At 38.6% G+C, this 54683-nt stretch carries 64 protein-coding genes, 4 tRNA genes and 1 other annotated feature; of the genes, 32 read left to right on the top strand and 36 right to left on the bottom strand.

Going from position 1 to position 54683, the window contains the following annotated elements:
- The first annotated feature begins 6 nt into the window (after positions 1-6).
- The 3 genes from HSP_RS0106500 (at position 7) to HSP_RS0106490 (ending at position 2252) form a co-directional block, all read left to right on the top strand.
- A complete protein-coding gene (locus tag HSP_RS0106500) occupies positions 7-1230 on the top strand; it encodes a peptidoglycan DD-metalloendopeptidase family protein (RefSeq protein ID WP_010129442.1) in 1224 nt (407 codons plus the stop codon).
- A gap of 55 nt (positions 1231-1285) precedes the next feature.
- Positions 1286-1861 carry a DNA-3-methyladenine glycosylase I gene (locus HSP_RS0106495; protein WP_010129441.1) on the top strand — a complete coding sequence of 192 codons (576 nt, stop codon included), beginning with the start codon at positions 1286-1288 and terminating at the stop codon, positions 1859-1861.
- 148 nt (positions 1862-2009) lie between these two features.
- The gene (locus tag HSP_RS0106490) at positions 2010-2252 is read left to right on the top strand and encodes a YgjV family protein (protein WP_010129440.1); all 243 of its coding nucleotides are present in this window, start codon (positions 2010-2012) and stop codon (positions 2250-2252) included.
- Positions 2253-2321: 69 nt separating this feature from the next.
- Here HSP_RS0106490 and HSP_RS0106485 read toward each other — a convergent pair whose 3' ends face one another.
- From HSP_RS0106485 to HSP_RS0106465, 5 genes are read right to left on the bottom strand one after another with little or no spacing between them, the layout of a single operon-like run.
- On the bottom strand, positions 2322-2828 hold the full coding sequence (locus HSP_RS0106485; protein WP_010129439.1) for a thioredoxin family protein: 507 nt from the start codon (positions 2826-2828) through the stop codon (positions 2322-2324).
- Between the two features lie 9 nt (positions 2829-2837).
- Positions 2838-3425, bottom strand: a complete 588-nt coding sequence (dolP, locus tag HSP_RS0106480) for a division/outer membrane stress-associated lipid-binding lipoprotein (RefSeq protein WP_010129437.1) — start codon at positions 3423-3425, stop codon at positions 2838-2840.
- Between the two features lie 18 nt (positions 3426-3443).
- Complete coding sequence (locus tag HSP_RS0106475; RefSeq protein ID WP_007525903.1) at positions 3444-4022, bottom strand: D-sedoheptulose-7-phosphate isomerase; 579 nt, start codon at positions 4020-4022, stop codon at positions 3444-3446.
- A gap of 25 nt (positions 4023-4047) precedes the next feature.
- Positions 4048-4431 (bottom strand): YraN family protein, encoded by a 384-nt coding sequence (locus tag HSP_RS0106470; RefSeq protein WP_010129436.1) that lies wholly within the window; start codon positions 4429-4431, stop codon positions 4048-4050.
- The gene (locus tag HSP_RS0106465) at positions 4406-6148 is read right to left on the bottom strand and encodes a penicillin-binding protein activator (protein ID WP_010129435.1); all 1743 of its coding nucleotides are present in this window, start codon (positions 6146-6148) and stop codon (positions 4406-4408) included. Before HSP_RS0106465 ends, HSP_RS0106470 begins: the two co-directional genes overlap by 26 nt.
- A 79-nt stretch (positions 6149-6227) precedes the next feature.
- Here HSP_RS0106465 and rsmI point away from each other — a divergent pair, with 79 nt between their 5' ends.
- Positions 6228-7082, top strand: a complete 855-nt coding sequence (rsmI, locus tag HSP_RS0106460) for a 16S rRNA (cytidine(1402)-2'-O)-methyltransferase (RefSeq protein WP_010129434.1) — start codon at positions 6228-6230, stop codon at positions 7080-7082.
- Positions 7083-7170: 88 nt separating this feature from the next.
- Here the strand turns inward: rsmI and hflX are convergent, their stop codons facing one another.
- The 4 genes from hflX to HSP_RS0106440 form a co-directional block, all read right to left on the bottom strand.
- Complete coding sequence (gene hflX, locus HSP_RS0106455; protein ID WP_007525834.1) at positions 7171-8565, bottom strand: ribosome rescue GTPase HflX; 1395 nt, start codon at positions 8563-8565, stop codon at positions 7171-7173.
- A 1-nt stretch (position 8566) separates the two neighbouring features.
- On the bottom strand, positions 8567-8848 hold the full coding sequence (gene hfq, locus HSP_RS0106450) for an RNA chaperone Hfq (RefSeq protein WP_007525789.1): 282 nt from the start codon (positions 8846-8848) through the stop codon (positions 8567-8569).
- Positions 8849-8946: 98 nt separating this feature from the next.
- A complete protein-coding gene (gene miaA / locus HSP_RS0106445) occupies positions 8947-9885 on the bottom strand; it encodes a tRNA (adenosine(37)-N6)-dimethylallyltransferase MiaA (RefSeq protein ID WP_007525899.1) in 939 nt (312 codons plus the stop codon).
- Between the two features lie 94 nt (positions 9886-9979).
- Entirely contained in the window at positions 9980-10843 is an 864-nt protein-coding gene (locus HSP_RS0106440) for a YicC/YloC family endoribonuclease (RefSeq protein WP_007525880.1), read from the bottom strand.
- A 100-nt stretch (positions 10844-10943) separates the two neighbouring features.
- Between HSP_RS0106440 and rph the strand changes: the two genes are divergently transcribed.
- Positions 10944-11672 carry a ribonuclease PH gene (rph, locus tag HSP_RS0106435; RefSeq protein WP_007525910.1) on the top strand — a complete coding sequence of 243 codons (729 nt, stop codon included), beginning with the start codon at positions 10944-10946 and terminating at the stop codon, positions 11670-11672.
- Between the two features lie 75 nt (positions 11673-11747).
- On the opposite strand, the gene hisIE is transcribed toward rph, so the two are convergent.
- The 13 genes from hisIE to HSP_RS0106370 all read right to left on the bottom strand — a co-directional run bounded on the left by hisIE (position 11748) and on the right by HSP_RS0106370 (position 25037).
- Entirely contained in the window at positions 11748-12395 is a 648-nt protein-coding gene (gene hisIE / locus HSP_RS0106430) for a bifunctional phosphoribosyl-AMP cyclohydrolase/phosphoribosyl-ATP diphosphatase HisIE (RefSeq protein WP_007525786.1), read from the bottom strand.
- An 8-nt stretch (positions 12396-12403) separates the two neighbouring features.
- The gene (gene hisF / locus HSP_RS0106425) at positions 12404-13177 is read right to left on the bottom strand and encodes an imidazole glycerol phosphate synthase subunit HisF (RefSeq protein WP_007525840.1); all 774 of its coding nucleotides are present in this window, start codon (positions 13175-13177) and stop codon (positions 12404-12406) included.
- Positions 13159-13908, bottom strand: coding sequence for a 1-(5-phosphoribosyl)-5-[(5-phosphoribosylamino)methylideneamino]imidazole-4-carboxamide isomerase (hisA, locus tag HSP_RS0106420; RefSeq protein WP_007525894.1), 750 nt, complete (start codon positions 13906-13908; stop codon positions 13159-13161). Before hisA ends, hisF begins: the two co-directional genes overlap by 19 nt.
- Before the next feature lie 166 nt (positions 13909-14074).
- Positions 14075-14671 (bottom strand): imidazole glycerol phosphate synthase subunit HisH, encoded by a 597-nt coding sequence (gene hisH / locus HSP_RS0106415; protein ID WP_007525787.1) that lies wholly within the window; start codon positions 14669-14671, stop codon positions 14075-14077.
- A 4-nt stretch (positions 14672-14675) separates the two neighbouring features.
- Complete coding sequence (locus tag HSP_RS0106410; RefSeq protein WP_007525814.1) at positions 14676-15806, bottom strand: putative phage abortive infection protein; 1131 nt, start codon at positions 15804-15806, stop codon at positions 14676-14678.
- A 75-nt stretch (positions 15807-15881) separates the two neighbouring features.
- Positions 15882-16970, bottom strand: coding sequence for a bifunctional histidinol-phosphatase/imidazoleglycerol-phosphate dehydratase HisB (gene hisB / locus HSP_RS0106405; RefSeq protein ID WP_010129433.1), 1089 nt, complete (start codon positions 16968-16970; stop codon positions 15882-15884).
- An 18-nt stretch (positions 16971-16988) separates the two neighbouring features.
- On the bottom strand, positions 16989-18047 hold the full coding sequence (gene hisC / locus HSP_RS0106400; RefSeq protein WP_010129431.1) for a histidinol-phosphate transaminase: 1059 nt from the start codon (positions 18045-18047) through the stop codon (positions 16989-16991).
- A gap of 102 nt (positions 18048-18149) precedes the next feature.
- Positions 18150-19436 carry a histidinol dehydrogenase gene (gene hisD / locus HSP_RS0106395; RefSeq protein ID WP_010129430.1) on the bottom strand — a complete coding sequence of 429 codons (1287 nt, stop codon included), beginning with the start codon at positions 19434-19436 and terminating at the stop codon, positions 18150-18152.
- Between the two features lie 54 nt (positions 19437-19490).
- Positions 19491-20390 carry an ATP phosphoribosyltransferase gene (gene hisG / locus HSP_RS0106390; protein WP_010129429.1) on the bottom strand — a complete coding sequence of 300 codons (900 nt, stop codon included), beginning with the start codon at positions 20388-20390 and terminating at the stop codon, positions 19491-19493.
- Between the two features lie 27 nt (positions 20391-20417).
- Positions 20418-20562, bottom strand: a sequence feature (His leader region).
- Between the two features lie 166 nt (positions 20563-20728).
- Positions 20729-22048 carry a dicarboxylate/amino acid:cation symporter gene (locus HSP_RS0106385; protein ID WP_010129428.1) on the bottom strand — a complete coding sequence of 440 codons (1320 nt, stop codon included), beginning with the start codon at positions 22046-22048 and terminating at the stop codon, positions 20729-20731.
- Positions 22049-22259: 211 nt separating this feature from the next.
- Positions 22260-22829 carry a DUF1266 domain-containing protein gene (locus tag HSP_RS0106380; protein WP_010129427.1) on the bottom strand — a complete coding sequence of 190 codons (570 nt, stop codon included), beginning with the start codon at positions 22827-22829 and terminating at the stop codon, positions 22260-22262.
- Between the two features lie 63 nt (positions 22830-22892).
- Positions 22893-24563 (bottom strand): energy-dependent translational throttle protein EttA, encoded by a 1671-nt coding sequence (gene ettA / locus HSP_RS0106375; RefSeq protein ID WP_010129426.1) that lies wholly within the window; start codon positions 24561-24563, stop codon positions 22893-22895.
- Between the two features lie 117 nt (positions 24564-24680).
- Entirely contained in the window at positions 24681-25037 is a 357-nt protein-coding gene (locus HSP_RS0106370) for a helix-turn-helix domain-containing protein (protein WP_007525843.1), read from the bottom strand.
- Between the two features lie 97 nt (positions 25038-25134).
- Between HSP_RS0106370 and HSP_RS0106365 the strand changes: the two genes are divergently transcribed.
- Genes HSP_RS0106365 through HSP_RS0106340 form a run of 6 tightly spaced genes read left to right on the top strand, consistent with a single transcriptional unit; the run spans position 25135 to position 28202 of the window.
- Positions 25135-26049, top strand: coding sequence for an ATP-binding protein (locus tag HSP_RS0106365; protein ID WP_010129425.1), 915 nt, complete (start codon positions 25135-25137; stop codon positions 26047-26049).
- Positions 26046-26417, top strand: coding sequence for a hypothetical protein (locus HSP_RS0106360; protein ID WP_010129424.1), 372 nt, complete (start codon positions 26046-26048; stop codon positions 26415-26417). The genes HSP_RS0106365 and HSP_RS0106360 overlap by 4 nt, the downstream gene beginning before the upstream one ends.
- Positions 26417-26800, top strand: a complete 384-nt coding sequence (locus HSP_RS0106355; protein ID WP_010129421.1) for a hypothetical protein — start codon at positions 26417-26419, stop codon at positions 26798-26800. The genes HSP_RS0106360 and HSP_RS0106355 overlap by 1 nt, the downstream gene beginning before the upstream one ends.
- A gap of 11 nt (positions 26801-26811) precedes the next feature.
- Positions 26812-27291, top strand: coding sequence for a hypothetical protein (locus tag HSP_RS0106350; RefSeq protein ID WP_010129420.1), 480 nt, complete (start codon positions 26812-26814; stop codon positions 27289-27291).
- Positions 27288-27527, top strand: a complete 240-nt coding sequence (locus tag HSP_RS0106345; RefSeq protein WP_010129419.1) for a hypothetical protein — start codon at positions 27288-27290, stop codon at positions 27525-27527. Before HSP_RS0106350 ends, HSP_RS0106345 begins: the two co-directional genes overlap by 4 nt.
- Positions 27528-27545: 18 nt before the next feature.
- Positions 27546-28202, top strand: coding sequence for a DUF4230 domain-containing protein (locus HSP_RS0106340; protein WP_010129418.1), 657 nt, complete (start codon positions 27546-27548; stop codon positions 28200-28202).
- Positions 28203-28309: 107 nt separating this feature from the next.
- Here HSP_RS0106340 and tehB read toward each other — a convergent pair whose 3' ends face one another.
- The 3 genes from tehB to rsmD all read right to left on the bottom strand — a co-directional run bounded on the left by tehB (position 28310) and on the right by rsmD (position 30208).
- Positions 28310-29182: an SAM-dependent methyltransferase TehB gene (tehB, locus tag HSP_RS0106335; protein WP_007526604.1), complete on the bottom strand. Its 873-nt coding sequence runs from the start codon at positions 29180-29182 to the stop codon at positions 28310-28312.
- 103 nt (positions 29183-29285) lie between these two features.
- Entirely contained in the window at positions 29286-29597 is a 312-nt protein-coding gene (locus HSP_RS0106330; RefSeq protein WP_007526612.1) for an HI1450 family dsDNA-mimic protein, read from the bottom strand.
- 11 nt (positions 29598-29608) lie between these two features.
- Entirely contained in the window at positions 29609-30208 is a 600-nt protein-coding gene (rsmD, locus tag HSP_RS0106325; protein WP_029495239.1) for a 16S rRNA (guanine(966)-N(2))-methyltransferase RsmD, read from the bottom strand.
- A 91-nt stretch (positions 30209-30299) separates the two neighbouring features.
- On the opposite strand from rsmD, the gene ftsY reads away from it, so the two are divergent.
- From ftsY to HSP_RS0106295, 6 genes are all read left to right on the top strand, one after another.
- Entirely contained in the window at positions 30300-32003 is a 1704-nt protein-coding gene (ftsY, locus tag HSP_RS0106320) for a signal recognition particle-docking protein FtsY (protein WP_010129416.1), read from the top strand.
- 87 nt (positions 32004-32090) lie between these two features.
- Entirely contained in the window at positions 32091-32744 is a 654-nt protein-coding gene (gene ftsE / locus HSP_RS0106315; protein ID WP_010129415.1) for a cell division ATP-binding protein FtsE, read from the top strand.
- 3 nt (positions 32745-32747) lie between these two features.
- On the top strand, positions 32748-33680 hold the full coding sequence (ftsX, locus tag HSP_RS0106310; RefSeq protein ID WP_010129414.1) for a permease-like cell division protein FtsX: 933 nt from the start codon (positions 32748-32750) through the stop codon (positions 33678-33680).
- A 59-nt stretch (positions 33681-33739) separates the two neighbouring features.
- Entirely contained in the window at positions 33740-34492 is a 753-nt protein-coding gene (gene dnaQ, locus HSP_RS0106305) for a DNA polymerase III subunit epsilon (RefSeq protein WP_007526618.1), read from the top strand.
- Positions 34493-34592: 100 nt separating this feature from the next.
- Positions 34593-34669 (top strand) — tRNA-Asp (locus HSP_RS0106300).
- 15 nt (positions 34670-34684) lie between these two features.
- A tRNA-Asp gene (locus HSP_RS0106295) sits at positions 34685-34761 on the top strand.
- Between the two features lie 68 nt (positions 34762-34829).
- Here the strand turns inward: HSP_RS0106295 and HSP_RS0106290 are convergent.
- Positions 34830-35225 carry a SufE family protein gene (locus HSP_RS0106290; RefSeq protein WP_007526593.1) on the bottom strand — a complete coding sequence of 132 codons (396 nt, stop codon included), beginning with the start codon at positions 35223-35225 and terminating at the stop codon, positions 34830-34832.
- A gap of 119 nt (positions 35226-35344) precedes the next feature.
- Here HSP_RS0106290 and clpP point away from each other — a divergent pair, with 119 nt between their 5' ends.
- Together clpP and clpX are read left to right on the top strand one after the other, a co-directional pair.
- Complete coding sequence (clpP, locus tag HSP_RS0106285) at positions 35345-35938, top strand: ATP-dependent Clp endopeptidase proteolytic subunit ClpP (RefSeq protein ID WP_007526605.1); 594 nt, start codon at positions 35345-35347, stop codon at positions 35936-35938.
- Positions 35938-37182 (top strand): ATP-dependent protease ATP-binding subunit ClpX, encoded by a 1245-nt coding sequence (gene clpX / locus HSP_RS0106280; RefSeq protein ID WP_007526602.1) that lies wholly within the window; start codon positions 35938-35940, stop codon positions 37180-37182. Before clpP ends, clpX begins: the two co-directional genes overlap by 1 nt.
- Before the next feature lie 82 nt (positions 37183-37264).
- Here the strand turns inward: clpX and HSP_RS0106275 are convergent, their stop codons facing one another.
- From HSP_RS0106275 to glpE, 6 genes are all read right to left on the bottom strand, one after another.
- Positions 37265-37684 carry a hypothetical protein gene (locus HSP_RS0106275; protein WP_007526594.1) on the bottom strand — a complete coding sequence of 140 codons (420 nt, stop codon included), beginning with the start codon at positions 37682-37684 and terminating at the stop codon, positions 37265-37267.
- Positions 37684-38109, bottom strand: coding sequence for a YidB family protein (locus HSP_RS0106270; RefSeq protein WP_029495237.1), 426 nt, complete (start codon positions 38107-38109; stop codon positions 37684-37686). Before HSP_RS0106270 ends, HSP_RS0106275 begins: the two co-directional genes overlap by 1 nt.
- A 110-nt stretch (positions 38110-38219) precedes the next feature.
- A complete protein-coding gene (gene kdsB / locus HSP_RS0106265) occupies positions 38220-38975 on the bottom strand; it encodes a 3-deoxy-manno-octulosonate cytidylyltransferase (protein ID WP_007526580.1) in 756 nt (251 codons plus the stop codon).
- 1 nt (position 38976) lies between these two features.
- On the bottom strand, positions 38977-39930 hold the full coding sequence (gene trxB / locus HSP_RS0106260) for a thioredoxin-disulfide reductase (RefSeq protein ID WP_007526589.1): 954 nt from the start codon (positions 39928-39930) through the stop codon (positions 38977-38979).
- Positions 39931-39978: 48 nt separating this feature from the next.
- Positions 39979-40824, bottom strand: coding sequence for a co-chaperone YbbN (locus tag HSP_RS0106255; protein WP_007526624.1), 846 nt, complete (start codon positions 40822-40824; stop codon positions 39979-39981).
- 35 nt (positions 40825-40859) lie between these two features.
- On the bottom strand, positions 40860-41192 hold the full coding sequence (gene glpE / locus HSP_RS0106250; RefSeq protein WP_007526595.1) for a thiosulfate sulfurtransferase GlpE: 333 nt from the start codon (positions 41190-41192) through the stop codon (positions 40860-40862).
- A gap of 150 nt (positions 41193-41342) precedes the next feature.
- On the opposite strand from glpE, the gene exbB reads away from it, so the two are divergent.
- The 7 genes from exbB to HSP_RS0106215 all read left to right on the top strand — a co-directional run bounded on the left by exbB (position 41343) and on the right by HSP_RS0106215 (position 46490).
- Positions 41343-41792, top strand: a complete 450-nt coding sequence (gene exbB, locus HSP_RS0106245) for a TonB-system energizer ExbB (RefSeq protein WP_007526620.1) — start codon at positions 41343-41345, stop codon at positions 41790-41792.
- A 39-nt stretch (positions 41793-41831) separates the two neighbouring features.
- Positions 41832-42218 carry a TonB system transport protein ExbD gene (gene exbD, locus HSP_RS0106240; protein ID WP_007526606.1) on the top strand — a complete coding sequence of 129 codons (387 nt, stop codon included), beginning with the start codon at positions 41832-41834 and terminating at the stop codon, positions 42216-42218.
- Between the two features lie 16 nt (positions 42219-42234).
- Positions 42235-43158: an energy transducer TonB family protein gene (locus tag HSP_RS0106235; RefSeq protein WP_007526622.1), complete on the top strand. Its 924-nt coding sequence runs from the start codon at positions 42235-42237 to the stop codon at positions 43156-43158.
- A 108-nt stretch (positions 43159-43266) separates the two neighbouring features.
- Positions 43267-43596, top strand: a complete 330-nt coding sequence (locus HSP_RS0106230; protein ID WP_007526601.1) for a YbaB/EbfC family nucleoid-associated protein — start codon at positions 43267-43269, stop codon at positions 43594-43596.
- A gap of 651 nt (positions 43597-44247) precedes the next feature.
- On the top strand, positions 44248-44460 hold the full coding sequence (locus HSP_RS0106225) for a helix-turn-helix transcriptional regulator (RefSeq protein WP_010129411.1): 213 nt from the start codon (positions 44248-44250) through the stop codon (positions 44458-44460).
- Positions 44453-44731 carry a hypothetical protein gene (locus HSP_RS0106220; protein ID WP_010129410.1) on the top strand — a complete coding sequence of 93 codons (279 nt, stop codon included), beginning with the start codon at positions 44453-44455 and terminating at the stop codon, positions 44729-44731. The genes HSP_RS0106225 and HSP_RS0106220 overlap by 8 nt, the downstream gene beginning before the upstream one ends.
- 40 nt (positions 44732-44771) lie before the next feature.
- Positions 44772-46490, top strand: a complete 1719-nt coding sequence (locus HSP_RS0106215; RefSeq protein ID WP_005644504.1) for a hypothetical protein — start codon at positions 44772-44774, stop codon at positions 46488-46490.
- 42 nt (positions 46491-46532) lie between these two features.
- Here HSP_RS0106215 and HSP_RS0106210 read toward each other — a convergent pair whose 3' ends face one another.
- On the bottom strand, positions 46533-46943 hold the full coding sequence (locus HSP_RS0106210; protein ID WP_007526598.1) for a hypothetical protein: 411 nt from the start codon (positions 46941-46943) through the stop codon (positions 46533-46535).
- Between the two features lie 405 nt (positions 46944-47348).
- Here HSP_RS0106210 and merR point away from each other — a divergent pair, with 405 nt between their 5' ends.
- The 5 genes from merR to HSP_RS0106185 all read left to right on the top strand — a co-directional run bounded on the left by merR (position 47349) and on the right by HSP_RS0106185 (position 50851).
- Positions 47349-47741 (top strand): Hg(II)-responsive transcriptional regulator, encoded by a 393-nt coding sequence (gene merR / locus HSP_RS0106200; RefSeq protein WP_007526597.1) that lies wholly within the window; start codon positions 47349-47351, stop codon positions 47739-47741.
- Positions 47742-47769: 28 nt separating this feature from the next.
- Positions 47770-49410, top strand: coding sequence for a mercury(II) reductase (gene merA / locus HSP_RS0106195; RefSeq protein ID WP_001031935.1), 1641 nt, complete (start codon positions 47770-47772; stop codon positions 49408-49410).
- A gap of 225 nt (positions 49411-49635) precedes the next feature.
- Positions 49636-49818, top strand: a complete 183-nt coding sequence (locus HSP_RS11600) for a transposase family protein (protein ID WP_331271023.1) — start codon at positions 49636-49638, stop codon at positions 49816-49818.
- A 9-nt stretch (positions 49819-49827) separates the two neighbouring features.
- Positions 49828-50559: an ISL3 family transposase gene (locus HSP_RS10940; protein WP_255747701.1), complete on the top strand. Its 732-nt coding sequence runs from the start codon at positions 49828-49830 to the stop codon at positions 50557-50559.
- 109 nt (positions 50560-50668) lie between these two features.
- Entirely contained in the window at positions 50669-50851 is a 183-nt protein-coding gene (locus HSP_RS0106185; protein WP_007526603.1) for a hypothetical protein, read from the top strand.
- Between the two features lie 521 nt (positions 50852-51372).
- On the opposite strand, the gene HSP_RS0106180 is transcribed toward HSP_RS0106185, so the two are convergent.
- The 3 genes from HSP_RS0106180 to gltX form a co-directional block, all read right to left on the bottom strand.
- A complete protein-coding gene (locus HSP_RS0106180) occupies positions 51373-52572 on the bottom strand; it encodes a tyrosine-type recombinase/integrase (protein WP_007526596.1) in 1200 nt (399 codons plus the stop codon).
- 239 nt (positions 52573-52811) lie between these two features.
- Positions 52812-52887: transfer RNA gene (locus HSP_RS0106175), tRNA-Ala, on the bottom strand.
- A 52-nt stretch (positions 52888-52939) separates the two neighbouring features.
- A complete protein-coding gene (gltX, locus tag HSP_RS0106170; RefSeq protein ID WP_007526628.1) occupies positions 52940-54379 on the bottom strand; it encodes a glutamate--tRNA ligase in 1440 nt (479 codons plus the stop codon).
- A 186-nt stretch (positions 54380-54565) separates the two neighbouring features.
- On the opposite strand from gltX, the gene HSP_RS0106165 reads away from it, so the two are divergent.
- A tRNA-Val gene (locus HSP_RS0106165) sits at positions 54566-54641 on the top strand.
- Positions 54642-54683: the final 42 nt, after the last annotated feature.

The raw sequence follows: 54683 nt of genomic DNA, 5'->3' as shown, positions 1-54683 counted from the left end.
TTTCGCATGCAAAAAAGATTTATTTTATTACCGCTTGTTGCCAGTATTTTAACGGCATGTTCAGCAAACTCACCAGCACCGGTTGAAAATGCTAAAGATAGTAATGTCTTAAGCCCAAGTTTACCAACCCCTGTAGAGGGAACGAGTGGTACCACTTATGGTTGGCAGTCGGATATTCAACCGAGTAGTGCTCCAGTAACACCTATTACCCCGACAACAGCAACACAACCTAATGTGGTGAACCCTGTGATTACAGAACAACCCGCGCAACCGACCACAACAACTAAAACGGTAAAGCGTACGAAAACTGTACAGAAAAAAGTTGATCAAAATTTTGCTATCCCGCGTGATTCGAATAATGCACCAGTATATAGCCAAATCAAAAAAGGCTTCTATGACGGCTCAACTTATACTGTTCGTAAAGGCGATACCATGTTCTTAATCGCTTATATTATTGGTAAGGATGTAAAAGAATTAGCTGCACTTAATGGCATGAGCGAACCTTATCAATTAAGCGTTGGACAAAAATTAAAAACAGGTAAATCAGGCACTGAAACTATCACGGTTGAAGAAACTGTCACTGTACCAGTTAAACCACAAGTGACTTATCAACAAGGTGCAAATGGCACCATTTATTCTTCAGAGGGTGATATTACAGGCCCTGTGAAAGCAAGCGCAGGTTCAGCGGATACAGTGCCGGTTGCAAATGGCGGTATTCGTGCTTCTGTGGGGAATCCTGCACAAATTCAAACCGCAAGTACCTCTAGTACGGCAACGAATACAGGTATTGTGGCAACAGCAGGTACTGCTACATCAGGCAGCACATATAGTAAGCCAGCACCGAATGCGCCAGCTTCCTCTTTTGCATGGCAATGGCCGACTGCAGGTCGTGTAGTACAAGGCTTCTCGGCATCAGAAGGTGGTAATAAAGGTATTGATATTGCCGGTAATAAAGGCCAAGAGGTTAAAGCTGCTGCAAATGGTAAAGTTGTTTACGCCGGTAACGCATTAGAAGGCTACGGTAACTTAATTATCATCAAACATAGCGATGACTTCTTAAGTGCTTATGCTCACAACGATAGTATTAGCGTAGATGAGCAAGAGACTGTAAAAGCTGGACAAACCATCGGTAAAATGGGTAGCACAGGAACTAACACCAACAAACTTCACTTTGAGATTCGTTACAAAGGGAAGTCAGTTGACCCAGCCCGCTACTTACCAAAACGTTAAAATTACTAACCGCTTGTTAGCTGACAAGCGGTTATTTTTTGGAGGAAATTTGCAAATGGCAACACATTTAACCCGTTGTGGTTGGGTAGGCGAAAGTAATATTTATATCCACTACCATGATGAAGAATGGGGTAAACCTCAGTTTGATTCGCTTAAATTATTTGAAAAAATATGTTTAGAAGGTCAGCAAGCGGGGCTTTCTTGGATTACCGTATTGAAAAAACGCGAAGCCTATCGTGCCGCATTTTTTCAATTTGACCCAGAAAAAATTGCGCAAATGACAGAGATTGATATTGATTTGCTAATGGAAAATGCTGGGCTAATTCGTCATCGAAAAAAGCTTGAAGCCATTGTTAAAAATGCGAGAGCTTATTTAGCTATGCGAGAGAAGGGTGAAGATTTTAGCCAATTTATTTGGTCATTTGTCGGTGGTAAGCCACAGATCAACAATGTACCGAATCTTTCATGCGTACCTGCTAAAACAGAAACTTCCAAAGCACTTTCTAAGGCATTGAAAAAGCGGGGATTTGTCTTTGTTGGTGAAACGACTTGTTATGCGTTTATGCAATCAATGGGCTTAGTGAATGACCATATTAATGACTGTTTTGCCAAAATGCAGGCAAAGAATTAAACGTGCTATTTTCTATATCTTTTACTTTTTTAAGAAGGAATCAAATTATTTTCAGTGGCAATCGGTTGCTTAAATTTTCGCCCTTTTTCTCTAAAGAAAAATCCTTTATGATGTCTTTATAAGAAATATTACTTTTGAGGAAGAGAATATGAATAGTGTTCCATTTAGTATTGAATTGTTAGGTTATATTGCGACTTTTTTAGTGGCAGTATCATTTTTATGTAAATCAATGGCTCGTTTACGCGCTATCAATGCACTAGGTGCAACATTGTTTGTGATTTATTCATTGATTATTACAGCTTATCCTGTGGCATTGCTTAATGCCTTCTTAGTTTGCGTGAATCTTTACCAACTTTGGCTTTTAAAACAAAAGGGCGAATTGGTTTGGTAAAGCAGTCTTAAAATTTGACCGCTTGCGAAATCGGCGTAAAACTGTTGAAAGTTTTACGCCGATTTGTTTTTATGATGTTTGATTTTGTGTGAATATCGCTCGCAAATCTGCTTCAATCAGATGCCCTAATTTTCCCATACGGAAATCCGCTCGGATAGCTTCTCGCTGCTCGGGTTCCTTAGCCATTTTAGCTTGAATGCTGGCAGGAAATTCACTCAGCACCAAGGTGGTTTCCTCTCCATTTAGGCGGAAAATACTTGGGATTTTTTCCTCTGCCATGACAACTTGTTGCTGCGCTTCGCTATCGTAATGTTTGCGTTCTTTCTTCTCTTTACGCGAGACATAACTGACATGAATATTAGGATTAAGCTTTGCCATGCGTTGGAAATAGGCCACTACCTCTACACAATCTGGGCAGAAAGGTTCTGCCATCACAAGATAGTGGCTGGGTGATGAAATTGCTTTAATCGCGGCTTCCGTTTCAGCGCTAAGTTGTACGCCAACATACACATCTAACTGATTTTCACGATCTTCTTCGCTATTAAATTCTAAATATTCATAAAAATGCGCAGCCATATTGTTCTCCTATTGGGCATAAGTAATGACTTTAATCACTTTTGTCACACCACTAACATTGCGGGCAACTTCTGCTGCGGCATCTGCTTGTTGGGCATCAAGTTTACCCATTAAGAACACTTCGCCATTTTCAGTAATGACTTTTACTTCAGTGGTTTTCACTTCTGAATTAACCAATAATTTAGACTTAATTACGCTAGTGATATAACTATCAACAGAAATCTGGCTGACATTGATTTTTTCACCAACACGGATTTCGTTATAAACATCATTTACACCATTCACACCTGCTGCAAGATTTTTAGCGCTTTCGATAGTTGAGTGATTTGGCGCTTGACCAATTAACAAGATTTTACCGTTATAAGCCACGACGTTGATACGTGCTTCTTCTTTGAGTTGTGCGTCATTGTTAAGGTTATGAGCTACACGTTCTTCTAAAATTTCATCATCAATTTGTGTACCAGCTGAACGAGGATCTGTTGCAACTTTGGTCGCAACAGCTGCACTGGTTACAACAGCTGTAGCCAAACAGCCTTGTAAGCTAAGAAGGGATACACCAGTTAAAATAAGGGTTGAGAGTCGTTTTAACATAGACATAAATACTCCTGTGTATTTTTAGGAAAAAAGTAGGCTATCAATCAGCTCACCGAGCAAATTGACGCAAAATTGGTGGCTTTCTAGAATCCTTGCTTCATTGTGTGAAGGAATGATGATCTCTAAATCGTGATCATCAAGTAAGCCTTTAGTATGATCGTTTCGGCTACTGCTAAATGCTAAAATATTCATGCCAATATTTTTTGCAGCATGGCTCGCATTTAAGACCGCTTGTTCATTGCCTGAAGGCGAGAAAGTAATGAAAAGATCGCCTTCTTTACCAATGGCTTGCAGCTGTTTGCTATAAAGATGTGCAAGTTCATTTTCTTCAACCATGACGCCAGCAAGCACGCCGTCAAAATGTAATAATTGCGCGGCAAAGCTAGGTCGAGCTAGCTGATAACGATGCAGAAGATAGCTTACCAATAGCTGTGCATTGATATAAGAACGCCCATGTCCGCAAACAATGATTTTGTTATCGCTAAGTAGGCATTGTACAATGCGTTGCGCACACTCATTCAAAATTGGTGGCATTTCATTTGCCATTTGAATTTGAGTTTGGATACTTTCGTTAAACTGTGCTTGAATTTTTTCTAACATATCAGCCTGCTCGACAAATGAATAATTAGCCAAGGAAATTGGGAATCCAAAGCGGTGGTTGGTTGCCTTCAAAGGCGACAACATCAAAACGGCAGTTAGCGGTTTCTAGGCTTTGTTGATGGTGTTTCATCAGCCATAAATTTGCAGCTTGTTGCCATTTCTGTTGTTTACGGTAGTCAATGCTTTCTACGGCAGAACCGAATTTAGCACTTTTACGTTGGCGAACTTCGACAAAGACGAACGTTTCTTGCGCTTGCATGACTAAATCTAATTCGCCACATTTAAAGGTTGCATTGGCTTCAATAAATTTTAGCCCTTGCGATTCTAAATATTGACGGGCTTGTTGCTCATAGATTGAGCCTTGTGCCCGTCGATTGGTTTGATTAACGAGCTTGTTCCACAGCGCCATTATGATATTGCATCCATGACAGTGAGCGTTCAATTTGGCAGTTTCTGCCCGCACTTAAGTTCCCAGTTAAACCAGAAACTTGATAGCCTGGAATTTTGCTCACTTCATTAAATTTATTTGCAAGTAACCAAGCATCTGCTCCCATAGCATATAAGCGCATTCTTTGGAAATCGCTCGCTGTGAGTGTGGCAGCTTTTTGATATTCATCTGAACTTGGATCTGCTAATAATGGAATTTCGCTGAATTTTACACCTTCCATTGCTGTGTAATAGTCTGCGCCATTAGTTGGGGCATTACTGCGTGATGAAGTGTAAATTGCGAAAACGCCTTTCAGTGGCGTAGAATCTACACCTTGCTTGATTTCATACACTTGTTCTGCGGTACCGAGTAAATACAGACCACCTTGGCTTGCATTTGTGCTTTGGATACCTGCAGTTGCATCTTCGCTGCTGTTGTAGTAACGCACATCAGCATCGCTACCGGTTAATTGGCGCCAGCGAGTAGTAAAGGCATCTGCAGCTCTTTGACCGAAATCATCTTGTGGCGCAGAAACATATGCATTACGTTGTCCGTCTTGGAACATTTTTTCTGCTGCTGCTTTTGCTTCAGCTTCAGGCGATAGACCATAGTAGCAAACTTGCGATAGTGCTTTAGCATTTGGTGTCGCATTTAACGCTAATACATTTACCCCATTAATTGCAGGGCTTGCTAATAGGCTATCAATACGGTCTTTTAATAATGGGCCGACAATTAAATTTGCACCGTTTTGTTTTGCTTGTTCAACTAAGGTAGCTGGATCGGCTGAATCAGTATCTAACACTTGAATACGAATTGGGTTATCGCCTTTGGCTTCATCAAAACCACTTTTAATGATTTGACCTAAGGCTTGTGCCTCTCCGCTTAATGGTAATAAAAGTGCAATATCATTAAGCTGAGTTTGTTGATAGCTATTCACGCTTTGTAACTCAGAAGGCAGTAAATTCGTCGCACTGTGTGTTGGATATTGAGCACGCCAGTTATTCATGGCTTGCTGCATTTGTGCAGGATTGTTAACGTTTTGGTTATAAGCAGTAATGAGTGCAATCCAACCCGCAAATTCAATTTCTCCAGCTTTAATGCTCGCCTGTTCAATTGTTGCACGGTTACCTTTTCTTAAGGTTGACCAAATTGTATCGTTGTTTTCCTGACGCGCTTTATTATCGGTTAAATAGTTATTCATCATTGAACGTGCGCGGACAATTTCCACTGGGTCACGTTGGTTTTCGGCAATGTTCGCTTGCGTTTGATAAAAACGTAGCATTTGAACTTGGCTTAATTGTGCAAGCGGTAGATTTCTTAATAAAGTTTGCGCTTGCTCATTGTTACCACGCGCAGCATATAATTGCGCAGAAACTAAAGCATATTCCATTTTTTGCACTTCATTTTTTTGTAGTGCTTCCATCAATTTAGGCGAATTTGTTAATTCATCAAAAGTGTTTTGCGCTTCTTCTGCTTTATTTTCTTCAATCAATTTACGTACAGCTAAAAGATGATAAGTGATTTTATCTTCTTCATCTTTTACGCTATCAGCTTTGTTAATATAAAATTCAGAACTTGCATACGCTTCATTTTTAATCGATTGCGTAACTAAATTTTCTGAAGCGCAAGCAGAAATAAGTAGGGCAAGTGCAGTTGGCATAAAGACAGTTTTCATTTTCTGTTTTAAAATAGTTGCCATATATAACTCCAAGATTAGTGTCATTGAGCAATGTGCTCAGATAATGTCAAATCTTACTTATCAAACGATGTAAAATCAAATGAAAAACGAACAAAAAGGCATATTGTATATTGTTGCCACGCCCATTGGAAACTTAGGCGATATTACTCAGCGCGCATTAGAAACTTTTGAAACAGTCGATTTAATTGCGGCTGAAGACACTCGTCATAGCGGGCTATTATTAAGTCATTACGGCATTAAAAAGCCTTTCTTCGCTTTACACGATCATAATGAGCAGCAAAAAGCCACTGTTTTGGTTGAAAAGCTCCAACAAGGTATAAATATTGCTCTGATTTCAGATGCAGGTACGCCACTAATTAGTGACCCTGGTTTTCATTTAGTTCGTCATTGCCGTCAAGCGGGTATTCAGGTTGTGCCGATTCCTGGCGCTTGCGCAGCAATTACTGCGTTATGCGCTTCTGGTATTGCATCAGACCGTTTCTGCTTTGAAGGGTTCTTACCGGCAAAATCAAAATCTCGTTGTGATAAGCTTGAAGCTTTAGCCGAAGAGCCTCGCACCTTAATTTTTTATGAATCTACCCACCGAATTTTAGAGACGCTTGCAGATATGCAAACAATCTTTGGAGAGGAACGCTATATTGTGATGGCACGAGAGCTGACCAAAACTTGGGAAACGATTCATGGCGATAGCTTAGGAAAGTTAATCTCATGGCTAAAAGAGGATAGTAACCGCATCAAAGGAGAAATTGTATTAGTGGTGGAAGGAAAGCCGGAAACTGAGAGCGCAGAATTTTCTTCACAAGCGGTCAAATTATTGGCCTTACTTTGCAAAGAGCTGCCATTGAAAAAAGCAGCCGGTATTGTTGCAGAAACTTTTGGTTACAAGAAAAATGCGCTTTATCAATATGGGCTGGAAAATTTAGGCGAGAAATAGCTTTTTTGCTTTGTCTTTTGGTATGAAAAAAAGAATCCCCTCTTTGGCTGAGAGGGGAGGGATGATTGGGTAAACTTAGCGAGAAGTGCTAAGCCCATTGTGCAAATTCTAGATATTCTGTTAATTCGGGGTATTGTTTAAGCCACTTTTGCCATTGGATTTCATCGACTTCGATTGTCAGAAGTCTGTCTCCAAATTCATTAAAACGTTCTTGCTTAATACAATGATGTTGGTAAAACTGCGCGTAAATTTGACCGCTTGTTGGCGGCAATAAGAGCTGTTTAGTGACTAACGTATTACGAAGACGTTCGCAAATTGCTTGGTGAAGTAAATCTACGCCAAGCCCTGATTGCGCACTGAGATAAACTGCAATTGGTTTTCCATTTTCATCGCGCTCAATAAAGGGTGAAACCGCAGGGAGTGCATCAATTTTGTTATAGACTTGCAAAATGGGGACTTCATTCGCGCGAATTTCATCAAGTACTTGATTCACTGCACTGATATTTTCTAGCTTACGGGCATCTGCGGCATCAATAACGTGAAGGAGTAGCGTAGCTTCACACGTTTCTTGTAACGTGGATTTAAAGGCCGAAACTAAATCATGTGGCAGGTTACGAATAAAGCCAACCGTATCTGCAAAAATCGTGGTACCAACTTCAGGCAGTTGTAAACGGCGTAAAGTCGGATCGAGTGTTGCAAACAGTTGATCGGCAGCATAAACATCTGCTTGTGTAAGCGTGTTAAATAAGGTGGATTTTCCCGCATTTGTATAGCCCACCAATGAAACAGTTGGAATATCTGCTTTTTGGCGAGTTTTACGGTTTTGATGACGCTGCTGGTTAACCTTTTCTAAACGGCGTTGCAGTTGCTGAATGCGAACTTTGATTAAACGACGGTCAGTTTCTAATTGTGTTTCCCCAGGCCCGCGTAAACCTACCGCTCCTCCTTTTTGTTGGTCTTGCTTACCTAAACGGCGGACTAATCGGGTTGAGAGGTGCTTTAACTGCGCCAATTCAACTTGTAATTTCCCTTCATAGCTTCTTGCCCGTTGTGCAAAAATATCCAAAATAAGCCCTGTGCGATCAACCACGCGACAGCCGCATAATGCAGATAAGTTACGGGTTTGTGAAGGGCTGAGTTCATGATTTACTAAGACTAAATTGGCAGATAACGCTTCAACCGCTTGTTGAATTTCTTCGGCTTTCCCTGTGCCAACAAAATACTTGGCATGCGGTGTACTGCGGCTTGTCGTAAGCGTGGCCAAGACTTCAACGCCAGCGGAATGCGCAAGAGTTTGAAACTCAGTTAGGTTTTCGATATCTTTTTCAGGCGAGAGAAAAAGGTGCACTAAAATGGCGCGATCTTTTTCTTCAAGTTGTGTTGGGTGTGTTTTTTCACTGTTTTCAGGAAACAGAAAACCAAGCGATGAATTTTCGTCCTCGCTTGGTAACGTTGTTTGAGTTGAGATTGAAGAAATAATCAAATTATTCCGTAACAGGTTTTTCTTGCGCTAAATCAACGTGTTGATACTGGGTTTGTGTGTGACCGTTATTATTGTGAGAAACCGCACGTGCCGGAACGACAGTTGAGATTGCGTGTTTATAAACCATTTGGCTTACCGTATTTTTTAATAAAATTACGAATTGGTCGAATGATTCAATTTGACCTTGTAATTTAATGCCATTTACTAAGTAAATAGAAACAGGAATGCGCTCACGGCGAAGTGCATTTAAATATGGGTCTTGTAAAGATTGACCTTTTGCCATTAGATTTTCCTTTTTTATAATTGTAGACAACCTAACTAACAGTTAGGCATAGAAATCTTATCATACTTTAGATAGTAACAAGTCGGATCAGTGGAAAGTTAACGTAAACTTTTCTCTATTTTGTCAATTATTGTCAATTTTGCTTGTTCTGGGTTTAAGCTATCAAGCCAGGTGATTTCATCTTTCCAACCACGCAGCCAAGTAATTTGGCGTTTTGCTAATTGACGAGTGGCGCAGATGCCTTTATAAATGGCTTCATCTAAAGAAATGTCGCCTTGTAAATATTCCCACATCTGGCGGTAGCCAACACAGCGGATAGAAGGTAAGTCAATATGTAAATCTTCCCGCAAAAATAACCGCTTGACCTCTTCTTCAAAACCCAAATCCATCATTTTTTGAAAGCGTAGCGCAATCCGCTCATGCAAGATGGCACGATCTTGTGGGGCGATGGCAAATTGCAGCAGGCGGTAAGGCAAAGTTTCCCCTTTTTCCGTGGTCAGCTCGGTCATGGTTTTACCAGTAATATAAAACACTTCCAACGCGCGGTTAATTCGCTGGCTGTCGTTAGGGTTGATTCTGGCTCCAGCCACAGGATCGATTGATAACAGTTCTTGATGCATACCCGCCCATCCTATTTTAGCGGCTTTTTCTTCAATTTCTGCGCGAATAATCGGGTCGGCAGAAGGAAGTGGCGAAAGCCCTTCAAGTAATGCTTTGTAATAAAGCATTGTACCGCCAACCAATAAAGGAATACGACCGCTAGCACTGATTTCCGCCATTTCTTTTAAAGCATCTTCACGGAAATTCATCGCTGAATAACTTTCTTTCGGATCAAGAATATCAATTAAACGATGCGGCGCTAAGGCTAATTCTGCCGGAGTTGGCTTTGCGGTGCCGATATCCATGCCTTTATAGATCAAAGCAGAATCCACGCTAATTACTTCAACTGGCAGTTGTTGGCGCAAAGCAATCGCTAAATCGGTTTTTCCCGAAGCAGTTGGGCCCATTAAGAACAGGGCTAAAGGTTGTTGGGTCATTATTCCTCTAAATTGGGTAAACAAGCGGTCGTATTTTACGAAGAAAATGCAAAAAGCCCAAACAGCGTTTGAGCTTTCTTTTTAAGTGGCGAAATTATTCAAGGTTTTGAATTTGTTCACGCATTTGCTCAATCAATACTTTTAATTCTACGGCAGAGTTAGTTACATCTGCATTGATAGATTTTGAGGCAAGCGTGTTGGATTCACGGTTGAGTTCTTGCATCATGAAATCTAATTTACGGCCAATTGCGCCACCTTTTTTCAAGATTGATGTGGTTTCTTTTACATGCAGTTGTAAGCGATCAAGTTCTTCAGCAACATCAAGGCGTTGAGCAGTCAACACCATTTCTTGTTCAAGGCGTTGTGGGTCAAGCTGTAAATTTAATTCATCAAACCGTTGTTGGAGGCGTTCTTTTTGCCATTGCAAAATGCTTGGCATTTGGGCTTGTACTCGGGTGGCGATTTCGCTGATGGTATCTAAACGTTGCTGAATCAAGGTTTGAAGATTTGCCCCTTCACGCCCACGCATTGCGATAAATTCAGCTAAAATTTGCTCGAAACCGGCTAATAAATCTTCTGCGATTTGGTCGAGATCTTGGTTCTGGCTATCAACCACACCAGGATATCTTAATACATCAACTAAATTGATTTCGCCTGCTCCAGCAATGGTTTGTAAACTTTTTAGCGCACTGACAACTTTTTCTGCATAAGCATGATTAAGTGCCAATTCGTTGCTTTCATTATTAGTCAGTTCAATACGCAAGCTACATTCCACTTTTCCGCGTGTAAGCGTTGCTCTTAAGCGCTCGCGTAATCCCATTTCTAAATGGCGAAACGCTTCAGGTAAACGGAAATAGGTTTCTAAAAAACGTTGGTTAACGGAACGAATTTCCCAAACCGCATTGCCCCAATTTTTTTTCAGTTCAAGATGCGCAAAGGCAGTCATACTATAAATCATGATAATTCCTTACATTAGGCAAAAGCCGCTAATAAAATTCGCACCATTGTACTGTTTATTTGTTAGAATGGGCAAAATTTTATTTAGAAGGAATAGAAGAATGCGCCCAAATAATCGTGAAGCTCAACAAGTTCGCCCAGTGACAATCACTCGCCATTACACCCGCTATGCGGAAGGTTCAGTATTAGTTGAGTTTGGTGAAACAAAAGTGTTGTGTAATGCCACTGTTGAAGAAACTGTACCGCGTTTCTTAAAAGGGCAGCAGCAAGGCTGGGTAACGGCTGAATACGGTATGTTACCACGCTCAACGCATAGCCGAATGGCGCGCGAAGCTGCAAAAGGTAAACAAGGCGGGCGTACAATGGAAATTCAACGTTTGATCGCGCGTTCTTTACGTGCAGTAGTAGATTTAAAAGCATTAGGTGAGCGGACTGTTACCGTTGATTGTGATGTTATTCAAGCCGACGGTGGCACACGTACCGCATCTATTACTGGCGCTTGCATTGCATTACATGATGCGCTAAGCAAATTAGTGGCAGATGGCACATTAAAAACCAATCCAATGAAAGGATTAGTTGCCGCCATTTCTGTTGGTATCGTCGATGGTGAAGCTGTGTGTGATTTAGAATATGTTGAAGATTCTAATGCAGAAACAGATATGAATGTGGTGATGGTTGATGATGGTCGATTAGTCGAAGTACAAGGTACAGCAGAAGGCGAACCATTCTCTCATATGGAATTATTACAACTTATTGATTTAGCGCACCGCGGTTGCGAACAGTTATTCGAAGTGCAGCGCCAAGCGTTAGCTGCTAAAACTGAAGAATAATTTTGTAAAAAAAATGAGAAAATTAGACCGCTTGCGCCCTGGCTTTTGCTAGGGCGCAAATTTTATTTATGCCGACTATTTATTTGAACCCTCTGGGTGCAGACCAATTCCCTGATGGCGTTCTTGCAATTTTGCAATTACATCCTCCCATGCCAGTTCTTGATGGTGCAACAACACAGTTAAGTGATAAACCAAATCCGCCGCTTCGCTGAGGGTTTCTGGTTTATCTTGTGAAACGGCAGCTAGCGCAGTTTCTACCGCTTCTTCTCCCACTTTTTGGGCGATTTTCTTAATGCCTTTGCTGTGTAGTGTTGCTGTGTAAGAGCTGGCCGTATCGGCGTTTTTCTTTTCTGCTAAATGCTGCTCCAGTAGGGCAAACCATGTCCAATGGCTAGTAGCTTGTTGGGTAAATTGATGAAAGCAGCTGTCTTCTCCGGTATGGCAGGTCGCGCCGATAGGGTTGGCTAAAATTAACAAGGTGTCATTGTCACAGTCCAAGCTCATATCCACCACATTCAAAAAATGCCCTGAGGTTTCCCCCTTGGTCCAGAGGCGTTGCTTGGTACGGGAATAGAAGCTCACTTTGCCTTCATTAATGGTTTTGGCTAAGGCTTCGTCATTCATATATCCCAACATCAACACCTGACCGGTTTGTGCGTGTTGGACAATGACAGGCAGTAACCCATCGACTTTTTGCCAGTTGATAAGGCTAGTATTAAGCATCATTTTCCTTACTCTCTGATTTCAATATTGTGTTGACGTAAATAGCGTTTGAGTTCTCCAATCTGAATAATCTGCTTATGGAACACGCTTGCGGCTAATGCGCCGTCGACATTGGCTTCGATAAAGGCATCGCGAAAATGCACCATTTCTCCTGCACCGCCTGAGGCAATAAGCGGCACGTGGCATACTTGGCGCACCATTTTTAGCTGTGTGAGATCATAGCCTTGGCGTACGCCATCTTGGTTCATCATATTGAGTACGATTTCACCCGCACCACGGCTTTGTACTTCTTGCACCCAATCAAGTAACTGCCAATGGGTTTGGCGGGTACGGCTTTCATCACCGGTATATTGGTTGACCCAATATTTTCCAGTTGATTGCTCAAACCAGCTATCGATGCCAACAACGATCGCCTGCACGCCAAAGCGTTCGGAAAGTTGGTTAATCAAATCGGGATTAGCTAGCGCAGGAGAGTTGATCGAGATTTTATCCGCGCCAAAAGCAAATAACTGCTCGGCATCGGTGACAGTTTTAATTCCGCCGGCTACGCAGAAAGGGATGTCAATTACCTGCGCTACGCGTTGCACCCAGCTTTTATCCACGGTGCGGCCATCCGATGAAGCGGTAATATCATAAAATACCAGTTCATCGGCACCTTCGGCAGCATAGCGTTGTGCCAATGGGACTATATTGCCAATAATTTCGTGATTACGGAATTGCACGCCCTTAACGACTTGCCCATCACGTACGTCTAAACAAGGAATTATCCGTTTTGCCAACATTCGATTGCCTCCGCTACATTAAATTTGCCTTCTAACAAGGCGCGCCCGACAATAACACCTGTCACACCAGTATTTTTAAGCGCCTCAATATCCGCTAGGCTACCAATACCGCCCGATGATTGGAATTGAATATCGGGATATTGCGCGCAGATTTCACGATATAAATCGACGTTTGAACCTGCCAAGGTGCCATCACGCGAAATGTCGGTGCATAACACATGGCGTAAGCCGACACTTTGATAGTCTTCGATTACTTCTTCTAATAATACGCCACTAGCTTCTTGCCAGCCGCTGATTGCCACAATTTTTTGACCGCTTGCATTGATGTTGATGTCCAATGCCAACACGAATTTCTCCGCGCCATATTGAGCAAACCATTGTTTTACGGTGGCGCGTTCTTTAATCGCTGTTGAACCGATCACCACGCGGTTTGCGCCTGCCGCCAATAAATCGGCAACATCTTGTTCGCGACGAATCCCACCACCGACTTGCACAGGGCAGGGCGTTGCAGCAATGATTTGGCGAATTAACGCGGTTTGGCGGGCGTGTGGATTTTTCGCCCCAGTTAAATCCACCAGGTGTAATTGCTGTGCGCCTTGACGAACGTAGTCAGCAAATTGCGCGATAGGATCGTCGCAATAAGTAGTTTGTTTGGCGTAGTCGCCTTGGTGTAGCCGCACAACTTGGCCATCAATTAAGTCAAGGGCGGGAATAATTTGTGATGTTTGCATAGTTTTTCCTGTGTAATGTAATTAGTTCCCCTCTTTAGCAAAGAGGGGTTAGGGGAGATTTGGCAGAAGTCTTTTTCAACCTTGTGAGAGATTAGACATCGTAATCAAATCTCCCCCTGCCCCTCTTTTCTAAAGAGGGGGGCGTGCGTTATTTTAGCTCTGTAGTCTATTTCACTTTCTCTACAAAATTTTTCAACAGTAACGCACCATTTTCGCCTGAGCGTTCAGGATGGAATTGCACTCCGTAGAAGTTGTTTTTGGCTATTGCGGCGGAGAAATCCACGCCGTAATGGCTGGTCGCAATGGTATTTTCATTAGGCAATATCGCATAGCTATGCACAAAATAGAAATGGCTGTCCTGCGCAATGCCATCAAATAGCGGGCAATTTTCATCAAAATGCACGCGATTCCAGCCCATATGAGGCAAGGGCAAACCGGTATCCGGAATCAGTTCGGTTTGCCCACTCATTAAACCAAGGGTGGAGACATTGCCTTCGGTAGAGAATTCCGTCATTAGTTGCATGCCTAAGCAAATGCCTAGCACAGGCTGTGTGAGATTTTGGATTACTTCAATCAACCCTAAGCGTTGCAAATTCAGCATTGCTGCCTTGGCAGTTCCTACACCGGGTAAAATTAATTTATCGGCAGATTTAATTTTATTGAGATCATTGGTGATCTCCGCACTATATCCTAATCGCTCAAAAGCAAATTTGACGGAGGAGAGGTTGGCGCAGTTTGTGTTGATGATTAAAATATTTTTCATTACATTAATTTCTTTTAATAAAAATGCTATATAATTTCTTTAAGTTATCAAATTTTTCTTTTTGATTCTCAGAAAAGGCTTCAGATGAAAATGTAGTCAGAATATGAATAAATAATGTATCCTTATTATCCTCCATATTTTCCACTCTATGAAATTTACGGTAAACTATATATCCGTATTCATCCTCAAACTCGCCAATCGATCTAAATTCTTTATCAAATTCGAAATCTGAATCTTTTAATGGGCTGTTTCTCTTTTTTTTAAAAAGTATGTTAAGTATAGTATTAATAGATATCCATTTTCTAATTCTATTCTCGTCTGTGTTACAACCATCTTCAGACAAAATACTATCCCTAAAATCAGAATATGGAGGAGGCATATATTCTATTGTTCCATCTTCATTTTTATATTCTTGCTCAGAATACATTTCTTCGATATTATCCTTATGTTTTTTAATTAAAGATAATGCATCTTTATAATCTAATCCAGAAGCAAAAGAGATGAACCTGTATTCTAATTCATCTAAATTCAAATGCTCAAAGAAAGATAATTTATTTATACATTCTATATATCTTTCATATTGCTTCTCTCTGTTACAGATGTTAAAGGCTAAAATAACCAACATCTTTCTTGATAAAAAACTTCTTAAAAAACCTGAGTATTCTTTATCTTTATTTAAGTCCATATTTTTATATATGAATTTTAAAAGTCTATATAGAGTTAGTAAGTAAGAATCTATCTCTGAAAAAAATTTATCATTATTAGATGAAAACTCTCTTAATTTAGAAAAAGATTCCTTTGATAATATCTGATTATAATAATTATCAATTAACCTTTCTCCAGATTTATCTAGCATTAACGACTCCAAATTTTCTAATTTAGCATTATGATGTTCTAACATCATAGAAAAAGTTTTTTCAAAATCTTGTTTTTGTTGCTCTTTATCTCTTTGGTAATTTTGATAAATAACAACTAAAAATGCTAATGCAGCAAATATTCCTCCAGCATAGCTACCAAAATCAGCCCAATCACTTCCATTATTCGAAATTCCTAATCGACCAGCAAAATACCAATATGCCCCAAAAGCAAGAATAGTAAGAAAAATTGCAAATCCAGTTAATAATTTATTAAACATATAAATCCTTAAGTTATAGCGTTTACATAGGTATTTACCATGAACTAACTCAGCAACCGTTCACGGCAACTGCTATTATAATACACCCTTACTACTCGGCAACTCCTCCCCCTCAATTCGAATTGCTTGTCTTAAGGTTCTGCCGAATACCTTAAACAGGCTTTCAATTTTGTGGTGGTCGTTATCGCCGGTGGCCTTGAGGTGGAGCGTGGCGAGCAGCGAGAATGCTAGGGATTGGAAAAAATGCTCGGTGAGTTCGGTGCTGAAATCGCCGACTTTATCGCGTTTGAAGCGGGCAGCGAATTTGATCCAAGGTCTGCCGGATAAATCTAAGGCACATTCGGCGCGGCATTCATCCATTGGAAGCACAAAGCCGAAGCGGGCGATGCCGCGTTTGTCGCCAAGCGCTTGTTTTAATGCTTGCCCGAGGGCGAGGGCTGTATCTTCCACGGTGTGATGTTCATCGATCCACAAATCGCCGTTGCATTGTACGTTCATGCGGAATCCACCGTGAGTGGCGATTTGATCAAGCATATGGTCGAAGAAGCCAACGCCGGTTTTGATATCGTTAACCCCAGTTTCATCCAGCCATACTTGCACTTTAATATCGGTTTCTTTGGTTTTACGCACCACTTCAGCAAAACGAGGTGGGCGGTTGCCGATGTTGCTTACCGCTTCGCCCAATAATTTTTCGGCAATCAATTCCCAAGGCATTTGTTGCGGATGGTATTGAATAGCGCGAATACCTAAATTTTCGGCTAATTGCACATCGGTTGCCCGATCGCCAATGACAAAAGAATGCGCCGGATCGAATAATTTCTTTTCAATATATTTTTTAAGCAGCTTGGTTTGTGGTTTGCGGCATTGGCAATGATCTTCCGGTTTGTGCGGGCAAATCAGCACATCATCAAACTCAATTCCCTGTGATTTGAATAACGCCATCATCGCATTATGTGGCTTATCAAAATCCGCTTGTGGGAAAGAATCCGTTCCCAAGCCATCTTGGTTTGAGACCATCACAAAACGGTATTTTTCTTTCAGTTTCAGCATCGCTGGAATGACGTTCGGCTCGAATTTGAGTTTTTCAAGGCTATCAATTTGAAAATCAGTTTTCGGCTCATCAATCAAGGTACCATCGCGATCAATGAAAAGAATAGGTTGCATGGGCTGTTCTCCTGTGTATTAGTTTATTTGTTTGATAGCTTCAACCACTCGTTCACATTCTTCTTTTGTGCCAACGGTAATACGAATGCAGTCTTGTAAATTTAACGCTTTATTTTGATCGCGCAGAATAATTCCCAAATCCCACAAGGCTTTAAACACTTTTTCGCCATCTTGACATTTAAAGAGCAAATAATTGGCTTCACTTGGGAAGACTTGTTCTACTTGCGGTAATGCAGCTAGCTGGTCGGCAAGCCATTGACGATTGTTCAGAGTTGTTTGCACGCTTTCCTTAACCAAGGTTAGATTTGCATCGGCAAGCGCTTGGGCGGCAATATCTGCGCTTGGAACCGGGATCGGATAAGGTGCAATCACCTTGCTCAGAATTTGAATCAATTCCGCATTAGCTAAGACAAAACCACAACGTAATCCGGCCAAGGAAAAGGCCTTAGAAAGGGTGCGGATGATGGCTAAATTCGGGTAGTTTTGCAGTTCGTTGGCGAAGGTCGCTTCAGGACAAAATTCAATATAGGCTTCATCAACCACCACAATCGCCTTGCCGACGGTCATTTGCAATAATTTGATTAAATCAGACCGCTTGAGCAGATTGCCGGTCGGATTGTTCGGGCTACAAACAAATACCGCTTTCACGCCATCCAATTGTGCTTCAATGGCTTCCAAATTGAGCTGAAAATCGGCATCGAGCGGCACAGTTTTGCAGGTAACATTGGTAGTTTCGGCGCTGACTGCATACATGCCGTAGGTTGGTGGGCAGAATAAAATGGCGTCCTGTGCGGGTTCACAAAAGGCGCGAATAATCAGCTCAATGCCTTCATCGCCACCACGGGTGACTAAAACGTTCTCAGCGTTGACTCCGGCATAGGCGGCATAGCCTTCAACCACTGCCTGTGGCTGAGGTTCTGGATAGCGGTTTAAGTCTTTACCGGAAAGTTGAAAATTCGGTGAAAGCGGTGATTCGTTTGCATTGAGCCAAATCGTACCGTTGCCGCCCAGTTTGCGGGCAGATTGATAAGGGGTTAATGCTTGGACGTTGGGGCGGGAAAGCTGTGTTGTGTTCATATGTTGTCCTTTTTTAGATTTTTTCTTCAACTCTAATAAAATCAATGGGTTAGGTGTTGTTTTTGCAAAAACTCGGAAATCCGAGGAGGCGTTTGATTTAGCTTACTGCGCATTTAGTTTTGCTAAACGAATGCTGACAGCCTGTTTATGGGCATCTAATTGCTCCGCCTCCGCCATCGCTTCCACGGTTTTTGCCAGATTTTTAAAACCTTCAGGGCTGAGTTCTTGGACAGTCATCCGTTTGTTGAAATCCGCTAAACCAAGACTGGAGTAGGTTTTGGTATAGCCATAGGTCGGCAACACGTGGTTGGTACCGCTGGCGTAATCGCCCATGCTTTCTGGGCTGTACGCCCCTAAGAAAATTGAACCAGCATTGTCCAATTCGGGCAAGAGTGCGCGGGCGTTTTGGGTTTGTACGATTAAGTGTTCCGGTGCGTATTCGTTGCTGATTGCTACGGCTTGCGCCAAGCTTTCGGCAATAAAAATACGGCTGTGGCTAAGGGCTTTGCTAGCGGTTTCAGCTCGTGGTAAACGCGCCAGTTGGCGGGCAATAGCCTGTTCTGTTTGTGCGGCTAATTGCGCATTGGTGGTGACTAAAATCACTTGGCTGTCAGCGCCATGTTCGGCTTGGGAAAGCAGATCACTGGCGACAAATTCGGGATATGCCGTTTCATCCGCAATAACCAACACTTCCGATGGCCCAGCCGGCATATCGATGGCAGTACCGTTTTGCACCACTTGGCGTTTGGCCTCAGTAACAAAGGCATTACCCGGGCCGAAAATTTTATCGACCTTAGCCACCGTTTCGGTGCCTTGTGCCATGGCAAAAATGGCTTGTGCACCGCCTACCGCATAAATGGTTTCCACGCCACATAGTTGTGCGGTGTAAAGAATTTCATCGGCAATTGGTGGTGGGGAACACAGCACAATTTTTTTACAGCCGGCAATTTTTGCCGGAATCGCTAACATTAAAACAGTCGAGAATAATGGTGCTGAACCGCCCGGAATGTATAGCCCCACGCGGGAAATCGGACGGGTAACGACTTGGCAGCGCACGCCGGCTTGGGTTTCGATGTCAATTTCTTGATTTTGTTGTGCCTTGTGGAAGGCTTCAATATTGGCTTTTGCCTGTTGAATCGCTTGCGCGAGCGCCGGGGAAATTCGAGCGCTAGCTGCGGCGATTTCCTCAGGAGAGACAACAAGGCTTGTCAGTTTTACTTTGTCGAATTTTTCGCACAATTCAAACAACGCGTTATCACCGTTTTGCGTAACGTTTTCACGAATGGCATCTACCGCCTGTTTAATGCTTTCACCAACTTTTTGTGCCGGACGGGCAAGCGCTTGGCGTTTTTCTTCTTGAGTTAAGTTATTCCAGATTAAAGTTTGCATTGCCTATTTCCTCTTATTTAATTTTCTTTTCCCTTAAATGGAAGCAGGGTTGGGTTATTCCATCATCTTCTCTATTGGTAATACCAAAATCGAGCTGGCTCCGATGGCTTTTAATTGCTCCATGGTTTCCCAGAACAGATTTTCTTGGCTGACAACGTGCATCGCGACTTTCGTGCTATCACTGGCTAATGGCAAAATGGTCGGATTTTCAACCCCAGGAAGTAGCGCTGCAATTTGTGTCAGTTTATCCTTTGGTGCATGCAGCATAATGTATTTGGATTCAGAGGCTTGTTGCACACCTTGGATGCGGGTTAGCAAGCGGTCAACCAGTGCTTGTTTTTCGGCATCAAGCGGTTCGGCACGTTGAATTAAGCAGGCTTTAGAGCGGAAAATCACTTCGACCTCTTTTAAACCGTTAGCTTCTAGGGTCGCACCAGAAGATACTAAATCGCAAATTGCTGTGGCAAGTCCAGCACTTGGAGCAACTTCTACCGAGCCATTCAGTAAACAGTTTTTAAAAGGAACACCTTGTTGTTGCATATAGCGGCGTAAAAGGTGTGGATAGGAAGTAGCAATACGTTGATTAGCAAGGGTTTGCACGCCGTTGTAAGTTTGGTCACGGTCAATGGCGAGGGAAAGGCGACAGCCTCCGAAGTCTAATTGGCGTAGTTTTTTGTAGGCGATGGTTTCGCCAGCTGCCAAGCGACCGAGCTCTTCCTCTTCCAAGACATTTTCGCCGATGAGACCTAAGTCTACGACACCGTCAAAAATCAATCCTGGGATATCGTCATCACGCACACGCAGGATTTCAATCGGTAGGTTTTCCGAATAGGCGATAAGTCGTTGTTCATTCCAATTGATTTTTACCCCGCATTGTTTGAGTAGGGCTGCGCAATCTTGGCTTAGACGGCCTTTTTTCTGTAAGGCGATTTTGAGTCGGTTTTGTGTTTGCATATTAGTTATTCCTTATCATTTTTCTAAAAAGAAAACCCCTCGAAAGTTGCCTTCCGAGGGGTGCATTTTATGTAAACTGCTATTGTTGTTTATTTATGCGTGCTCGGAAGATTTTAATATCTTCCGTCCACACCAAATGCCCGAAAGATATCAGGTTAAATGGTGATGATACGCACGATAAAATTTCATAATAAGATTCCTTAAAAATTGGATTGGTTCGAGTCTATTACAAATAAAAAAATTTTGATAGCTCCGAGTTGCTATAAATTTGATTTTTATCAAAAAAATGCATCACCATTTTTATCGTCACGATGCATTTTTTCAATCTCTTTCTCATCTTAATGATTTTCTTCTGTTTTAACCACTAGTTTGCCGCTCATGGCAAGATCAAGTTTCTCTTTATCTAAAGCGTTTTCCCAACGAGCGACAACAATCGTTGCACAAGCGTTACCGATGATATTAGTTAACGCACGACATTCAGACATAAAACGGTCGATACCTAAAATGAGCGCCATTCCTTCAACAGGCAAACTAGGTACAACAGATAACGTTGCAGCAAGTGTAATAAAGCCTGCCCCCGTTACGCCAGCTGCACCTTTTGAACTTAACATGGCTACTAATAATAGGGTGATTTGCTGACCAAGCGTTAAATCTGTATTGGTTGCCTGAGCGATGAAAAGGGCTGCCATAGTCATGTAAATGTTGGTGCCATCTAAGTTAAATGAATAACCGGTTGGAACAACTAAGCCTACAACAGATTTTTCACAGCCGGCTGCTTGCATTTTTTGCATTAAGTTTGGTAGGGCGGCTTCTGAAGAGGAAGTGCCTAAGACTAACCATAGTTCATCTTTAATATAGCGAATCATCTTCACAATTGAGAAGCCATTGTAGCGCGCTACGGCACCTAAAATGATTAAGATAAATAATAATGAAGTGATGTAGAAAGTTAAAATCAACATCATTAAGTTGCTAATAGAGCTTAATCCATATTTACCGATGGTAAAGGCCATTGCACCTAATGCGCCAAGCGGAGCTACTTTCATCAGAATAGAGACAACTTTAAACATTGGTGCAGCAGCAACTTGTAATAAATCGGTAATCGGCTTGCCACGTTCGCCTACAGAAGCAAGAGCAACCCCGAATAAGACCGAAACAAATAATACTTGGAGAATATTACCTTCAGTTAATGGGCTTAATATAGTCGTTGGAATAATGTTCATAAAGAAGCCAATTAACGAGCTATCTTTAGCTTTTGAAACATATTCACTTACTTTTTCAGATTTTAGTGTGGCTGGATCAATATTTAAGCCTGCGCCGGGTTCGATAATATTCGCCACCACTAAGCCAATAATAAGCGCAAGTGTGGAGAAGGTAATGAAATAAAGCATCGCTTTACCTGCCACACGACCGACTGATTTCATGTCATTCATGCCGGCAATCCCTGTCACTACGGTTAAGAAAATAACTGGGGCAATAATCATCTTCACTAATTTAATGAAGGCTTCACCTAGTGGTTTTAGGCTTGCACCAAAATCAGGAAAAAAATAGCCAAGTAAAATACCAATGATAATAGCTAAAATAACTTGTACATAAAGGCTTTGATAAAACTTCTGTTTTTTGGGAGGAGATGGCGGTGTGTTGGCATCAATTGTCAGCATTGTCAGACCTCTTAAATCGTAGAATAAACAAGAAAATTGAATGACTCCTAGAGTCGAATCAGTTTGATAATAACGTAATTTTTTATTAAGAAAAACTTTTTTCTTAATAAAAATTATCTATAGATTAGTTTTTCTTATGATTTAAAAAGGCACAAGCGGTGGAATTTTGCAAAATTTTTACGAAATTCCACCGCTTGTAAAAGAGCGTGACCTACCAATCTTTTTTCAATTCAAGATTCCAAGGTAGGTTGTAAGGGCTGTTATCATAATTTTTGATAAGCTGATACGTTTTGCGTCGTAGTTCGCTACTTTTTTCTGACCATTGTTCATACCCTTTGAAATAGCCTTCAAAGAATTCGTCCCAAGAGTGGTAAAGTGGTTGTACTTTTTTAGCGAGTTCTAGCGACATATTCAATGCTTGTTCGCGAGTAAGGTATTCAGCAAGATAGCCTGAAGAAAGTAAATTAAATGCACGGCTGTAATCCCATGCAGCTGTTTCTTTAGGACTATTCGTTTCAGCAAGGGTAATGATGGTTTCAACAAGTTGTTCTTTATTGGTGATATCCCACCACTCTTTAAGCATATCACGATAAGCTTGTTTGATTTCTGCAGAAGGTTTTTCACCACCGTAGATTTCAACATCACCTTGGTTAGTCGCAGTTAAAATCGCATGGGTAGCGTTAAACCAGCGGACGGTATCTGATTTTTCTTGAGAGCAAGCTGCAATAAAGAAAGTCAAAATTAGGCTAAATACCATTGGAATGAATTTTGAAAGTTTCATAAAGCTCCTTGTTTTTACGTATAAAAAATGCAGCACAAAGTTTAATTTGCGCTGCATTGAGGGTTATTTGGCAATACGTTTATATTTAATACGATGTGGTTGGATTGCGGCGTCACCTAAGGTTTTCTTTTTCCACTCTTCGTAGTCTGAGAAGTTACCTTCGTAGAAAGTCACTTTACCTTCATCACCGTAATCTAAAATATGAGTCGCAATACGGTCTAAGAACCAACGGTCATGGGAAATTACCATTGCACAACCAGGGAATTCTAAGATCGCATTTTCTAACGCACGTAAGGTTTCAACGTCTAAATCATTGGTTGGTTCGTCCAATAACAGTACGTTACCACCACGTTGTAGAAGTTTAGCCAAGTGTAAACGACCACGTTCACCACCCGATAATTCGCCCACACGTTTTTGTTGATCTACGCCTTTGAAGTTGAAGCGTCCAACATACGCACGGCTTGGAATTTCAAAGTTACCAATAGTGAGAACATCTTGTCCGTTAGACACTTCTTCCCATACAGTTTTCTTATCATCCATTGAGTCACGGAACTGATCGACAGAGGCAAGTACAACAGTTTCACCCATCGTAATTGAGCCGCTATCCGGTTGTTCTTGACCTGAAAGCATACGGAATAGGGTTGATTTACCTGCACCGTTCGCTCCGATAATACCCACGATAGCCCCTTTTGGAATGCTAAATGATAAATTATCAATTAAAGTGCGATCGCCGTAAGATTTAGTGAGATGTTCTACCTCAATTACTTTATCACCTAAACGTGGACCAGGTGGAATAAAGAGTTCGTTGGTCTCGTTACGTTTTTGATATTCGCCAGAGTTCAATTCATCAAAGCGCGCCATACGTGCTTTACTTTTCGCTTGGCGGCCTTTCGGATTTTGGCGTACCCATTCTAACTCTTTCGCAATTGATTTTTGGCGCGCATTTTCAGCCGCTTGTTCTTGCTCTAAACGTTTTTCTTTTTGCTCTAACCAAGAAGAGTAGTTACCTTCCCAAGGAATACCTTCACCACGGTCAAGCTCTAAGATCCAACCGGCTACATTATCTAAGAAGTAACGGTCGTGGGTAATTGCCACAACAGTACCTTCGTAGTCATGTAAGAAACGTTCTAACCATGCCACAGATTCCGCATCTAAGTGGTTGGTTGGCTCGTCTAATAAGAGCATATCTGGTTTTTCGAGTAACAAACGGCAAAGTGCGACACGACGACGTTCACCACCAGATAAATGCTCGATTTTTGCATCCCAATCCGGTAAACGTAATGCATCTGCTGCACGTTCTAATTGGTTATCTAAATTATGCCCATCATGCGCTTGAATAATCGCTTCAAGATTTGCTTGTTCTGCGGCTAGTTTATCGAAATCCGCATCAGGATCCGCATAAAGTGCATAAACTTCATCTAAACGGGTCAGTGCATTTTTTACTTCAGAAACCGCTTCTTCGACCGCTTCACGCACAGTTTGTTGCGGATCAAGTTTTGGTTCTTGTGGAAGATAGCCAATCTTAATACCTGGTTGTGGACGCGCTTCACCTTCGAACTCTTTATCCACGCCCGCCATAATGCGTAAGAGGGTTGATTTACCCGCACCATTTAAGCCTAGAACCCCGATTTTAGCTCCAGGGAAGAAGCTTAAAGAAATATCTTTCAAAATATGACGCTTCGGCGGCACGACTTTACCGACTCGATGCATCGTATATACAAATTGCGTTGACATTGGTTATTCCTCATCAAAAAAATCGCCCTATTCTACTGGAAAATAGGGCGAAAATATAGGCTACAAGCGGTCTGAATTTGCAAAAGTTTTGCGGAATCTGACCGCTTGCCAGTCAAATTACTTAAAAGAGGTAATCAAGCTCACAAGAATGCTCTTTTGCTGATCGTTAAGATCTTTTATTAAACGGATTAAAACTTCATCTAATGCGGAGTAATTCTGCTCCTCCTCACCGCCGTACCTTAACCAATTTGGTTCTACATTTAACCACTTCGAGAGTGTCTCTATCTTGTCAAATGAGGGAATCGCTAAACCATTTAACCATTTATAAACTGCCTGAGGTGTGACGGCATCTGTTGGGTGTAATAACCCAAATTTAATAGCAATTTGGCTTGTTGTAAGGCCTTTAGGGTATTCGGCCTTAATTGCGGTTGCCAGCCTTTCGCTAAATTTATCTTTTTCGTTTTTTATCTTCATAGATAAAAATTATCGAAAATTTTTAAAGCTACAATTGAACTAATTTAGTTTTTATTTTAAACTATTTCAGTTTTACTGTTAGGCCTAAAAGATAACTATGCCCATCGATCTTAATTCTAAAAACAAATCTGTAAATACCACATCTAACAAGCCTCAAATCCAGTTTGAGCTCACTGAGCCTCGCTATACATTGGATGATCTTATTTTGTCTGAGAAAACGTATAGTGAACTCAATAAAGCAATTGGGTTGCGACAATTTCAACGCGAAGTATTTAATGATTGGGGCTTTTCGCATACGCATAAATTTGATAGCAAAATGATCATTAATCTTTATGGCGCACCTGGTACAGGCAAAACTATGGCGGCTCACGCTATTGCTACATCATTAGGTAAAAAGTTAATTCTGGTTAATTATGGTGATATTGAATCAAAATATGTTGGAGAGACACCGAAAAATATCCAAGCCGCTTTCAATTTTGCTAAAGAAAATGATGCCATTCTTTTCTTTGATGAAGCTGATGCTATTTTGAGTCGCCGTGTCACCAATATGACTAGTGCGACAGATACAAGCGTAAACCAAACGCGTTCAGTAATGTTAAATTTGCTTAATGATTATAATGATATTGTGTTATTTGCCACTAACTTCATTACAAATTATGACCCTGCATTTATGCGAAGAATTTTAATTCATATTGAATTTTCTTTACCTGATGAAGAAGTGCGTAAAAAGTTATTTATGCACTATATTCCTAGCAAATTACCTAATGATATTGATATAGATATAGTCGCAAAAGAATCTGAAGGGTTAAGTGGCTCAGATATTTCTAATGTTATTTTATTATCTGCTTTTTCGGCTAAAGCAGATGGAAAAAAAATGGTAACCAATCAAGATATACTTTCAAAAATTGAATCAATTAAAAAGAGTAAACTTGCTAATCTTGGAATTATGAATGTAGATTCTAAAATTATTTCAGAACAATATATTAAAGATAATTATGGAGTAAAAATATGATTGCATTTATTGTTGGCGCAACATTAATTTTTGGCATTGTTTTATTTATAGCTTTTTTTTGGAAAGAAATTAAAGCATTTTTGGAAAAAGCTTTTAAACTCTTTATGGAAAAAGCCATTCCTTCAGCATATGCTGGATTAATTACTTATCTCGAAAAAGGTAGTGTAGTAAGTGGTATATATATTGCGGTTCAAAAATTCCTTGAAAAGGAGCCTGATGGAAACTGGAAAGAAACTGTATATGAGCGAGAAATTTCTGCTGAAGAATTACCTGAAAATATCAGAAAAAAAATGGAATGTGCTTATGTGGGTGAAGAAGTAGACATTACTTATGAAATGAAAGAAGCATTGCGTTTGGAGTTGAAGTAATGGGATTAAAAGAGCTTTTATGTTTAGATAAAGAAGGGGTGGATAAAAAACTTCAATTTATTTTAAATGAATTAGATTCTGTTAATGAATTATATAAATTTTCATTGGAAGATTTATGCAGATTATATTCTTATGGAATTGATGAAAAGATAGCGTCATATCAAAAAGATAACAGTGCTGAGTATATTGGAGGAGAATTTATAATAAAGTTAAACCTAGATGATAAATTTTATTTAATTGCTGAGCTTTACTTTAAAACTAGAGAGGGAGCTGTTTTAAAGAATTTTTTTAGAACTGATTTTTTTAGCATTGATAAATTAAATGATGAAAATAAAAGAGAACTTATTAACTCAAAAGAGTTGAAGTTTGATATTGATTTTTAGAGGTCTGGCTAATGGAGATTATTAAATTAATAAGTGTAAAAATTGAAAGGTATTCTGCTATATTTGATTTTAGTAGATATTATTGTACTAAAGATTTAAGATTTGTTGTTATGGACTTTCCTTATGATCTTTTGCGTGTGTTAATTATACTAATGGCTTTAATTATGTTATTGGTTGGCGCATTTATTATGTGCGTTTGGTTTGTGTTTATATATTTTATTCTAACTTATAAGAAAAGAAATAGTCTATTATATAATATAATTATATTTTTTCAGTCTGAAAATCAAGTTTCTGATGAAAAGACAGTCTTTAGTTATCTTATGAAGTGCAATGTGAAAAATGTAACTAATGATAAGGTTTTAGAACTATTAGATTTGTTAAATGATAGGGGAAAAATTAGGAAAGAGGGAAATATGTATTTTTCAAATTTTTCAGGGCCTTTTAAGAATAAGATAATAAATTCATCTAAATCATCAAGGGAAAAGATATGAACTTATCAAAGATATTGATGAATATACTTGACGCAGTCGATGTTCTAAAAAATGGAATTAAAAAACCAAATGATGAACCTATAACATTATCAATTAAAGGCTTTAGACGTTTATCATTTGGTATGAAATTTATTGTAATTTTAGGTATTTTTCTGCTTTTATTGTCAGTGCTATATTTTGGTTATGGTTTATTTATTTCCATGTTTTCTAATGATACTATTAATTTTTCTTCTTGAACTTAAATTGAGGTTAAAATGAGTGAAAATATAAAAAATCCACAGAATGGATTAGTTGAGAAATTCTATAAATTATCTAATGGTTTAAAATCTTTAGTTATTGCAGGTATTTTACTGTTTGTAATAGTTAATATATATATGTTTTATAGGTCAATTGTTTCACATTCATCTGAGCAAACTAATGTTACAACATCTTTAGTTGGTAATTATATTAAAAAGTCAAAAGATATTGTAAGTTATAAATATTTCTATACTAATGCTGCAATGTTTGAAAATAAAAAGAATATTTATGGAATTAATCTTCCTTTAACATCTAAGAAATTTATTATTTCTTATGATGGAAAGGTCACTTTAGGTGTGGATCTTTCAAATGTTTCAACAGAAATAAAGGGAAATAAAATTCTTATTTCTAATATAGGAAATGCGAAAATTCTTTCTAATGAATTTGATGAGAAGTCAATGAAAATTTTTGATGAGTCTACTTCTTTATTTTCTAGTTGGAATATAAAGGATTATCAAAAGTTCTTTTCAGATCAGCGTATTGAAGTAGAGAAGAAAATTATGGAAAGTGATCTTCTAAAAGAGGCTAAATCTTCCGCGGAAGAAACAATTAAACAACTTCTAATGCTTAATCCACAAATTGCATCTCAGTATCAAGTTGAGTTTAAAGAATAAAGATTAAAAAATAGGCAGTCGTAGATTGCCTATTTTTCTAATCTTATAAAGAACAAGCGGTCTGAATTTGCAAAAGTTTTGCGGAATTTAACCGCTTGTGGCAGGAACTATGCTAATTTCTTCGCTAGCATTGTGGCAAATTTAAGTTGGATACGGTTGCCGTTTTCATCGGTTTTATGTAAGTGACCTAAATCTTCGTTATATTTCACTAATTCCCAGCCCTCGTAGTATTTCGCTAATTCGCCTTCTGCAAAGGTAAATGAGAATGGCATTGGACAAGGGTATTCTGGCGTGCTCATGGCACAAACGATTAAGTTATAACCACCTACTTTCGTATTTTTCTGCATATTTTCAATGATAGCCGGAATACGTTCGCGGTTTAAGAACATCATCACTACGGTTGAAAGCACAAAATCGTACTCACCGTTTTGGCTGCCGATAGTCGCATCGTTGATGTCGTAAATACCGGTTTCGATATTTTTTAACCCTTCTTTCTCAATCATATAACGAAGGAATTCAATGCTTTCTTCATTGTAGTCTACTGCAGTAACATCAAAGCCGACTAAGTTTAGATAAAGTGAATTGCGACCGCGGCCACAACCAAGATCTAACGCTTTGCCACCTTGAATATAATTCATAGCGTTAAGCACTTCAGAGTGTGTCGTAGTCAGATTATATTTTTTCATATAATAATCCTTCGGTTCACAATAGAATGCTAATTGGCATTCAAGATCATCGGTTAATGCTTCAACTCTATGCCAAAGTTGTGGCTCAACAAATGGTGCTTGATTTTCGGGGGTGAAAATCGCTGTTTCAACCACATCACCTTCTTCAGTTAAAACGTAAAATTTTAATTCACCTTTTAAGATGGTTAATTTTGCCCAAGTGCCTTCTTTAGTGTTGTGTTTTTCTTGAAACATTTGTGGCAAGGTTTCTTTTGTCCAAACCGGCATCTGTTTATAGCAAATGAGTTGTTCCATTTTTAATCCTTATTTTAACGAATAATGTGAATTTTAACACGCTTACTTTTTTTGAGGCAATAAAAATCCGACTTTAAAAGTCGGATTTAATAGCTTTAAGGAATTATTCTTTCCACACGACATGATATTCGCGATTTTCCGGTTCGTGAGAAATCAGGAATTTGGCAAAAACATCATCCATTTCATCTTTATCATTCACTAAACCGACCCAAACTTCCGCAAAAGCTTCAGGATCAATCAGTGTGCCGATTTCTTCATCCCAATTCTCAGCGGTTTCAACCATTTCTACGGCACCACGCTCTTCAAATTGAAGATTAAATAGCAAGATATCCGCAGGATCTAAATTTTCGCCTGCCATTTCTAGAAAAATATCGTATGCGAGATCAATCGCTTCATCAGGGGTTAATTTTGTCATCTTTTTCTCACTTAGGTTTGAATCAGGCGGCTGGTTACCATACCTGCCGATTTTTCTTTAATAATTTGCCAACCTTCAGGTAAAACGAGAGGGGCATGTGTTTTTTCTGTTTCTACATAAAGTAGCGCATGTTCTGCTAACCAACCATTTTCGGTTAATAAGGTTAAGATTTTTGGCACGAAGCCCTGATGAAAAGGAGGGTCGATAAATACCACATCGAATGCACTTCCACTGTTTTTTTGTGCAAGAAACTGACAGGTATCACTATTTACGACACTACCTTTTTCAGTTTTTAATGCGCCTAAATTCTGCTTAAGCTGCTTGGCGGCTGGGGTAAATTTTTCTAAAAAAACGACCGCTTGTGCTTGGCGTGAAAGGGCTTCTAAACCGAGTGAGCCACTGCCTGCAAAGCAATCCAGACAACGACTGCCGGCAATATCATTCATAAGCCAGTTAAAGAGCGTTTCTTTTACGCGATCGGTGGTTGGTCTCAGCCCTTCTGCATTCAATACAGGGAGTTTCCGACCTCGCCAAAGTCCTGCAATAATCCTCACCTCTCCCGTTGGACGAGAATTTGGCGAAGCCTCCCGCCCATTTCGATTTTTTTTCATACTCATAAAAAGGATTTTTTGCTAAACTACTGCAGTTTATTCTATTTTAAATATAAGTTGGGCGCAAATGTTGCCCTAAGAGAATTAAATTATGTCTGAAAAGAAAAAAGGCTTTTGGTCTTGGTTAGGCTTCGGTAAAAAAGAAACAAAAAATGAAGAAACTCGAGTAGAAACCGCTGAAAAAGAAGTTACCGCTTCCGTTGAAGAAGAGCATATTCAGCCTATTGAAGGAGAAAATAGTGAGCAAGTAACTGCTCAACAAGAAGAAAGTTTAGCAACATCTTCTGTTGAAACGCGTATTGAAGAAACATTAGCTTCTATCAAAGAGTTCGTGGAAGAAAAAACGGAAGAAGTAGAAACATTCCTCGAAGAAGTTGGCGAAAAAATTGAGCAGTCGTTTGAAGAAGAAAAAGAAGAGTCTGTTCAAATTTGTGAAGTGGAAGAAGACGTTGCCCCAACAGTTGAAAATGAATTATCTCAAGCGGTTGAAAATCGACAAGATTTTGCAAATTTAGCAACAGAAGCTGAGGAAAAGACAGATAATCTGCCAGAGCCAGAGCCAGAGCCAGAGCCAGAGCCAGAGCCAGAGCCAGAGCCAGAGCCAGAGCCAGAGCCAGAGCCAGAGCCAGAGCCAGAGCCAGAGCCAGAGCCAGAGCCAGAGCAAGAAAGTGCATCATTCCATCAAATTCTTGAAGCAAAAATTGAAGCTGTTGTAGATGCTGAGTTAGATGAGGCAGTTAGCGATAAATCAGCTGCTGAAGAAAACTTTGAAGAGCTTAACGAATTAGTTGAATTAGAAGAAGAAAAATTAGACGCTGAAGTTGAGCAAGTACCTGCTGAGTCAACAGAAAACTATCAAGAAAAACCAAGTGAAGGTGGTTTTTTCAGCCGTTTATTAAAAGGGTTAGTTAAAACTAAACAAAGTATTGGTTCAGGGTTCTTGAGTTTCTTCCGTGGCAAAAAAATTGATGATGATTTGTTTGAAGAGTTAGAAGAACAATTGTTAGTGGCGGACTTGGGGATGCCAACTACCACCAAAATCATCAATAATTTGACACAACATGCGAGCAAAAAACAGCTAAAAGATGCAGATTTGCTTTATCAGCAATTAAAAGTCGAATTAGCAGATGTATTAAAACCAGTTAGCCAGCCATTAGAAATTGATAGCAGTAAAAAGCCATATGTGATTTTAATGGTGGGCGTAAATGGTGTGGGTAAAACGACGACTATCGGTAAATTAGCACGTAAATTCCAACAAGAAGGTAAATCGGTTATGTTAGCGGCAGGCGATACATTCCGTGCTGCGGCTGTTGAACAATTACAAGTTTGGGGAGAACGTAATCATATTCCTGTGGTCGCACAATCTACAGGTTCTGATTCAGCTTCAGTAATTTTCGATGCTATGCAATCTGCGCATGCCAAAGGAATTGATATTTTGATTGCTGATACGGCAGGTCGCTTACAAAATAAAAATCACCTAATGGATGAATTGAAAAAAATCGTGCGAGTGATGAAAAAATATGATGAAAGCGCACCGCATGAAATTATGCTGACCTTAGATGCTGGTACGGGGCAAAATGCCATCAGCCAAGCTAAACTCTTTAATGAAGCTGTGGGTTTAACCGGTATTGCTCTCACTAAATTAGACGGTACAGCGAAAGGTGGCGTGATTTTTGCCATTGCAGATCAGTTTAACTTACCAATTCGTTACATTGGCGTGGGTGAAAAAATTGAAGATTTGCGTCCATTTAATGCTGAAGAGTTTATTGAAGCGTTATTTGAACATGAAGCCTAGTGCTTTTTAGCTTCAAGCAGTTTGCAAAGAATTGGAAAAATGTGACCGCTTGTAGCTTATTTAATTTGTCGTGAAACGGGAAATACAATGATTAAATTTCAAAATGTGAGTAAAGCCTATAAAGGGGGAAAACAGGCCCTGCAAGGCATTGATTTTCATCTGCCGGCGGGCGGGATGCTGTATTTAACAGGGCACTCTGGTGCAGGGAAAAGTACCTTATTAAAATTGATTATGGGTATTGAACGAGCAAACGGTGGTCAAATTATTTTTAACGGCCATGATATTACCCGTTTAAATCCTGTGGAATTACCGTTTTTACGTCGTCAAATTGGCATGGTGCACCAAGATTATCGCTTATTACCAGACCAAACTATTTTAGATAATGTTGCCTTACCGCTTATTATTCAGGGGATGAGCCCTCAGGTCGTAGAAAGAGAAGCTCGCTTAGCGCTAGAACGTGTTGGGCTAGGTAATAAAACGAATTTCTTGCCTGTGCATCTTTCTGGTGGCGAACAACAGCGTGTCGATATTGCCCGCGCGATTATTCATCGCCCTGTATTATTATTAGCAGATGAGCCGACAGGAAACTTAGATGAAAAACTTTCATTTGAGATTTTCCGCTTATTTGAAGAATTTAATAATGCAGGTACTACGGTGATTGTTGCCACGCACGATACGAATATTATTACTAAACGTCCGAAGCCATGTTTAGTGCTAGAGCAAGGTCATATTAAGGGGTAAATCATGGCACGTTTGACTGTAAAATTAGGCACCCAAACAGGCTATATTCTGCGTTCAGTTTGGCAAGATTTAAAGAAGCATAAATTCGGTACTTTTTTAACGGTATTAGTCATTTCAGTTTCGCTCATGATTCCAATGGTGAGTTATCTGTTATGGAAAAATGCGAATCATGCGGCAACGGAATTTTATCCAGAGCCAGAATTAACGGTTTATTTACATAAAAACCTTTCTGAAAATGATGTGAATGCGGTGGTTGAGCGAATTCGCCATTTTGATGCCGATAAAATTGAATCGCTAAATTATATTTCTCGTCAACAAAGTTTAGAGGAGTTTCGGACTTGGTCTGGCTTTGGTGAAGCGTTAGATATTATTGATGAGAATCCTCTTCCTGCAGTAGTGACCTTAAAACCAAAAAAAGCCTTTAGCAGTAATGATGATATGTTAGCGTTACGCAATGGTTTGCAAGCAATTAAAGGTGTGCAAGAGGTTCGCTTAGATAATGGCTGGTTAGATAAATTAGGTTCATTAACTTGGTTGATTGCGCGGGTTGCAATGACTTGTACTATTTTGATGCTGATTTCAGTCTTTTTAGTGATTGGTAATGCGGTAAGAACCGATGTAGCGAACAGCCGTGCATCCATTGAAGTTCAACAATTATTAGGCGCTACCGACCATTTTATTGCTCGTCCGTTTTTGTATAAAGGCATGATTTATGGTTGTTTAGGCAGCTTATTAGCGGCAATTTTTAGTAGTGTGGTAATTAACTATTTTACGAGCGTCGTAAAATATGTTGCAGATATTTTTAGTGTGGACTTCACTTTAAATGGTTTAGGCTTTAGTGAATTCTTCTTCTTTACCGTAGCTTGTATTTTTGTTGGTTGGCTTTCAGCGAAGATTGCAACGAATCGACATATTTACCGTATTGGTTCACGTTAATCCATTCAAAAAAGTGCCACAGGTTGGCGCTTTTTTATTGTGTATTTTGAGGCAAAAAAGTGAGTGATGAACAGATAGTCCGTCAAGTGGTACTGGATACCGAAACCACTGGGATGAATATGACGGGGCAGCCACAAATTGGGCATAATATAATTGAGATTGGTGCTGTTGAAGTGATTAATCGCCGTCTGACGGGGCGAACTTTTCACGTGTATATTAAGCCACCACGTGAAGTAGATGAAGAAGCCATTCGTGTTCATGGTATTACCAATGAGTTTTTGCAAGATAAACCAGTTTTTGCCGAAATTGCAGATGATTTCTTGGCTTTTATTAAAGGTGCTGAGTTAATTATTCATAATGCGCCCTTTGACGTAGCGTTTATGGATCAGGAATTCTCGTACCTCAAAGATCCTCCGCCGAAAACAGCAGAAATATGCACTGTAACCGATAGTTTACAGATGGCGCGTAAGATGTACCCAGGTAAGCGAAATAACTTAGATGCACTGTGTGATCGTCTAGGCATTGATAACAGTAAGCGGGTGTTGCACGGAGCTTTACTGGATGCGGAGATTCTAGCTGATGTGTTTTTAATGATGACTGGCGGGCAAATTGCTTTGTTAGTTGATGAAGAAAATGCAACAGCCCAAATTGGCGAAGAAGTTGTGAAAATGAGTTATGATCTCAGCAATGCGGTTGTGTTAAATGCTTCAGATGAAGAACTGAGCGCTCATGAAACTTTTTTAGCCTTGATTGAAAAAAAATCAAAAGGGAACTGTATTTGGTTGCATCAAGCTGCGGAGAATGTGCACTAAAAAAACACCTTTTGTGTTCAAATTAAGCAAAAAAGTTTGAATTTAACAAAAAGCGTTTGACGAAAGATGACGAAATCCGTATTATGCACGCACCAGTTGCGGAGTGGTAGTTCAGCTGGTTAGAATACCTGCCTGTCACGCAGGGGGTCGCGGGTTCGAGTCCCGTCCATTCCGCCAATCTTATTATCGTGTGGAGCGGTAGTTCAGCTGGTTAGAATACCTGCCTGTCACGCAGGGGGTCGCGGGTTCGAGTCCCGTCCGTTCCGCCACTTATTTCATATTATCCTCCTTGGTTAATGGGAAAAGGCCTCTGATTGATTCAGAGGCCTTTTTCTATCTAGGGATTTTGTTTTGCTGTTTGTTGAATTAAGCGTTGAAGTTCAGCGATACCATTTAAGCGCGTGCTAGTAAGATGGTTGGAGATTTTTAGCTCATCAAATAAAGCGGGTAAATTGATGTTAGAAATTGCCTCTGTTGGTGTTTCTAATAGCAAGGTGCGAATAACCATGAGCAAGCCTTGCATCAATCGAGCATCGCTATAAGCTAAAACGGTTCTCGGTGTGATTGTCCAGCTAAACCATAAACGACTTTCACAGCCTTCAATTTCAGCTAAGTTAGCTAACTCTGCTTCACTGGGTTTCGGCAGTAATCGACTTAATTGAATTAACAAGCGGTATCTTTCTTCCCAAGATTTGCAAAGCGCAAATTTTTCTTTAATTTCAGTAAATTGCATACGATATCCTATTAAATGGTAAAAGATTGTAACAATCTGACCGCTTGTTGTTAAGGATTTACTGAAAGTTTGCTAAAATACGCCTGTTTAATCGAATTTAGTCTCAAAAGGAATATCACATGGCATTGATCCCAATGGTGGTAGAACAAACCTCAAAAGGGGAGCGTTCTTACGACATTTATTCTCGCCTTTTAAAAGAGCGAATCATCTTTTTAAACGGTCAGGTAGAAGACCAAATGGCGAACTTAATTGTCGCACAATTACTTTTTTTAGAAGCTGAAGATCCAGAAAAAGATATTTATTTATACATTAACAGTCCAGGCGGTGTGGTAACTGCAGGTTTAGCAATTTATGACACCATGAATTTTATTAAACCTGATGTAGCAACGCTTTGCACCGGTCAAGCTTGTTCAATGGGTGCATTTTTACTTTCTGGTGGCGCAAAAGGTAAACGCTTTGCATTGCCAAATGCGCGTGTAATGATTCACCAACCTTTAGGTGGAGCAAGAGGTCAAGCAACCGATATTGAAATTCACGCTCGTGAAATTTTGAAATTAAAAGAGATGCTTACCCGTAAAATGGCAGAGCATAGTGGTCAGCCATTTGAGAAACTTGCTGCAGATACTGAGCGCGATAACTTTATGTCAGCGACAGAAGCGATGGAATATGGCTTGATTGATAAAGTATTAACCTCTCGTGGGGAGGCTGCATAATGACATTTGAAAAAGAACCACATTGCAGTTTTTGTGGTAAAAAACGTTCTGAAGTTGATCAATTGATCGAAGGCACAGAAGGCTTTATTTGTAACGATTGTATTGACGAATCTTACGCGCTGATTAACGGTCAAGAAGAACCGTTAATTGATGAAGTGCAAGATGAGAAAAAATTCTTCGATAACGTTCCAACGCCGCATGAAATGACGGCGCATTTAAACGATTATGTTATCGGGCAAGAATATGCGAAAAAAGTGCTTTCTGTCGCGGTTTATAACCACTATAAGCGCTTAAAATCAGCATTTAGCAACCACGAAGCAACGAATGGCGTTGAGTTAGGTAAAAGTAATATCTTGTTAATTGGCCCAACAGGTAGTGGTAAAACTTTATTGGCTGAAACTTTAGCACGTCGCTTAAATGTACCATTTGCTGTTGCAGATGCGACAACATTGACTCAAGCTGGTTATGTGGGTGAAGACGTGGAAAACGTTATCCAAAAATTGTTGATGAAATGCGATTTTGATGCAGAACAAGCTGAGCGTGGCATTGTATTTATTGATGAGATCGACAAAATCACGCGTAAATCAGAAAGCGCTTCAATTACCCGCGATGTTTCAGGTGAAGGTGTCCAACAAGCGCTTTTAAAATTGCTTGAAGGCACGGTAGCGAACATTAACCCGCAAGGTTCTCGCAAACATCCTAAAGGCGAAACGATACCAGTAGATACTTCAAAAATTCTCTTTATTTGTGGTGGTGCTTTTGCTGGATTAGATAAAATTGTTGAAAAACGCACGAATAAACAAGGTGGGATCGGGTTTGCAGCAGATCTGAAAAATGATAAAGATCGCCAAGATTTGACCGAGCTTTTCAAACAAGTTGAGCCAGAAGATTTAGTGCATTTTGGTTTAATTCCAGAGCTTATCGGCCGTTTACCGGTTGTTACGCCGTTACAAGAATTAGATGAAGCAGCATTGATTAAAATTCTGACTGAGCCGAAAAATGCAATAATTAAACAGTATCAAGCATTATTCGAAATGGAAAACGTGCAACTTGAATTTAGTGAAGCTGCGCTTATTGCAATTGCTAAAAAAGCGATTGCGCGTAAAACAGGTGCAAGGGGTTTACGTTCGATCGTAGAAGGCTTGTTACTCGATACGATGTACGATCTACCAACATTAAATGCGAAAAAAGTGATGGTGGATGAAGGTTGTGTAACCAATGGCGATAAACCAGTTATTGAGTAATTGACTTCAATAAACGCATAAAAAAGGACTGATTTTGAGTTTTTCAAAGTCAGTCCTTTTATTTTGCATTAAGTAAACGAGCTTAACGATAATGCCCTTTAAATGTATGCCAAGCAACTAAACTAAAGAAACCTGCAAACATAAGTTCAATATAGCCATAGCCTGCGAAGAAACAGAATAGCCACATGGATTGACCTGCAAGGGCATCTAGTTTTTCTGGGAAATTAAGCAGCCAATAAAGCCAAGCGATGAAATAGATAAACTTAGTAATCGCAAATATGCTTGTGAGTAAGGGCGCTTGATTAAATCGATGTGCTCGCCAAAAGTAAACCGCTCCCCAGAGCAAAATTAGAACCTGTCCCATCCATGAGAATACGATAGGATCGGTTTCTGTCAGTACGTTGCTAGTAAAGAATTGGTTTAAGCCTAAAATGGTGACCCAATTATATAAGCTAGCTAACCAAAAGCCTTTTTTAGCGGTAGAGCGGTAAACTTGACACATTATTTAAATAAATTCCCTAGCATGCCTTTTGCAGCTTGTGCAATTAAATCGTTAGTACTGAAATTTTTTAAGTCTGGTAGTTTACCATCTGGTGTGATCATATCGACTAATTTTGGCAAGTATTGTGCCAAAATGTCGCTAGCATCTTTTTCATCTACGCCCACTTCTTGTGCTGCCACAGCCATATTTTCTTGGCCAACGACTTCAGTTACTTGATTAGCAGTAATAGGTTGATTTGGTTCATCTGCGCTGATCCAAGATTTTAATACGCCTTCTAAACCACTTTGTTGGAAACGAGCGATAATGCCTTCAATGCCACCTTGCGATTGCAATAAAGCTTTGATGAGGTTGATAGCCGTAGATTGACTATTGTTGCCGTTGTTTAAAATAGAAGAGGCAACAGAGCCTAAGATATTTCCTAACATAATTTCTCCAATGCGGGATTCCGCTGAAATAAAAATTGAGCGCATAGTGTAATGCGCCCATTGTAACAAAACGTCTAGTTTGCAAAAGATTTTGTAAAAATGACCGCTTGTTATGCGCTTAGAATCGCACGGACTCTTTCTAAATCTTCAGCGGTATCCACACCCACTTGAGGAACTTCTTTGGCTAATTCAAGGTGAATTTTTTCGCCATACCACAATGCGCGCAGTTGCTCTAATGATTCTAGCTGCTCTAGCGTTGTCGGTTGCCAAGCAACATATTGTTTTACAAAGCCTGCACGGTAGGCATAAATGCCAATATGGCGAAGGTAGTTTTGACTCGCAACAAAAGCATCGTCACAATCCGCAAAATGATCACGTGCAAATGGAATGGGCGCACGAGAGAAATAAAGCGCAAAACCATGTTGATCTGTTAAGGTTTTTACTGCATTCGGATTAAAGAGTTCTTCTTTCGTGTTCAGTTTTACCGCAAGCGTTGCCATATTCACTTGGTATTTATCTAAGTTTTCAGCCACTTGCGCCACAATGACTGGTGGAATCAATGGCTCATCGCCTTGTACATTTACAATAATTTCATTATTGGCAATCGCCATTTTTTCGATCACTTCTGCTAAGCGCTCAGTACCAGAATTGTGGGCGGTAGATGTCATGCAAACTTCTGCACCAAAAGCGTGGGCAACTGCTTCAATTTCAGGATGATCTGTGGCGATAATTACGCGGTTAGCGCCTGCTTGCTGGGCTTTTTCCCAAACATGCTGAATCATCGGTTTGCCTGCAATATCAAGCAAAGGCTTACGAGGTAAGCGGCTCGAAGCATAGCGGGCAGGAATAATAACAGTAAAACTCATATTAAGCCTCTTGTGCATCTAAGAAACGTTCAGCATCTAATGCTGCCATACAGCCTGTTCCAGCAGAGGTGATGGCTTGGCGGTAGTTATGATCCATCACATCACCAGCCGCAAATACGCCTTCGACAGAAGTTGCGGTTGCATTGCCTTCTAGACCTGATTTTACTTTAATGTAACCATTATCTAATTCAAGTTGACCTTCAAAAATAGCTGTATTTGGGGCATGTCCGATAGCAACAAAGAAGCCATCCGCTTTGATTTCTTCTTTTTCTCCATTAACGGTGGAGATAACACGTACACCCGTAACACCTGCATTATCGCCTAATACTTCTTCAACAGTTCGGTTGGTATGCAATACGATTTTGCCTTCTTCTACACGTTTTTGTAGGCGACCTAACAAAATTTTCTCTGCACGGAAGCTATCACGACGATGTACTAAATGCACTTCGCTTGCAATGTTCGCTAAGTATAAAGCTTCTTCAACAGCCGTGTTTCCGCCGCCTACCACGACAACAGGTTTATTACGATAGAAAAAGCCATCACAAGTTGCGCAAGCTGAAACGCCTCTGCCTTTGAAAGCTTCTTCTGATGGCAGACCTAAATATTTAGCAGATGCACCAGTGGCAATAATTAGAGCATCACAAGTGAAGGTATTCATATCGCCAGTCAGCGTAAATGGACGTTTAGAGAGATCAACTTTGTTGATATGGTCGAACACAATTTCAGTATTAAATTTTTCGGCATGTTTAAGCATTTTATCCATTAAGCCTGTGCCGGTAGTGTGTTCGTATTCGCCTGGCCAGTTCTCGATTTCATCTGTGGTAGTTAATTGCCCGCCTTGTTGCATACCGGTAACTAATACTGGGTTTAAATTAGCACGCGCGGCATAGACTGCTGCGGTATAACCTGCTGGGCCTGAACCTAAAATCAATAATTTGGCATGTTTGGTTGTCATTGTATTGTCCTTGTTTGTAAAATTCGCTAAAAATTTGACCGCTTGTAATTAATAAAGCAAAGAATAAAGCTGTCTTCTAAATTTCGGTACGATAGCATCGCTGCCTAATGCTGAAAGAATGGCTAAAAATTGACTTTTTACCTCACCATTGCCTGCATTTAAATCACCTTTTAACCATTCAAATAAGAGCGTTAAGGCTTCTTCATTTTTACCGACTTGGTGCAACTGGTTTGCTAGACGTATCGCAATTTCTGGTGTTTTTTTAGTGGCGTAATCGGCTTGTAATTGTTGTAATTCAGGCGACTCAGCGGCTTGTTCTAACAATTCAATTTGTGCTTGAAGCCCTTGCCAGCGAGAATCTCGGTCTTGAATCGGAATTTGGGTTAATACGGCTTTGGCTTCTTCCGTTTTCTTCATCACAATAAATGTTTCTGCATAGAGCAAGGCAAAATCACTATTTTTTTTCTCGCTCAGCTCCCAAGCTGATTTTAATAATGGAAGTGCTTGCTCATAACGTTCATCTTGCAATAATTCTAAGGCACGATTGAATTTGAGTTCTTCTTCTTTCGGTAAAATGTTGGCTAAACGTATGCGTAGCTCTTGCTCACTGAGTTTACCTTGCGCCATATCAATGGGTTGACCGTTTGAAAAAAAGTAGAGCGTAGGTAAGGTTTGCACACGAAATTGCATCGCAAGTTCACGCTGTTCATCGCAATTGACGGTGGCTAATAGAAATTGTTTGGGGTACTCGTCGACTAAGCGTCTGAGCATGGCATCAGTTTCAATAGAAGCAACATCTTGCAAAGAGGTAAAGCTAAATACAACAGGAATCTGCTGGGTGGCTTGCCACACTTCGCTAAAATTTGCTTCGGTAACGTTAACAATATAATCCATTCTCTATACCTTTTATAAATATGTGCCAAATAGGGTTAAGGATATGCGGTTTCAATAGGTAATTCTGCTCGCATCCAACCATCAAATCCACCGGCAAGGCTATAAACTTGTTCGAAACCTTGCTCAACTAAAAATTGTGCGGTATTACGACTAGAATTGCCATGATAGCAACTGACAATGATGGGGTCTTCGTAATCGACCTCATCTAAAAATTGCCCATAACTTTGATTGGTTAAATGAAAAGCCCCTTGTGGGTGGCTATAAGTAAAACGAATATTATCACGAATATCGACTAGCACAGCATTTTCTTCGGTTTGTAACAATTCCCAAGCTTGTTGTGGGCTAATTTCAGTAAAGGTTTCCATCATTATTCTCGCTGAAAAAAAGCGTAATATATCACTAAATCTAAAAGAGAATCTCTATTATTTCAAGTTGAAATTTTTAATGCACCCAGTATAATTACGAACAATTTTCAAATGCGTTATCGCATTTTTTCTTTATTTTCCGTAGAGGACGTTATGGAGCAACTATTTCAATTCTTACAAGCATACATTGACTACATTATTTTAGGCTTATTAGGCTTAATGAGCATTATTTTAGTCTGGAAAATTGTTGAACGAATTTTATTTTATAGCAACTTAAAAGTGGCCGAATATGAGACTCAAGAAGAACTAGAAATTGATCTCACGCGTAACTTAACCACAATTTCAACGATTGGGGCAAATGCGCCTTATATCGGCTTATTAGGAACAGTGATCGGGATTTTATTAACTTTCTATGAGTTAGGTCATGCTGGTGGAGAGATTGATGCAGCATCTATCATGGTTCACCTTTCTTTAGCGCTAAAAGCAACGGCAGCAGGTATTTTAGTCGCTATTCCCGCAATGATGTTTTATAGCGGTTTTAACCGTAAAGTAGATGAAAATAAACTCAGATGGCAAGCATTACACGCTCGTAAAGACGCTTAACAAGCGGTCGAATTTTTCAAGAAATTAACGAGGTGTTCAATGAAAAAATTTGATGAAATCAACATTATTCCTTTTATCGATATTATGTTGGTGTTGCTTGCGATTGTGTTGGTAACAGCCTCATTTATCTCGCAAGGTAAGATTCAAGTGAATGTGCCAAAAGCTACCACAACGCAAAATGTGAAAGCGGATGATTTGGCAAAACTCATCACGATTACGGCCGATAATCAGTTCTACTTTAACGATAAGCCAACAGACAAAGAACAATTAACTAATGAGATTCGTACTTGGGATAAAGCCCAGCGTGTTACCTTAAAAGTTGATGGTGCGGTTAGCTTTGAGAAATTTGTTGAGTTAACGGATTTATTGTCTGCTAATGACATTAAAAATGTTGGCATTATTACACGTAAAGATAATGGCAAATAGCAAATAGGATGAGAGAATGGATAAAACAAATTCTCGGATTGGTTTAGCAACCTCCATCATCCTACATGCGATGGCGGTCGCTTTATTTTGGTTTTTGAGTTTGCGTTTAACTGACACGAAACCAGTTGTTGAAGAAGAAGTTTCCAGTATTTCGATGGAAATGATGGCTGCTCTTGCTGAACAACCTGAGGTGGCAGTGACAACAGAACCGACTCCAGAGGAAAAAGCACCAGAGAAAGCTCCAGAGCCAGAAGAGGTCATTGAAGAGCCAAAACCAGAACCGGTTGAAGAGGCTATTCCTGAGCCAAAAGTTGTGCCAAAACCACCAGAAAAACCGAAAGAAAAACCAAAAGAAAAACCACCGGAAAAACCAAAAGAGAAACCGAAACCGCCTGAAAAGCCGAAAGAAAAACCAAAAGAGAAGCCAAAAGTAGAAAAACCAGTTAAAGCAATAGAAACCGGTCCAGAAGTAAAACAAGGGATTGTCGCTAAGGCTGCACCAAATGTAGTACAAGGGAAAGAAGCCAAAGAGGGAATTGCTAATGGTAATCCACTTGGCAAAGGGAATATTGGTAGTGCAAATGGCTCACCAAATGGCAATGCGGCAAGTGGCAACGGTAATGGCAGCGGTAATAAGGCTGGAGGCGCATCAAGCAGTGATATAAATGCGTACCGAGCAACTTTACAGCGTGCGATTCAGCGCCGAGCAAATAATACCTATCCAAAACGTGAAAAAATGATGCGTAAGATGGGAACGGCAACCGTAAGCTTTAATTTATCGCCGAGCGGTCAAATTAGTGGCGTGCGAGTGCTAAATAGCTCAGGCAACGAAAGTTTAGACGGTGCTGCAGTTAAAGCCGTAGAAAGTACCAGTGTAGAAGCACCACCAGCGGGCTTCCCATCACAGGTTACCGTGCCAGTAAAATTCTCAGTTGAGTAACGTACAAGCGGGTCAATTTTGCAAAAAAAATGCAAAATCCTACCGCTTGCCTAATCAAAGACGGTTCAGTAAAATGAGCCGTCTTTTAATTTTTATGAGGAACATCAGATGTTTGGAAAAGGTGGTTTAGGCAACCTAATGAAACAAGCGCAACAAATGCAAGAGCGTATGCAAAAAATGCAAGAAGAGATTGCGCAACTGGAAGTCATTGGCGAATCAGGTGCAGGCTTAGTAAAAGTAACGATCAATGGCGCACACAACTGTCGCCGTATTGAAATCGATCCATCATTGATGGAAGATGATAAAGAGATGGTTGAAGATTTAGTCGCTGCAGCATTTAATGATGCTGTACGCCGTGCAGAAGAATTACAGAAAGAAAAAATGGCAAGCGTTACTGCTGGTATGCCATTACCACCGGGAATGAAATTCCCATTCTAATCAGTAATAATGAATAAGCCTTGAAGTGAGCTTCAGGGCTTTTTTATTGAATCATAAAGACTTTGCTGAATTTCAGAAAAGAAAAAGCCTCGAATCAATGATTCAAGGCTTCTGTTTTATTTGGTGGGATAATCTCACTTGAACTAGTAATATAAGTCTTTTATTTATAATAACTTTATTTGTTGGGATTGTATTCGGTGTTACTATTGGTGTTACTAAAAAATGAAGTGATAGATTATCTATAATAATTAAAGCACTGGTATGCTACCTTGTGAGTTAATGGTAGCACAACAATAGGAAAATATCTAAAAAAGTAAAATAGTATTATTCGACTATTTTTTAGACAGAAATTTTTAAAAATTTTCTTAATGAAAACATTAGTTATATATGAGAATGAATAAGATAAGTTTCCTATGTTGGAAAGCAGAAAATTTGTTCAAAAAATGCTTGCAAGCAATCTGGAGGAAGTATAGGATGGTCTCAAGTTGATTTTAGTTAGACCATACAACAGTAAGGATTTCTTATTAATATATGAAATAGAGGCTATACGCCTTATCAAAAGTGATATTACAGATCATTTTTTTAAACGCAATAATATAAGGGTATTACTAACTAAAGAGTAATACCCTTTTTATATATAGGGGTTTTACCATGGATAGAATAATCAGGGTAAAAGAATTTTTAACGATATTAGGAATATCTAAAAGTACATTCTACACTTGGCAGGATAAAAGTTCTGCTTATTATAAGCCTAATTTTCCCAAAAAAGTTAGCCTAGGAGCTAACTCCGTAGGCTACTTTGAATCTGATGTAAATCGGTACTTAAACAACATTAAAAACCTAAATGAGGTGATCTATGCTTAAAACAGTAGATGATAAGATTTTTTCAATTATTAATAGGAAATTGCCATTAGAGAAACGTTTTAAGAAGTTAACTAGCAATGCTAGAAATGTCTTATACACATTAATCATAAAAAGTAAAAATGAAAATAAAGAAATAACGTTAACTACTTTCAACTCGGAATCTGTTTTTAACTTAAAAAGAGATTTATTCATTAAAGCTATAAATGAATTGATAAAAGTAGATTATTTAAAAAGAACTGAAATAGATAATATCTATATGCTAAAAATTTAAATCCAAGCCACTATTTAGTGGCTTTTTTATGGAGATTATTATGAAGAAAGAAAATGTAAGTTTTCCAGATAAATGGAAGGGATGGAGATTAAAAAATAATGAGATTGATTACAATGTAGATGATAATAACTATCTACTTTCTAGGCGTAACTATTTACTAGATAAAGTAGATGATAGCAGTTACAAACTTAAGAATAGCATAGATAGCTATTCAAATAGGCAAGTCTTAGCTTGGGGTTGCGGCTCAGGGAAAACCACAAATTTAAAGGTTCTTTGTGCTAATACTGATAAGTCTACTTTGATTATTGTAAAAACAAATGAAGAAATTAAAAGGCTTGTATTTGATGTTAAAGCATTAAATCCTAAACAGTCCATTTGTGGAATTTATAAAGGAAGCGATACATTAAAAGAATTAGAATGTAATATTTATGCTTTGTCAAAATATAGAATAGTAGTAACTAATAACTGGAGGGCTTTATATGAATCAAGCAATATATTTATTAACTATGATGATCCCATAAAGAAAGAGATAACAAAGAGAGAATTAGTTATCTTTGATGAATTCCAGACCCCTTATACGGATATAGTAGTAAAACATGAGAAATTATTAGTAGAACTTTATAAGAGAGAGTTGATATACGGAAAAGAGATAAGGCTAAATAAGGAGACAATTAAGAATATAATAAATTTTGACAAAAATATATTTAATGAATTATTTAATGATTTACCTGATATAAAAAATGAAAAACTATATCATGAAAGAGTTAGCTGGCTATTCAATAAACTTATAGTATCTTTAGGAGATCTATCTAATACAGATATATCATCAGATATTATCATACACCAAGATATTAATGACTTTATAGATGAAGATACAAAATTAATTATTTTAGATGCCACAGCAGAATTTTTATTTGAAGGTAGTAATAATTGGAATATAGAAAGATATAATCAAAGTAAAGTAGTTATAAATAATAATATTTATTATGATACATTGTTATCAACACGAAGGACAAGAAAAAGTAATGAGAAACATAAAAAAGATATTGTTGAAGACATAAGAAAACTTGAGAAATATATTTCTATGAATAATGGAAATAAACATCTTGTTATTACATGGAATAATACATTTCATATAGAGAATCTACCTAACTTCATTAAAGAAAATATTAGTAAAGATTTGCGAGATAAATATGAGGTTATTCATTATAATTCAGGAAAGTGTAGAGCTACAAATGAGTATATAAAATATGATTCAATAATATTTTTTGGTGAGTGGTTTAATAATTCATTTCATGCAGAGAGACTTTCTGAAGTATTAAATACTAAAATAGAATCTAAAGATCTAGTAAAATCAGAAATAGTTCAAGCAATTTTTAGAACTCAAGCAAGAATAGGAAAGTCAGTATCTATCGCATTTTTTTACAATTATAATGAGAAATTATTGGATGGATACGATTCATTTGAAGAAAGTATTAATAGTATATTGAATATAGAAGATAATGATTTTAAAAGAATGGTTAAAATGAGAAGAATATTAAATATAATGGAAAATGAATTGAATAAGAATACACTAAAAAAAGTAAAAAACTTCATTCGTAAAATGAATATTTTAGATTTAAAAAATGAAATTATGGAAATTAAAACCAGCCTTAAAGAATTAAATGATATTGTTGATCATAAATTTAAATCTAGGAGAGATGTTATACCACTTCAAAATGCTCTCATGGAATACCTTAATATAAATTTAACTTTATAAAATAAAAGCCTAATAGGGAGTTAATCTATTAGGCTTTATTTTTTATTGAATAGTTACATAAAAATCTTTTCCATTATCACTACTTTCAATTTTATAACGTATAGGTGCTTTTATGCCACTGTTATATTGATTTCTATAAACTTCTATTGCTTGTTCATGTTCTCTAACCATTTTATCTAACTGTTCTTTAGTTTCAGATAAATATTTATCCCTTTCTTGTTGATAATAAATTTTTACTCTATTAATATCTTGAGGGTAAGATTCTTCTAAAATCCTAAGATTATCTTCAATATTCTTAACCTTATCATCCCTTTCTTGATTGAATCTATTTTTATGATGATTGTAATTATTAGAAAGTTCCTTTTTGTTACGTTCTAAAGACTCAGACACTTCTTTATCACTTGCTCCTGCTCTTTTATAGTTTTTAGCATCTAATTCGATTTGGCTAGACATTCTTTTATAATGATTTTCATTTTCTAGTAATTTTTGTTCCGAATCAGAAATAGCTTTATTTTTATCTGAAGAAGACTGTTCTTTTTACTAGAATATTTATTTTCTAATTCAGATAGCTGCTCTTTTTCTCTTTTATCCATTTTTAATGAAAATTCATTAAATGCATTTTTTAGCATTATTTCTTTTTTTGGGTCTTCGGAATATATAATGGAATTACTTTCTTAATAGTTTAAAAACAACTGGTGTTTAAATTGGATTTTCTGGTGGGATGTTAGGATAATCAATAGTATTATATAAAAGTATCAATCACATACGAGTGATACTTTGGGAAAAAAATAAAATAGTCCAATTTACTTGACCGTGTACTATGGTACATGGTTTATAATATTCAGGGGGTGAAATAAGATGATTTATCGCATTAGTGAGTTTGCAGATAAATGTGGAGTTAATAAAGAAACGATCAGATATTACGAGCGAAAAAATTTATTACAAGAACCTCACCGAACGGAAGCTGGTTATCGGATATATTCATATGATGACGTTAAGCGTGTTGGGTTTATTAAACGAATACAGGAACTTGGTTTCTCTTTAAGCGAGATTTATAAATTACTTGGTGTTGTAGATAAAGATGAAGTTCGTTGTCAAGATATGTTCGAATTTGTTTCTAAAAAACAAAAGGAAGTGCAAAAACAAATAGAGGATTTAAAACGAATTGAAACTATGTTAGACGACTTAAAACAACGATGTCCAGCTGAAAAGCAATTACATTCGTGTCCAATAATAGAAACATTAACATGAGAGATTAATTAACGAAAGGAGCTTTTTTATGAATAAATTTAAGGTAAACATTTCAGGAATGACCTGTACGGGTTGTGAAAAACACGTAGAATCAGCACTTGAAAAGATAGGTGCTAAAAATATTGAGTCTAGTTATCGTCGTGGTGAAGCAGTATTTGAACTGCCCGATGATATTGAGGTTGAAAGTGCAATAAAGGCGATTGATGAAGCAAATTACCAAGCCGGAGAAATTGAAGAAGTATCATCACTAGAAAACGTGGCGTTAATTAATGAAGACAATTATGACCTTCTTATTATTGGTTCTGGTGCTGCTGCCTTTTCTTCGGCAATTAAAGCTATAGAATACGGTGCAAAAGTTGGAATGATTGAGCGTGGAACGGTTGGGGGAACCTGTGTGAATATTGGCTGTGTTCCGTCAAAAACTCTTCTTAGGGCAGGGGAAATCAATCATTTATCAAAAGACAATCCGTTTATAGGTTTACAAACATCCGCTGGAGAAGTGGATTTAGCTAGTTTAATCACGCAAAAGGATAAATTGGTGAGCGAACTTCGGAATCAAAAATATATGGATTTAATTGATGAATATAATTTTGATTTAATTAAAGGTGAAGCAAAATTCGTTGATGCTAGTACGGTTGAGGTCAATGGGGCAAAGTTATCTGCAAAACGCTTTTTAATTGCAACAGGTGCATCGCCTTCGTTGCCCCAAATTTCAGGACTTGAAAAAATGGACTATTTAACTAGTACAACACTTCTTGAGTTAAAGAAAATACCAAAACGATTAACTGTAATTGGTTCAGGATACATTGGAATGGAGCTTGGACAACTATTTCATCATTTAGGTTCAGAAATAACGCTTATGCAAAGAAGTGAGCGACTTTTAAAGGAGTATGATCCTGAGATTTCAGAGTCAGTTGAAAAAGCGTTAATTGAACAGGGTATAAACCTTGTCAAAGGGGCAACTTTTGAGCGTGTTGAACAAAGTGGAGAGATAAAAAGGGTTTACGTAACAGTAAATGGCAGTAGAGAAGTCATTGAATCAGATCAGTTACTTGTTGCCACTGGAAGAAAACCAAATACGGATTCTTTAAATTTAAGTGCAGCAGGTGTTGAAACTGGAAAAAATAATGAAATCCTGATCAATGATTTTGGTCAAACAAGTAATGAAAAGATTTATGCAGCAGGAGATGTGACTTTAGGACCACAATTTGTATATGTAGCAGCCTATGAAGGTGGAATTATTACTGATAATGCTATTGGTGGATTAAACAAAAAAATAGATTTATCGGTAGTTCCTGCTGTTACGTTTACGAATCCGACGGTTGCAACGGTTGGTTTAACAGAAGAACAAGCAAAAGAGAAAGGGTATGATGTGAAGACATCTGTATTACCTTTAGATGCTGTTCCAAGAGCAATTGTAAACCGTGAAACAACCGGTGTATTTAAACTAGTAGCAGATGCAGAAACACTAAAAGTATTAGGGGTTCATATTGTATCTGAAAATGCAGGAGATGTCATCTATGCAGCATCATTAGCTGTTAAATTTGGCTTAACGATAGAAGATTTAACAGAAACCCTAGCACCATATTTAACAATGGCTGAAGGGCTAAAATTAGTTGCACTTACGTTCGATAAAGATATTTCGAAATTATCTTGTTGTGCAGGCTAAGGGAACTTTTTTACAACTCCCTATTCAAGTGAACCAGCTAATGCTTTAAGGGATTTTCTAAGTGCATTTGTGGTCACAAAAATAATTTAACACTGATGATTTCGACATCAAATCTATAATTGATACCTTAACACCGCAGAGTAATAAAGGATGAATAATATGTCAGACTTATTATCCCTACCAGACATTAAAACAATAGAACCGCCACAATAAAATGAAACCGATATGATGTTTAAAGTTGAAGCAGTCGGACCACCTGAACGTTGTCCTGAATGTGGTTTTGACAAGTTGTACAAACACAGTTCAAGAAATCAACTAATTATGGATTTGCCCATTCGTTTAAAGCGAGTGGGCTTACAATTGAACCGTAGACGATACAAGTGTCGTGAATGCGGATCTACCTTCTAGGAACGCCTAATATCTGTAGATGAAAAGCGTAGTATGACCAAAAGGCTTTTAAAGTCCATTCAAGAGCAATCCATGTCTAAGACCTTTGTAGAAGTCGCAGAAAGCGTTGGTGTTGACGAGAAAACCATTAGGAACGTTTTTAAGGACTATGTGGCACTCAAAGAACGTGAATACCAGTTTGAAACTCCTAAGTGGCTTGGGATAGACGAGATACATATTATCCGTAGACCTCGGCTTGTATTGACTAATATTGAACGCAGGACTATTTATGACATCAAGCCTAACCGTAACAAGGAAACAGTCATCCAACGTCTTTCAGAAATCAGTGACAGGACTTACATTGAGTACGTCACAATGGATATGTGGAAGCCCTACAAAGACGCAGTGAACACTATCCTTCCACACGCTAAAGTTGTCGTAGATAAGTTTCATGTAGTTAGAATGGCTAATCAAGCCTTAGATAACGTCAGAAAGTCTTTGAAAGCCCATATGAGCCAAAAAGAAAGACGTACCCTTATGCGTGAAAGGTTTATCCTTCTAAAGCGTAAACACGATCTAAATGAACGTGAATCATTCCTCTTAGATACTTGGTTAGGTAATCTTCCTGCTTTAAAAGAAGCCTATGAACTCAAAGAAGAGTTTTACTGGATATGGGATACTCCTGATCCAGATGAAGGTCATCTTCGTTATAGTCAATGGAGACACCGTTGTATGTCCAGCAACTCTATATGCAAAAATTGAACGTGGAGAAACTAAGCTCAATCTTCATAAATTGGAGCAAATTGCCAATATCTTTAATATTGATGTTTTAGAACTAATCAAAAATGATGATAAGAATGTACTGTTCTTCATGAATGATCATAACACTAACTACTACGGTTCAAATGAGAATTTGACATCAGAAATCGATCGATTAAAACTAACTATTTCGCATAAAGATGAGCTATTGAAACAAAGAGATCTAGTGATTGAACAAAAAGATAGCGAGATTTCAGCATTGAAAGAGATTATTTCTTTGCTTAAATCGAAATAGACACTATCTATAATATACTTATTTTATCTAAATTATTTAACTATCAGAAAACGCTGTATAACCTATCTAAATCACTGCTAGCAGCATTATTTAGGGATAGATGAATTACCCTACGTGTTTTTTATCTTTCCTGCCATAAGCGTCTCTCGCATTATATTGACTATATATTCTATATCTAAGTGATTTCCTATTTTTAAGATCCCATATTATTAGAATTCTATTAATTAATAAAAATTATAGATCAAGGGCTGATGATTCTCATCATCAGCCTTAGCTCTCTATATAGATCTATAATGATAATCTTCTTCAAAAATAAACGTAGCTAAGAGATCTTAATATATAGTAAAAGCTACAATTTGTATTTGTAGCTTTTACATAGGTAAGTAATCATATCTATCAAGATAGATACTCATTAAGTGTTTTTAACTAATTTATAAATAAATTTAGTTGTTTTTTTTATTATTAATAGAGGCAGGTCAAAAAAAAACAACTCCGTTTAATGGTAATTTCTCCTAAAAAATTTAAGATTGAGAACATTTCTCAATATAATCTCCCCACATTTGCATAATATCCCTTCTTTTCTCCAAATAATTAGCATGATTATAAGCTAGGCTAACTTGGCTTCCTGTTTTATGTGCTAGACAAGCTTCAGCATGCTCATGTTGAACGCCTTGTTCTGCTAAAAAAGTTCTAGCCAATCCCCTTAATCCGTGTGCAGTCTGTTTATCTTTGTAACCCATCCTTTTTAGTGCCATATTAACAGTAGATGAACTCATTGCTTTCTTTAAATCACTTCTATGAGTAAACAAATATTTATTATGACCCGTCATTGGTCTTAGCTGTTCTATCAAAGCCATTACTTGGGATGATAATGGTACTGTATGTAGAAACCTCACTTTCATTCTTTCAGCAGGAATATTCCATTCTTTTTTATCAAAATCAAATTCGCTCCATGAAGCGTTACTTGCTTCATTAGGTCTAACCATTGTTAATAATTGAAATAAGATTAATAATTGAGTTTTCTTTTCAATCTTAGCACTATGTATTGATTTTATAAGGGTAGGAATTTCTTCAATACTTACTCTAGGGTTATTTCTTTGACGAACAGACTTGAATGTAGAGCTAATTTTTAGGCAAGTATTACTTTCAATTAACCCACTATTAACCGCAAAATTTAAGATTTCATTTAGATGACCGCATAGTCTATGAACCATATCTGGAGATCCATTTTCCTCCACTTTCTTTAACATTTGGACTACTAAAGAAGGCTTAATTTCTTTAATAGAATATCGACCTATCAAAGGAAAAAGATGAAGCTCTAAGTTTCGCCAATATTTATTGATCGTTTTCTCTTCAACTTCTGAACTTTTTTTCTCTTTCCAAAGTTCTGCAACTTTCTCAAAGGAACTTTGAGTATCCATAAGCTGCTTTCTTTCTAGTTCTTCTCTATGTTTTTTAGGATCAATTTGTTGAGCTAATAATTTACGACAGTCATCTCTTAACATTCTAGCTTCAGCTAAGCTAACTATCGGATATGTACCTAGCCCTAAATTAGTCCTTGTACCAAGAATAGGTCGTATATAATTAAATAGCCATAATTTAGAGCCGTTAGGCTTAATTCTTAATAAAAGCCCATAACCATCACATAAGCTATACTCTTTTTCTTTTGGCTTAGCTTTTTTTATCTCCGTATCTGTTAAGGGAGTTGTTCTTCTTGCCATTAGATACCTCCAAAATGAAGTAACACTAAAAACTTTATAAATTTATTTTATAAATCATAAAGTTATAATTAATTTAGTAACACTATATGATCCTATCATAGCATGGTGTTACTATTAGTGTTACTAGAATTTGTGGATTTGGTTGGTTTCTATCGGACTTGTTAGAACAACAAAAAAGCCTTGATATGCTATATATCAAGGCTTTATCGGACTATATCATACTATATAAAATTAGAATTTGGTGGAGATAATCGGGATCGAACCGACGACCTCTTGAATGCCATTCAAGCGCTCTCCCAACTGAGCTATATCCCCGTGACGCCTATCATAAATAGCATCAGAAAAGGTGTCAAGCCGAAATCTTTATTTAGGCTTGGGCTTGAATGTAGTCGATGGCTTTTTGAACACGAGCAAGTGTACGTTCACGGCCAACAAGCTGAGCAGTAATATCCATTGATGGAGATTGACCAGAACCTGTTACCGCTAAGCGGAATGGCATACCGACTTTACCCATACCGATTTCTAATTCTGCTGCTGTTGCATTCATTGCATCATGAATTGCTTCAACATTCCAATCAGTTAAAGCGGTCAATTTTTCCAATAATTTTGCAAGTGGTGCAACCGCTTCAGGTTTGAAGTTTTTCGCTGCAGCTTTTTCATCATAGGCTTCAAACTCTTGGTAGAAATAACGGCTTGATGCAGCTAATTCTTTTAAAGTTTTTGCACGTTCACTTAATACTGGAATAATAGCTTCTAATGCTGGGCCATTTTTTGTATCAATCCCTTGTGCATCCATATGCCATTGCAGATATTTTGCAACATGTTCTGCGGGTAAACTACGCATGTAATGTTGGTTTAACCATTGCAATTTTTCAGTGTTAAATGCACTAGCAGATTTGCTGACCGAATGAATATCGAATAATTCGATCATCTCTTCACGGCTGAAGATCTCTTGGTCGCCATGCCCCCAACCTAAACGGACTAGGTAGTTAATTAGAGCTTCTGGTAAATAACCGTCATCACGGTATTGCATTACGCTTACTGCACCGTGGCGTTTAGAAAGTTTTTGACCATCATCACCGTTAATCATCGAAACGTGAGCATAAGTTGGAATTGGTGCCCCTAATGCTTTTAAAATGTTGATTTGGCGTGGGGTATTATTGATGTGGTCTTCACCACGTACAACATGTGTAATGCCCATATCCCAATCATCAACCACAACGCAGAAATTGTAAGTTGGTGAGCCATCAGTACGACGAATGATTAAATCATCTAATTCGCTATTGTTGATTTCAATACGTCCGCGCACAGCATCTTCAAATACCACAGAGCCTTCAGTTGGGTTTTTAAAACGTACTACGTGTGGTTCATCTGCAGAATGTGTGTGATCATTTAAGCAGTGACGATCATATTTTGCTTTTTCTTTATTGGCTTCTTGTTCACTACGTAAAGCTTCAAGGCGTTCTTTTGAGCAATAGCAACGATATGCGGTGCCTTCTTCAATCATTTGATCGATCACTTGGTTATAACGATCAAAACGTTTTGTTTGGAAATAAGGACCATGTTCCCATTCAAGATTTAGCCATTCCATGCCTTCTAAAATTGCTGCAGTTGCTTCAGGCGTTGAGCGCTCTAAATCGGTATCTTCGATACGTAATACGAATTCACCGTTAAAATGTTTAGCGTATAACCAAGAATAAAGCGCTGTTCTCGCGCCACCTACATGAAGGTAACCCGTTGGGCTAGGAGCAAAACGAGTACGCACTTTAACATTTGGATCTAAAGGAAAGAGGGTTTCAATGTTCATATTATTTATTGCCTGTTTTGTAATAATTTAGTTAAACAGCGCTATTTTACTCTTTTTTCAAGCGGTTTTGGCGAATAAAATGATAAAAAAAGCGGAGTTTGGTTGAAAAAAACAACAAATGCGTTGAATTTGAAAAAAAGCGTTTGACGAGCAAGGAAAAATCTCTATAATGCCTCCTCACGACATGGGCGATTAGCTCAGTTGGGAGAGCACCTCCCTTACAAGGAGGGGGTCACTGGTTCGAGACCGGTATCGCCCACCACTTTTTTCCAAAGTGTTCATGTCTGACAATCTAATTTGAAAA

It is taken from the genome of Haemophilus sputorum CCUG 13788 (assembly GCF_000238795.1).
GTDB lineage: Bacteria > Pseudomonadota > Gammaproteobacteria > Enterobacterales > Pasteurellaceae > Haemophilus_A > Haemophilus_A sputorum.
The sequence above is the reverse complement of the archived record's forward strand: the minus strand, read 5'-3'. Positions and strand labels throughout refer to the sequence as shown.

Bases quoted from the DNA above. Each gene is read 5' to 3' on its own strand.
- HSP_RS0106500 (WP_010129442.1), top strand. From the start codon at position 7: ATGCAAAAAAGATTTATTTTATTACCGCTTGTTGCCAGTATTTTAACG.
- HSP_RS0106495 (WP_010129441.1), top strand. From the start codon at position 1,286: ATGGCAACACATTTAACCCGTTGTGGTTGGGTAGGCGAAAGTAATATT.
- HSP_RS0106490 (WP_010129440.1), top strand. From the start codon at position 2,010: ATGAATAGTGTTCCATTTAGTATTGAATTGTTAGGTTATATTGCGACT.
- HSP_RS0106485 (WP_010129439.1), bottom strand. From the start codon at position 2,828: ATGGCTGCGCATTTTTATGAATATTTAGAATTTAATAGCGAAGAAGAT.
- dolP (WP_010129437.1), bottom strand. From the start codon at position 3,425: ATGTCTATGTTAAAACGACTCTCAACCCTTATTTTAACTGGTGTATCC.
- HSP_RS0106475 (WP_007525903.1), bottom strand. From the start codon at position 4,022: ATGTTAGAAAAAATTCAAGCACAGTTTAACGAAAGTATCCAAACTCAA.
- HSP_RS0106470 (WP_010129436.1), bottom strand. From the start codon at position 4,431: ATGGCGCTGTGGAACAAGCTCGTTAATCAAACCAATCGACGGGCACAA.
- HSP_RS0106465 (WP_010129435.1), bottom strand. From the start codon at position 6,148: ATGGCAACTATTTTAAAACAGAAAATGAAAACTGTCTTTATGCCAACT.
- rsmI (WP_010129434.1), top strand. From the start codon at position 6,228: ATGAAAAACGAACAAAAAGGCATATTGTATATTGTTGCCACGCCCATT.
- hfq (WP_007525789.1), bottom strand. From the start codon at position 8,848: ATGGCAAAAGGTCAATCTTTACAAGACCCATATTTAAATGCACTTCGC.
- miaA (WP_007525899.1), bottom strand. From the start codon at position 9,885: ATGACCCAACAACCTTTAGCCCTGTTCTTAATGGGCCCAACTGCTTCG.
- HSP_RS0106440 (WP_007525880.1), bottom strand. From the start codon at position 10,843: ATGATTTATAGTATGACTGCCTTTGCGCATCTTGAACTGAAAAAAAAT.
- rph (WP_007525910.1), top strand. From the start codon at position 10,944: ATGCGCCCAAATAATCGTGAAGCTCAACAAGTTCGCCCAGTGACAATC.
- hisIE (WP_007525786.1), bottom strand. From the start codon at position 12,395: ATGCTTAATACTAGCCTTATCAACTGGCAAAAAGTCGATGGGTTACTG.
- hisF (WP_007525840.1), bottom strand. From the start codon at position 13,177: ATGTTGGCAAAACGGATAATTCCTTGTTTAGACGTACGTGATGGGCAA.
- hisA (WP_007525894.1), bottom strand. From the start codon at position 13,908: ATGCAAACATCACAAATTATTCCCGCCCTTGACTTAATTGATGGCCAA.
- hisH (WP_007525787.1), bottom strand. From the start codon at position 14,671: ATGAAAAATATTTTAATCATCAACACAAACTGCGCCAACCTCTCCTCC.
- HSP_RS0106410 (WP_007525814.1), bottom strand. From the start codon at position 15,806: ATGTTTAATAAATTATTAACTGGATTTGCAATTTTTCTTACTATTCTT.
- hisB (WP_010129433.1), bottom strand. From the start codon at position 16,970: ATGCAACCTATTCTTTTCATTGATCGCGATGGTACCTTGATTGATGAG.
- hisC (WP_010129431.1), bottom strand. From the start codon at position 18,047: ATGAACACAACACAGCTTTCCCGCCCCAACGTCCAAGCATTAACCCCT.
- hisD (WP_010129430.1), bottom strand. From the start codon at position 19,436: ATGCAAACTTTAATCTGGAATAACTTAACTCAAGAAGAAAAACGCCAA.
- hisG (WP_010129429.1), bottom strand. From the start codon at position 20,390: ATGCAAACACAAAACCGACTCAAAATCGCCTTACAGAAAAAAGGCCGT.
- HSP_RS0106385 (WP_010129428.1), bottom strand. From the start codon at position 22,048: ATGCTGACAATTGATGCCAACACACCGCCATCTCCTCCCAAAAAACAG.
- HSP_RS0106380 (WP_010129427.1), bottom strand. From the start codon at position 22,829: ATGAAACTTTCAAAATTCATTCCAATGGTATTTAGCCTAATTTTGACT.
- ettA (WP_010129426.1), bottom strand. From the start codon at position 24,563: ATGTCAACGCAATTTGTATATACGATGCATCGAGTCGGTAAAGTCGTG.
- HSP_RS0106370 (WP_007525843.1), bottom strand. From the start codon at position 25,037: ATGAAGATAAAAAACGAAAAAGATAAATTTAGCGAAAGGCTGGCAACC.
- HSP_RS0106365 (WP_010129425.1), top strand. From the start codon at position 25,135: ATGCCCATCGATCTTAATTCTAAAAACAAATCTGTAAATACCACATCT.
- HSP_RS0106360 (WP_010129424.1), top strand. From the start codon at position 26,046: ATGATTGCATTTATTGTTGGCGCAACATTAATTTTTGGCATTGTTTTA.
- HSP_RS0106355 (WP_010129421.1), top strand. From the start codon at position 26,417: ATGGGATTAAAAGAGCTTTTATGTTTAGATAAAGAAGGGGTGGATAAA.
- HSP_RS0106350 (WP_010129420.1), top strand. From the start codon at position 26,812: ATGGAGATTATTAAATTAATAAGTGTAAAAATTGAAAGGTATTCTGCT.
- HSP_RS0106345 (WP_010129419.1), top strand. From the start codon at position 27,288: ATGAACTTATCAAAGATATTGATGAATATACTTGACGCAGTCGATGTT.
- HSP_RS0106340 (WP_010129418.1), top strand. From the start codon at position 27,546: ATGAGTGAAAATATAAAAAATCCACAGAATGGATTAGTTGAGAAATTC.
- tehB (WP_007526604.1), bottom strand. From the start codon at position 29,182: ATGGAACAACTCATTTGCTATAAACAGATGCCGGTTTGGACAAAAGAA.
- HSP_RS0106330 (WP_007526612.1), bottom strand. From the start codon at position 29,597: ATGACAAAATTAACCCCTGATGAAGCGATTGATCTCGCATACGATATT.
- rsmD (WP_029495239.1), bottom strand. From the start codon at position 30,208: ATGAAAAAAAATCGAAATGGGCGGGAGGCTTCGCCAAATTCTCGTCCA.
- ftsY (WP_010129416.1), top strand. From the start codon at position 30,300: ATGTCTGAAAAGAAAAAAGGCTTTTGGTCTTGGTTAGGCTTCGGTAAA.
- ftsE (WP_010129415.1), top strand. From the start codon at position 32,091: ATGATTAAATTTCAAAATGTGAGTAAAGCCTATAAAGGGGGAAAACAG.
- ftsX (WP_010129414.1), top strand. From the start codon at position 32,748: ATGGCACGTTTGACTGTAAAATTAGGCACCCAAACAGGCTATATTCTG.
- HSP_RS0106290 (WP_007526593.1), bottom strand. From the start codon at position 35,225: ATGCAATTTACTGAAATTAAAGAAAAATTTGCGCTTTGCAAATCTTGG.
- clpP (WP_007526605.1), top strand. From the start codon at position 35,345: ATGGCATTGATCCCAATGGTGGTAGAACAAACCTCAAAAGGGGAGCGT.
- clpX (WP_007526602.1), top strand. From the start codon at position 35,938: ATGACATTTGAAAAAGAACCACATTGCAGTTTTTGTGGTAAAAAACGT.
- HSP_RS0106275 (WP_007526594.1), bottom strand. From the start codon at position 37,684: ATGTGTCAAGTTTACCGCTCTACCGCTAAAAAAGGCTTTTGGTTAGCT.
- HSP_RS0106270 (WP_029495237.1), bottom strand. From the start codon at position 38,109: ATGTTAGGAAATATCTTAGGCTCTGTTGCCTCTTCTATTTTAAACAAC.
- kdsB (WP_007526580.1), bottom strand. From the start codon at position 38,975: ATGAGTTTTACTGTTATTATTCCTGCCCGCTATGCTTCGAGCCGCTTA.
- trxB (WP_007526589.1), bottom strand. From the start codon at position 39,930: ATGACAACCAAACATGCCAAATTATTGATTTTAGGTTCAGGCCCAGCA.
- HSP_RS0106255 (WP_007526624.1), bottom strand. From the start codon at position 40,824: ATGGATTATATTGTTAACGTTACCGAAGCAAATTTTAGCGAAGTGTGG.
- glpE (WP_007526595.1), bottom strand. From the start codon at position 41,192: ATGATGGAAACCTTTACTGAAATTAGCCCACAACAAGCTTGGGAATTG.
- exbB (WP_007526620.1), top strand. From the start codon at position 41,343: ATGGAGCAACTATTTCAATTCTTACAAGCATACATTGACTACATTATT.
- exbD (WP_007526606.1), top strand. From the start codon at position 41,832: ATGAAAAAATTTGATGAAATCAACATTATTCCTTTTATCGATATTATG.
- HSP_RS0106235 (WP_007526622.1), top strand. From the start codon at position 42,235: ATGGATAAAACAAATTCTCGGATTGGTTTAGCAACCTCCATCATCCTA.
- HSP_RS0106230 (WP_007526601.1), top strand. From the start codon at position 43,267: ATGTTTGGAAAAGGTGGTTTAGGCAACCTAATGAAACAAGCGCAACAA.
- HSP_RS0106225 (WP_010129411.1), top strand. From the start codon at position 44,248: ATGGATAGAATAATCAGGGTAAAAGAATTTTTAACGATATTAGGAATA.
- HSP_RS0106220 (WP_010129410.1), top strand. From the start codon at position 44,453: ATGCTTAAAACAGTAGATGATAAGATTTTTTCAATTATTAATAGGAAA.
- HSP_RS0106215 (WP_005644504.1), top strand. From the start codon at position 44,772: ATGAAGAAAGAAAATGTAAGTTTTCCAGATAAATGGAAGGGATGGAGA.
- HSP_RS0106210 (WP_007526598.1), bottom strand. From the start codon at position 46,943: ATGTCTAGCCAAATCGAATTAGATGCTAAAAACTATAAAAGAGCAGGA.
- merR (WP_007526597.1), top strand. From the start codon at position 47,349: ATGATTTATCGCATTAGTGAGTTTGCAGATAAATGTGGAGTTAATAAA.
- merA (WP_001031935.1), top strand. From the start codon at position 47,770: ATGAATAAATTTAAGGTAAACATTTCAGGAATGACCTGTACGGGTTGT.
- HSP_RS11600 (WP_331271023.1), top strand. From the start codon at position 49,636: ATGATGTTTAAAGTTGAAGCAGTCGGACCACCTGAACGTTGTCCTGAA.
- HSP_RS0106185 (WP_007526603.1), top strand. From the start codon at position 50,669: ATGAATGATCATAACACTAACTACTACGGTTCAAATGAGAATTTGACA.
- HSP_RS0106180 (WP_007526596.1), bottom strand. From the start codon at position 52,572: ATGGCAAGAAGAACAACTCCCTTAACAGATACGGAGATAAAAAAAGCT.
- gltX (WP_007526628.1), bottom strand. From the start codon at position 54,379: ATGAACATTGAAACCCTCTTTCCTTTAGATCCAAATGTTAAAGTGCGT.